This window comes from Pedobacter sp. KACC 23697 (assembly GCF_045348445.1).
Lineage (GTDB): Bacteria > Bacteroidota > Bacteroidia > Sphingobacteriales > Sphingobacteriaceae > Pedobacter.
On sequence record NZ_CP157485.1, the window covers coordinates 57672 to 115342 of the forward strand.

A 57671-nucleotide genomic window follows, 5' to 3' on the forward strand; every position below is an offset into this window, starting at 1 on the left:
AGCAAGCCGTTAATTTTTACATTGCCTCAGGTTTGCCGTATTGCCACAATAGCAGATTTTAATAAAGACGGAAAGGCTGATTTATTGGTGGTGAATGCCGGACAAAAGCCCAAATCACCAGCCCTGCTGATGAACCAGATTCTATCATCTGATTTAATTTTGACGACATCTGATGGTTTCACTAATTATACAAGTAAATTGCCTGCGGTTGCTATAGATCCTGATGTTACCGTAATGAATAAAGGTACTGAACAAATAACGGGGGCTACGGTAAAATTTATAGATAGTTTTGATGAAGGTGATTTAATTGCCTTGAAAACGGACGCTTCTACTGAAAATATTGTTGGGGTTTACGACAAAATAAAAGGGCAGCTTAATCTTTCATCGACAAGTAATACTACTTCTTTGGCGCAGTGGCAAACAGCGTTAAGAAAAGTTACTTATTTAAGCACATCAAATTCAAAAGGCGAAAAAACAATAGGCTTTTCAGTTACATCGGTGGCTGTACAAAGTTTGCTGGCCATGAAAATAATTAAAGTAATTGAGCTACCATTGCCGATTTTAAAAAACTTCATACCAAAAGTTGCAACCGACGGAATGACTGTAACTATTTTGGGCGAAAACTTCAACAACTTGACAAGTGTAGATTTTGCTGCCGTAAAAGCAGAATCTTTTACTTCAACAGCAAACGAAATTAAAGCTATTGTTGGCAATGGAGCCAGTGGCGATATCACGATAAGCACACTTGCGGGAAGCGTAGTTGGTAAAGATTTTATTTATGTGCCAACGCCAAAACTTATAGCTAAGGGCAAAACGACTTTTTTTCAGGGTGAATCTATTGAACTCAGGGTGTTGCCAGAAACCGGTTACAGCTATATATGGAAGAAGAATGGAGTAAAAATTCCAGGTGTTGTTGGTTCATCATATACCGCTTCCGAATCTGCTGCTTATCAGGTAGAAATTAGCGATCATGGACTAACACTTGCTTCAAATTTGGTCGAAATAGAGGCGATATATAATCTTCCTGCAGATAATTTTAAAATCTCTACAAGTTCAGTTACTTGTAAAGGCAATAATAATGGGAGTATAATTTTAACTGCCGAAAAGAATTTAAATTATACACTAAAACTTGTTAACGGATTAACGGTAACTACAAAGCTATTTACAACTGGTGTTACAATAAACGATCTGCCAGCTGGCACCTATACCTTATGTATTACAATTGATAACCAAAATAATTATAAGCAATGCTTTGAAGCTGTGGTAGCGGAACCTAAAGCGTTAACACTGTATGCCAGCATTGACCAGAGTGATAAAAAAGTGGCACTAGCGCTTACAGGAGCTGCAAATTATAACCTATTGCTTAACGGAAAAGCATATCACTCAACGAGTGGCCAACTTTCATTACCATTAAATAATGGCATAAATTCACTTAGCGTAAGTTCCGATTTGCCTTGTCAAGGTGTGTTAAATAAAACATTTATTATTTCCGATAAAATTAATATCCGTCCAAATCCGGTGGAAAGGCTACTTTATATCAACCTTCCAAATGAAACGTCACAAAATGTGAATGTTAAAATCTTTAATACAATGGGGGTTCAGCTTTACAATAAAGACCATCAAAGTGATGGGGATATCACACTTGATTTACAAAATCTAGTCCCTGGGATGTACATTCTTAAGATTAAAATGCATGAAAGCGAGTCTATAATAAAATTTCTAAAAAATTAAGATGAAGAAATTAATCATTGCGATGCTGTTAATTGTTACGTTTGGATGTAAAAAAGAATCAAAACCAAATGAAGAAGAATCAGTTCTTGGGGTAGTAACACTCGTAAAGCCAAACCAAAATGAACTATGTAATTCGGGAGTAGTAATTTCTGATCAGATAAGTCAGGTTAAGTTTGAGTGGCTTCCGGCTGCCAATGCCAAAACTTATATACTAACAATAAAGAACTTAGAAAACGGAGAATCTGCTCAATATAGCTCAGCTAATACAAGTCTAGACGTTAGATTAGCGCGCAATACACCATTCTCTTGGTTTGTTACCGCCTCATCAGATGTCTTCAGTACCAAAAGTGATATTTGGCGAATGTATAATTCCGGAATAGGAACAACATCCCATATTCCTTATCCTGCCGATAATATGTTGCCGACGATGGGCACAATTGTTAGTCCAACAGCTGGTAAAGTTTTGTTAAGCTGGGTGGGTTTGGATGTAGATGGTGATATTGTCGATTACGATGTTTTCTTTGGTACTACTACAGCGCCAAGTTTACTAAAGAGCAATTTGATTAATAATCAATTGGAGGTAAGTGTGGCAGCTAAAACCAAATTTTATTGGAAAGTTATAACCAGGGATAAAAATGGAAATACTTCTGAGAGTATTGTTTATCAATTTACAACTATTTAATGGCTTACACTATTAAAATTTTTATCTGATTCTGAAGATATTTGAGATTTCGGTAGAAGTGATCGCGCTAATCTTGCAATAGACTTTTAAAGTACAGCTTTCCCTGATAACTTTTAAACCATCAAAAAATATTTTGTAGCCAAGCAAAAACAATGTGATGCCTGTCAAAATAAAAAGTACATTCCGTTAATTCTTTTAGGCTGTATGCCATACGCCTGATCATTTTTTGAACGAGATTGCCAATTAATTGAAAGGATAAACAAAATCCCTTAAACTGACTATAGCCACTTTTGTAAATAACAATTACATACTCGACAAAAAGCCTATGGCACTATCAGGTTTAGGCATTTTTCATACCATCATTGGTATCATAGCTATTGCAGCGGCAATTATTTCTTTTTTCATTGCATAATTTAAACGTTTCCTCTGTTAAACGCGAATTCGCAAAACATTACAACAGTACCCTTTGCCAACTATATCAAAACTAAAAGACTTGAAAAGGCTGCAGAATTGCTGCTTATTTCGGACGAAAGAATTAAAGACGTTGCTTTTGATTGTGGCTTTAACGATCTGGCTAATTTTACCAAAAGCTTTCGCGATAAATATACACCGGGTGAGTTTCGTTCAAGGTAGAGGTATTGTACATTTGCACATAGCTGAGTAGTAGTATGGTGTAGAGGAACAAAGCATCCTTAAATATATCCTGAAAACTAAATGTAGCTGTTTAGTGTTACCTATCATAAAGCAAATCAATTCATTAAGCAGCAAAAATATTTGATTGTACGTATGGATTGATGCTTTTTCCGGATAAGGGATATAACTAAAGGGCAATATGAATACCAGAAGAGATTTTCTACAAAAAATGGGCGCATCAGCATTGATGTTGCAATTAAGTTCCATATCGGCATTTGCTGAAGCTCCCGAAGAAATCAAGCAGCCATATGAGGGTAGGGTACTCCGGGTAGCCATTATGGGATTAGGCGGGTATGGCACCCGTGTTGCGGAGGCGATGAAAGCTTGTACCAAAGCTAAACTGGTTGGTGTAATTAGTGGTACACCTTCAAAAATTAAGGATTGGCAAGCCAGGTACAATATCCCGGAAACGAATTGTTATCACTATGAGAACTTCGACCAGGTGAAAAATAATCCTGATATAGATGCGATTTACGTGACTACGCCAAATGCGTTGCACCATGACCAGGTTATTCGTATCGCGAAAGCCGGAAAGCACGCCATATGCGAAAAGCCGATGGCATTAAATGCAAAAGAAGGTCAAGAGATGGTTGATGCCTGTAAAAAGGCTAATGTGAAGTTACTGGTCGGTTATCGGATGCATTTCGAACCCCGTACACTTGAAGTGATCCGGATGCGGAATACCGGTGATTTCGGTAAGATTATGTTTTTCCAGGGACAATGTGGTTTTAAAATAGGCGATCCTACGCAGTGGCGATTAAATAAATCGCTTGCGGGCGGTGGATCGATGATGGATATCGGAATTTATGCAATTAACGGCGCAAGATATATGGTAGGCGAGGAGCCAATTTGGGTAACGGCCCAGGAAACCAAAACCGATCCTGTTAAGTTTAAAGAAGGCGTGGATGAAACCATACAATTTCAAATGGGTTTCCCTAGCGGTGCGGTAGCCTCTTGCTTGTCTAGTTACAACATCAATCACCTGGATAGATTTTTTATGAGTGGTGATAAGGGATTTGCAGAAATGCAACCTTCTACTGGTTATGGCCCAATCAAGGGTCGGACACACCAGGGCGAACTCATGCAGCCGGTAACCACGCATCAAACGGTACAGATGGACGAAATGGCCACCATTATTTTTGAAAATAAACAACCGGTAGTTTCTGTAAACGGCGAGGAAGGCGTAAGAGACCTTAAAATCATTGATGCCATTTATGAGGCCGTAAAAACAGGAAAAAAAATTAAACTGATGGCTTAAACGAACGGATTAAACAGCGTGGTAGCGAAAATTAGTTAATGGTCATGACAGGAAAAGTGAAAGAAAAATCATCCTATATATCTCGTTTAAAAAAAAGCGGCCCGGGCCGCTTTTTTTATTTCTGAACAATAATATGGTACCTGGCTTTGGTAGTTGTTGAACTATCAAACCAAATGGTGTAAATTTTTCCTGCCTGCAATTCAGATCCTGCAATCGTTGTGGTTTCCAATGAGCCAGAAATGTTAATATTTAAGCTGGTATTGGCATCAATGGTTTGATAAGCTGAAGCCGCTTTGAAAGCCAAGGCAGAGAGGATGCTGGTACCGGTAGAGGTGGTTACATTAATAGTACTGCTTAACATCGGTGCCACATTAATAAAACGAACTTTTGCTTTGCCACTCACGGTATTATCGTCATTGGCGTAGGTGTTAATGGCCATTGTGCCGTCCGCTTGTTTAACCAAAAAAGCTGTTTGTGAAGAATTTTCGCTAGCATTTACATTTGCAGATGCTGTTACCGTTGCAGATCCTGAATTTTTAAAGGCAATAGTTTTACTTCCGGCTGCGGTAGTAATATCCGTTGCAGTATTGGAATAGGCAATAGCTGATGCATTAACTTTAACGTCATTAATGTAAGCATCCTGGGCTGCTGATCCATCAACAGTATTCACAAAAGATATTCTGGCATTGGCACTTAGATCATTGTTTCTGTCTTTTTTACATGATGAAATCGAAAGAACCACTGCTGCGGCTACCGCAAGACGGGTAATTAAAGAATTAGTTTTAAGTTTCATGATTTATTTAATTTAATCCGCTGAATCTTTTCAAAAAAAATGCCCTAACGAATGTTATGTTGATGATGTGTTGAAAAGTGCCTGTAAATCAGATTGTTGTGTTAATTTTCTAAATCTTGTATTTTGTCACAGCAATGTCTAAAAAACGATTCATTGTGTAACAGCATTAGTACATTGCGAGCATTTCCATTTGATGATTAGCTTATTTCATACTGTGGGCATCCATATTTAAAACACAAAAGTGATGGTACGGGAAAAATAGCAGTTAAAAGAAAAGCCATGGTAGATCAGCCAAATTGTAAACCATGTGCAACATTCAAAATGCATCGATGTCTTATTTGCAAAACATTGAAAATAGTATGAAAAACAAGATCTTCAACAAGCTGGCAACCTTATCATTTCTATTGCTAATGTATGTGTCCACTATTTCTGCGCAGGAAAATAAAAGTTTGTGGCTATCAGGGTCGCCCTTTCCTCAAAAACGCGCTCAGGTGTTGTTTGTAGGGACTTTTCATTTTCACTACCCGGGATTAGATGCACATGTAACAGCAGATCGTGATAAAGTTGATGTGCTTTCAGCCTCCAGGCAAAAGCAACTTACCGCATTGGTTAAATACATTGAAAAATTTAAACCTACAAAAATAGCAATCGAGGCAGTCCCGGAATGGGAAGCTACATCGAAACTAAGAGCGTATAAATCAGGGTCGCACCGCCTGGAACGCGATGAACGGTATCAGCTGGGCATGCGGATCGCGAGTGAACTGAAACTGGACACCATTTATTCCATTGATGACCATTCCATGGTTTCGGAACTAAGCAAGATAAATCCGGATTATTTCAAAGTTTTGTTCAAAGATTATGACTATAAAAGCGACGACCCTTATGCAAAGATGTATGAACGGTGGTATAAGGCTGAAGACAGCTTGCGCGGCAAAACAAGCCTTTTAGACTTTTTTAAATACACAAATTCAAAAATGCATCATCAGCTCGGACATGGTGCTTATCTCGTAGGGGATTTTAAGTTGGATAATAAAAGAGGAGCAGATGCGCTGGCCATCAATTGGTATAGCAGGAATTTACGAATCTTTAGAAATCTTCAAAACATTACTGAAAGTTCAAATGACCGGATTCTGGTGATATTCGGAAACGGGCATGGTTCTATCCTAAGGCAGTTATTGGAGAGTTCGCCGGAATATGAGTTCGTCGAGTTTAACAGCTTAAAATAACTGCCTGGCATTATCAATATTAAATGCGTAGGAATTCATGGAGGAGAAAGAATAAAGGAGGTTGATGTAAAAGATAAATATTGCTGGATTCAATCGGGGCGAATGCCTAATTTAATACCCAAAGAAGAACCTGAAAGGCTAAGTTCAGCTTTTTTGCCTGTTATCTTTTTCTAATCGGTCACTAAGGGATTAAATAAATCTGCTATAGTCCATTGGCTTATCATGCGTTGGTCTGCATCAATCTGAAGTGCACCAATATCATCTTCAACCACAAATTAAACAGGGCATGATATTTTTTTACTATTGAATGGATTTGTTTATTTTAGGCATAGCAGATACTCAACCTATGATCAAGCTGAACCATCAATACTTTAAGTCCAGGAATTACTATGCCAAGGAAATTCTTGGTTTTATTTTTATCCTTTTTGCCATTTTCTTTTTCCGCCATCAGCGGCATGAGCTTCACCAGATTGGAGGAATACTTCGCTCATCGAATACGCTTATGGTTGTACTTGGCATTATGCTAACCATAGTTTACTGCCTCTGCCACGCCATCATGTATCGTTATAGCTTTAAAACCATAGGCGCCAACATTAATTTGGGTGAGGGGGTAAAGCTTTTTCTTAAAAGAAATTTCGTTAGTGTTTTTCTGCCTGGTGGAGGCGTTACTTCCCTGGCCTTTTTCTCAGGCGAAATAGAAAAAAGTGGGGTGAGTCGCACACGGATTAGTTTAGCGTCCTATATCTATGGTCTTGTGGGGATTTTTACGGTATTTATCGTTACCATTCCGGTAATGGTTTATCTGCTCTTCACCAAACAACAGCTAAATGGCGATTTACTGGCTTTTGCTGCACTTAGTTTAACCATTATTCTTTTGATAGGTTTAAGTATTTCGCTGCTCCGGAAAGGCTGGGCATATCAAAAACTTATCCGCTTTCGGCCAGATACCGAACTTATTTTGGAAGAAATCGCTGCAAGTAATTTTTCTTCCGCTGCGCTGATCAAAACCATATTAATCTCCTTATTTATTGAGTTCGCCGGCATTGCCCACCTTGTTATTGCAATGGAAGCACTGGGCATATCAGGACATCTGGATGCAGCTGTTGTTGGCTACGTCATTGCTACCCTGTTTCTGGTAATCTCACCATTTTTAAAAGGACTTGGTGCCGTGGAGCTCAGTCTTGTACTCGTGCTAAAGCGGTATGGCCTGGATACTACCCAGGCTGCAGCGATTACCTTTCTTTACCGCTTGTTTGAATTTTGGTTACCATTGGTTTTTGGTGCGCTGAGCTTTATTTTAAATAAAAGAAATATTGTGCTGCGCATTTGGCCCGCGTTGATGCTTTTTACTTTGGGTATAGTTGACATTGTTTCTGTATTGACTCCGGCTCTTAAAGGACGGCTGGATATACTTACAAATTTTTTGCCTGTTGAGGCGCTTAGGCTATCAAACGGATTGGTCTTGCTCATTGGTGTGCTACAGCTCATCACCGCTGCATTTTTGTTGAGAGGGATGAGGAGTGCCTGGAATATTGCTGTTTTGCTCTGCATACTGGCCATTGGCGGAAACCTGATAAAAGGCCTGGATTATGAAGAGGCGTTGCTGGCGCTTACCGTGCTAGTGGTACTGCTGCTCACCCGGAAGCAATATTATGTTAAAGCAAACCGTAATTTGCAGAATTTTAGTTTGGGCATTGCACTTATAATCTTTGCTGCAGTTACGGTTTATGGTATAGTTGGATTTTACTTTCTTGATAAAAGGCATTTCGGTATTGATTTTTCTTTAGAAAATGCGATTCGCAGCACTTTTGATAATTTCATATTGCTCAATTCTGGTGGGCTTGTTGCCAAAACCCATTTCGCCACTCTGTTTTTAAATTCTATACGGTTACTTGGTGCCGGATCGATTTTGCTCCTCGTTTATGGTTCCATTAAACCCTATCTTTTTGAGGATAGGGTTGAGGAAGAAGAATTGGAAGAAGCGAAACAACTACTGGAAAAATATGGCCGTTCTGCTGTTGATTATTTTAAGACCTACAGTGACAAACTTTTCTTTTTTTCAGAAAGCCGCGATGGTTTCATAGCCTACCGAGCCTCTGGTGATTTCGCCATCGCTTTAGAGGGGCCGGTATGTGCAAATCAAGAAGATGTAAAGCTAGGCATACTCCGGGAGTTTGAGCAGTTCTGTCTGCAGAACGGACTTAAGGCAGCTTATTACCGTGTAGATGGTAAAGAAATTGGGCTGTATGAAAAATTGGGAAGGAAAAATATGATCATTGGCCAGGAAGCCATAGTAGATTTGCAGGGTTTTAGTCTGGAAGGGGGCGCGAGAAAATCATTAAGAAATGCGTTAAGCAGTATTCAGAAAAAGGGTTTTGTGATTAAAACCTATCTTCCTCCGGTAAAGTCAGGCATCCTGCAGAAAGTTAGACAGGTGAGCGATGACTGGCTGATCAGCCTCGAAAGGGAAGAAATGGTTTTTTCTCAGGGCAGGTTTGATGAAAATGAACTCAAAAATCAGCCGCTTTTATCTTTAGAAAATGAGGATGAAAAGATTGTCGCATTTTTGAATATTATTCCCGATTATACACCTGGTGAACTCACCTATGATTTGATCCGTAAGACCACAGATGCGCCTGGTGGCAATATGGATGCGCTCATTGTCGAACTCATCGCTTATGGTAAAGCCAACGGATATAAATCTTTGAATATGGGCATGGCACCACTTTCAGGCATTGAGAAAGGCAGGGATCTTCCGGAACAGGCTGTAAAGTTTGCCTATGAGAAGCTGCGCATGTTCAGCCACTACCATGGCCTTCGCGATTTTAAGCAGAAATTTTCTCCTGCCTGGGAAGACAGGTTTTTAGTTTATGATACCCATTTTGATCTCTTAAGACTTCCATCAGCATTAAATGCTGTAATGAAAGCCGACTAAAATTTTCATTATGAAAAAATATAATTTATTTCCAAAGTGTATTCACCTGCAAATATCCTTGTGTACAGCCGTAGTATTGCTACTGATTTTAAGTTCGTCCAACGTTATGGCAGCAGCATCTGCCGATACGCTGTCGTATGCCGGATTTGGAAAGCTTAGGCTCTATAAATCAGAGAAAACAGTAGAAAATGTGATCATCTGTATTTCAGGGGATGGAGGATGGAATGCGGGCATTGAAGGGATTGCTTTGCACTTAAAAGACGAACACACGCTTTTAATCGGGGTAGATATCAGGCCGGTTTTTCGTGCCATGAATAAAAGTGCAGCTTCCTGTTTATATCCCGCTGCAGATTTTGAGCGTATGAGCCAGTTTATTCAAAAAAAGCTGGGCTACAAGACCTATAATGTTCCTGTACTTTTGGGTTATTCTTCAGGGGCTACATTGGTGTATGGTTTATTGGCCCAGGCACCGCAAAATACGTTCAGGGCCGGAATTGTACTTGGCTTTTGTCCAGACATCAATATTAAAAAACCCTTATGTAAGGGTTCTGGTAAATTTACAGTGGTGAAACGTAAGGATACCAAGGGTTATGATATTGGCGCTGCGGGCAATCTTTCTGCACCGCTTATTTCGCTTCAGGGCGAGAATGATAAGATTTGCAATTATGCCTCTACAACCAGCTTTTTAAAAAATGTGGGCAATGCGAAGGTTGTATCGCTTCCGGGCGTTGGTCACGGTTATGGAAATGAGAAAAACTGGGTTCCCCAGCTGATGTCGGCCTATAAGGAAATTATTCAGAACCAGGAAAAGGGAATCCCCGTTGGAGCAATGCGGAAATTAGATCTTCCCCTTCACCTTACGGAGGCAAAAATAACCGGCGGCGATGATATGGTCGTATTTATTTCCGGGGATGGCGGCTGGACGGGTTATGATCAGCAAACGGTTAATGCTTTTGCAGAACGGGGAGCCCCGGTTGTGGGCCTCGATGCATTGAAGTATTTCTGGGAAAAGAAAAGCCCATCACAGCTTGCTGAAGATGTGACCAAAATTATAGAAACTTATGCCGGGCAGTGGAAAAAGCAAAAAGTGATTTTGGTAGGTTATTCTTTTGGAGCAGATGTAATGAGTTTTGCTTACAATAGATTGCCTGAAAACCTAAGGCATAATGTATTGGCATTAGGATTGCTTTCGCCATCAAAAGATACCGACTTTGAGATTCATGTTTCAGATCTGCTAAGTTTTGGAAACCATGAGAATGGATTTTCTGTACCGGCAGAAATCAACCGTGTACAGGGAACTAAGGTGGTCTGCTTTTTTGGAAAAGAAGAGACCGATCTTCCTGTGAAAGCGATTTCAACTGAAAAAGCGAAGATTATTTACCTTCAGGGTGGCCACCATTATGTAAACAGCTTTGACATTATCGCAACTGAGCTTATACCTTGATTTTTATTAATATTTTATGGACTTCGATTTTGAAATTCTGATCCGTTTTTTGCTGGCTATTTTATGGGGTGGTCTGGTCGGCGCAGAGCGTGAATACAGGGGCAAGGCAGCAGGATTCCGCACAACCATACTGATTTCTTTCGGCTCTTGTTTTTTTACACTGATGTCGAGCGTTATTGGCGGTACCGGAAACCCAGACCGGATAGCAGCCAATATTGTTACGGGAATAGGGTTTTTAGGCGCAGGTGTAATTTTTAGGGGAGAAAACCGGGTAAACGGGATCACAACTGCTGCCAGTATTTGGGCTGTTGCAGCCGTAGGCATGGGCATTGGCGGAGGCTATTATTTCGCTGCGGGTTGTGCGAGTGTACTCATTCTTTTTGTACTGGCAGTGCTGTCGTTTTTTGAAAGGCAGATCGACTCTTTTAACCAGTCACGTACCTTTTTAGCGAAGGGTAATCTTGCTGCCGATATTCAGTATAATTGCGAACAAATGATCAAGGCCAATAAACTGAGGGCAAAGTTGCTCAAAAGAATTCGTGAATCTGATCAGGTTATTATTACCTGGCAGATTCAGGGACATTCTAAAAATTTAGAAGCTTTTGTTGATCAGGCGATGAAAGCTGAATTTATTGAGCGTATAGAATGTTAACTATTTTAATCTTCAAAATAAGCTGCGTTGAGCACAAATACAGCATTTGGATGGGTCCCCAATCTGAAACGATTGTTTCGGATTGGGGAATCTATTAATATTGAGCAGAAATATGCTAAGCTGGTTGATGTTCTTATTTATCCGTTGGGCCGGTTTTTAGGGCTTTCCATACTCCTTTCTTTAAAAAGTTGGCAAACTGGTTGCGGGCCTGCCCAGTAGTTGTTTAACGTCACTTTTATTGGTGTCGAATTCTCCTTTTGCTATCGCCCCCGGCAAACCTGGCCAGATACGCTGCATCATCCTCAGAAACCCCTTGCGCTACCATTTGTGCAACATATAACATGACTTCAGTTTGCTGATAAGCTACCGCTTTTCCCGTAATTTCTGATATTATACCAGCAATTTCAGCGGAAGAGTAAGCGGTTTCTGCAGCAATAACATATTCTTATGTTTTCGTGTCCGGGGGTAGTTAATACAACAGCTAACTTTGCTGCCATTTCCGTTATGGGTAAAAAGGGTACTTTGCCTGCTCCTGCCGGAATGGAGATGCCATTTGCTAAAATATTTTCTCCGGAAATTAGCGGAATCAGATCAGCACAGAGTGTATTACTCATTAATGTATACGGCACAGCTCCTTGTTTTAAATAATCGGCAGTGTATGCGTGGTATAAAACATCTTCGGGCATTGTGCTTTGCCGTAAATCTTTCATGTCGAAACCCGTATAAATGATATGGCCCACACCAGCCTCCCTGGCAGCATCAATCACATTTTTGTGCTGGTCGAACCTTTATCCTATAGCTTCAGGCAGCTTTTTCAGCGACAATGAAGGGAATGTAGAACATCAGGTTGGACCGGATTGATCCAAAAGTGGAAAGTTATCAAGGCGCATCCTCCCAAAGTATCCGCCACCTTTGCAATTTTTGCCTTTTTTTTAGAATGAAATCAAATGTTAAATTATTCCAAATCAAAGCAACCAACAGAGACAATACCTAAGCCGCTTATGCTTCCAATGTATTCGACATAACCGACCAACTGAAGGCTATGGCAAGTCTCAGGGTAAACAAGGAGATTTAACCATTTCTTTATTCGTGATAAATATGATTATTAAATAATTTCTAGCGAGTGCAAAATAGTACTAATGACAATGATTTTGAAATCTCCGTGAAGGTAGAAGGGTACGTATTATATGTAGCATTCATAATTACTATTCTTACAATTGAAGCAATGAGATACAGTTTGGGGGATTTCGATAAAAGTTCAATGAAATACACATCTTAATTAGCTTCAGAATTTATAGTAATGAAAAAGTACAATTTTACTTTTTATTATTATAGAATTATATTAAATTCATAGTTGGTAATAAACAGTTTGGCAAAATAAAAATAAATCGTGGCCACACTATTTATTAATTATTTATTTCTTAACATTTAAACGCTTTCAAAATGTCTTTTTTTAATGTTCCGCGTAATTTTTTTCGCGACTCCTCCAGTTTTGTGCCTCAATCGATGATTGACACCCTATTTAATTACGGTAAATTTCTCCAAGATGTAGATGCTGCCGACGGAATTGCTCCTTCCGTCCCGGGAAGCCCAAAAACAGTAGCAATAATCGGAGCCGGTATTTCCGGACTAATTTGTGCTTATGAACTTAGTCGCATTAAAAATATCAATGTCAAAGTTTATGAAATGAATGAGCAAAGTTCTAGTGTGGCAGGGCGTATGTATTCAATTCATAATCCTGATTCGGGTTATAACGACAAAATATTCGAAATGGGGTGTATGCGGTTTCCACCTACTTCTTACTCCCTTTTTCACTATTTGAATAAATTTAATATTCAGACTACGCCTAATTTTCCGGATCCTGGAAAAGTTCCTACCACTATCTATTATGAAAATTTAGCTTATACTTGGGAACCAAAAGATCCTCCTCCCGGACCATTTGCACAAATTGCCTCAGATTTTTCAACCATTTTAAAAAATCTTATAGGTGATCCATCCTTGCTTAATACAGAAAATCCTAGATTAATTGATTATTGGTCTATCTATCAAAGTGATCCAAGCACTACAAACTTGACCAAACTTACAGATTCTTGGCAAAGCTTGATCACAGCATACAAAGATGTAACCTTTTATGAAGCCATTTTTTTGCTGAGCCAGCAATTACCGTCGCCCTGGAAACAAGAGGATATGAATGCTTTTGGTGCGCTTGGTGTTGGTTCCGGAGGCTTCGGGCCACTTTATGAAGTTAACTTTCTTGAAATATTAAGAATTATGGTTAACGGATGGGAAAACAGTCAAGAATTTGTAGTGAGCGGCATCTCTTCATTAGCCAACAATATTATCATCAATTTGCCCTCCAATGTATCCATCAAATACTCAACTCAGATCACAGAAATTACAAAAACTAGCGCGGCTGGAGTAACCTATTATCAACTCACTAGCAATAATGCGCTACAAGGACTCACTTTTGATGCTGTAATCGTCGCTACGACAACCCCGGCAATGGAATACATGGGTTTAACTATGCCCAATCAGATTTTAGGAAAATCATTCCCCTCACTATTGTCCTCAGATGTACAGGTTGCTGTAAGAAATCTTCATTTAATGAGTTCGTCAAAACTCTTTATACTAACGAAAACTAAATTTTGGTATTTGACTGACAATCTTCCCTATAATATTCAAACCGATGAAGCTTTGCGGGGGTTGTATTGTTTAGATTATGATCCTGTAAATTCCGGGCAACTAAACACCGAAGGCTACGGCGTTGTCCTTGTGAGCTATGTGTGGGGAGATGATTCAACCAGACTTCAAGCTTTGACCGCAAATCAGCGATACAATATTTTTTTAGAAAGGCTAAAAATTATTGATAATAATTTTGCTACTCAATTGGAGAACAATGTAATGAGTCTATCAACTATGGAATTTATAGACTGGCAGAGCACAGCTGGAATTTATGGTGCATTTAAGCTTAATTATCCGGGTCAGGAACAAGCGAACTCTTGCGCATTTTTCCAATACCAGCAGAAGGAACAAGGATTATTTATTGCTGGCGATAGCGTATCATATGCTGGCGGGTGGATGGAAGGTGCAATTACTACTGCACTTAATGCTGCCTGTGGCGTAGCGAGATACCTAAACGGTGACGTTATTTCCGGATCACCTTTAGAAATAGTATCAACTACCTATAATTATTCCTAATAATTAATTAACTGAGGTGATTAAAATGGCTGGATGACAATTGAAGAATTTATTGATGCTTAAAGGCATGCATTTTTAGACTAATAAGTAGTTTAAGTTGTCAATTTTTATAACTAGCCTTCTCAAAAAGTTTGAATGAACCTCATTATTTAATATAATCCCCGTCCTGATAATGGAGTGCCTCCATAAAGTGTCTAACTTTTTGGGGGCACTCCAGTTTTCGCTAAGGAGGATGTTAAATCTTTTTTTTATCGGTCAGCGCGGGCAAAGCAGCCATCTCATTGGACACTTTCCATTTTCTGGCAGCAATATGCAGTTAAATTGGTATTGTAATTTGAGGTAAAATCTTTTGCAGGCTGTACATGAAAAAAATTTAAATTGCAAAAATACGCAGTTTAGGATGTTTGGCCAGCGTTTTCTAAACCTGAAGAGGAAATCGAATATAATAAATTTTATACTGCAAGACCCTACCAACAGGAAAAAATAACTCGATTAATTGGCCAGGGTAAGGTCTCATTGGCTGATACACTAAAAGGTTATCTGATAACAGAATATATATGCCAAACTCATTCAGATCGAGCTAGGGAAATTGTTGGAAAGCTTTGGAGCGGGAAGATCAAATCTGAAAAATCTAAAAAACGTAACGCTTGTGGGCGAAGAGACCGGCGGCAGTAAAAATATCTTCACAGTGGGTGTATAAAAAAGCGTCCCTCCCTCATAGTCAGTTGCTGCTCAAATAAGGAAATATCCCCGCTTATTTTGGTGATCTCAGCCATATCGACGGGCCGGGGAGTTATGCCGGATGTTCCCATAACCTACCAGATTGAAGATTATTTAGCAGGTAAAGATCCGGAATTGGATTAGGTGTTAAAGGATGTTAAAAAAACTGAGAGTTTCAGTAGCTAAAATTAAGTGTGGATTATTGCAAATTGGCAGTAAGTCCTATATGCTGAAGAATTACTTGCAATTGATATTAAAATCGGTATTTTAGCCGTTTAAATTTAAATCATGCTTTTTATACGCGCTCATCGCTATGCTTTCGGAGTAATTCTTCCTATTTTATTATTCTTATTCGGATGCAAAAAAAATCCTATTCCCGATCCGGCCATCACTGTTTCTGTACAAGACATTAACAACGGTTTCCGCTTGAGTACCTCCATTTCTAATGTAAAGACTGAAGATATACTGGAATCAGGCTTGGTTTGGGGCGAGAACGAAAACCTCGTTAAAGGTGCTGCTTTAAGCTATCTTAGTCCTATTCCGCTCGCAAATTTTTCTTATGATGTGGTTGCAGGTTTTACGAAAGGTAAAAGATATTTTGTCAGGGCATACTTCATTGATCAGGATCATCAGCTTCGTTACAGCGAAGTGGTCGCTTTTGAAGGTAAGAATACCTTTGGCCTGAATATTTCATTGCCACAACAAGCTTACACCTGGGGAGATGAGGTGGAGGTTAAAGTAGCCAATGCCAATGGTGCAGATCTGGCCTCAGCCACAATCGTTATTAATGGTAAGATGCGTTTAAAGCCTTCAAAAACTATTGTGGGCAGCGCTTTTTTTAAAGTTCCCGTTCAACTTTTTACGTATCAGAACTCGGTTTCCCTAGAACTATACAATCAGGCCGGTTTAAATGCTTATTTTATTCTGCAGCCACCGCAGTTGCCAACCGATTTTTTGATTGTGGATAAAGTTGGAAGTACCGTGAAACTTACGGGCAATTATTTTAACCCGAACATTGATAGCAATATCGTAATGATAGGAACAACAAAACTGGAAGTATTAAAAGCGGAACGGACAGCACTGGAGCTGAAATTACCTTTAACCGAATTTTCCTATAGTGGTAATTTTTCTGTACAGACGGGAAAGGATCTGATTACAACTTCGAAAGCGGTTTCGAAGGTTTATAGGTTTTTGACGCAGGTAAGTGAGCAGCCAGGTGTAGCCAGGTACAGGGGTATTATGGAAAATATTAACGGCAAAATTTATTGTGGTCTAGGTTCTGATATAGATACACGTGGACTTTCAGACTTTTATGAATACAATCCGGTCACTTCAACCTGGCGCAAACTGGCAGATTTTCCGGCTACACTGTACGGTGCTGGAGTGAGCTTTACCGCAAAAAATAAGCTGGTTTTTATTCCCAATGCCATTGGTACTGCCTTCACAACTGATGTATACCAGTTCGACATCGCAAATAACACCTGGAAAAAGAGTAATTCTTATCCGGGTACAATGCTGAGTAGTTATACCCTTTTTGCCAGTGATAACTATGGTTATATGTTGGGTGGTGGGTATGCTAGTTCTACCAATTATATATATACCGTGAAATCTTTTAAACGATATGATCCCGCTACAGATACGTGGAAGACCATGCCCGATTTTCCGGGTACTTCAAGAAGGGATTTTAAATCTTTTAAAGCGGGCAATAGTGTGATCGTTTTTGGTGGCCAATCGATGTGGGGAACCGGTGAGAGTTTATATCCTACAGATTCCTGGTCATTTGATCTTGTCTCGGAAACCTGGAAAAAGATCAAAGATGTTCCATCTTATATTAATGCTGTAAACTGTTTTAGTTTTGAAGTTAACGGAAAGGCTTACGTTGGTGGCGGAATGAGTCCTGCTGGTGTAATCAGTTCATCTATTTATGAGTACGACCCTATTGCAGATAAGTTTGTAAAAAAGGATAATATCATCGATAAATCGATGTTGGTAATGAGTGCTGCTACGTCAGTGGGTGGACATGGCTATATCATGTTTGGTAAAGCTTCTTACGACTATCATCTACAGCCTTTAAAAGAAGTGTTCCGTTTTGATCCATAATTTGGCTGAGCTATTTTATGTGATATTAAGAGAGCAACATACATCCCTTTGAAAAGATTTTTATGTTAACACTTTCGGTAAGTATCTTGAGCAACCGGGGATTTCGATAAGCTGTACACTGATTCTCATTCCAAGCTTAATACACCGTTTTTTTCACCTAGTCAGATTGAGCCGAGTGACCGTTTTAAGCAAAAAGAGTGAACAATACAGACCGAAAAAGTTGAACATCACGAGCGAAAACAGGTGGACACTATTGCCCAAATCCTTAGTTAGCGCCCCTTTATCTTATAAATCCCATACAGCGTAATAAATCATTCTTGTATGTGGTTGAAGTATTAAAAGTCTTCCGTCATGAAATCTTAATCCCTTTTTACCAGAACAGCAATCTTCAACATAACTATAATAATTTGTAGTGTCATTAAGCAGTTTTATTAAATTCTCATCACCAAAATAGGTGTTTTGCCATTATCGGAACTTACAGAAGCAACACCTTCCGGAAAATTAAATCGAACAGCAATTCCTATTTCAGGAGGAATTTGCCCTTTATGCCATTTTAGATTTTTCCAGGGTGGGCTATTGTTTAGCCAGGAATTAATCTGAGATTTAGTTGTTTTAAATATAATGCTAAAATCTCCTTCCAGCAATTCGTAACTGTTAGTAACCCTGATATTGCTAATAGAATCACTAATTGATAAACCAGTTCTTTCTTCAAAAACCGTTTTTGGATCGCTTGATGAGCAGCCTGAAAGAAAAAAAAAATAGGATATAGAGGTATTGTCGCATTGTAATGGTTGCTAACCGTTTCTTAATTTGTTTTATGGAACGTAAATCAAGTTGATGTCGACAACATAATTATTGTCTTTTTCCCTTACCTCAGCGTTAATTACTAAGTCACAGCAGAAGAAACAATAAACTCACATTCTTTAAAATGGTTGTGTAATTCTTTTTGGCTAAGTGACCAGAATAATTTGCCAAGTGTAATTTTGCCACTTCCGTTCCATCCGTAAAATAAATTAAACTTTGTAAAGGCTTGTAGTTCTTGTCCTTAAAAACGCCAAAGCTTTTGACTTAGAAATGGATGAAATCATTAGTGTAAGGTTTCATCTAAAATAATTAAATAATTGTATTATCAATAATTTGCCTCTGGATTACACGAATGTCAAATGAAGAATGTTTTACTGAATTGAAAAAGGCCTTCAGAGTTTCATCTAAAGGCCTGATTTTCAAGTAGCGGGGAGCAGGATCGAACTGCCGACCTCAGGGTTATGAACCCTCGTGAATTGATTTTAATATGATTTAAAATGGTCTCAAATGGTGTTTTTATTCGTTTTATCGGCTATATGAAACCAAGAAAAACCATGTCAAACCACCAAAAACGATAACAATACGTTAACAAAACTTGTAGCTTGCTTCCGTGAAATAATCAATTTTTTAATTTAAAAATTCACAAAAATGGGAGCAGTAAAATTAGTCGTATGGTCGCGTCCAAATAAAGATGGCCAGTATCCAATTGCAGTAAAAATTTCAAAGAATGGGCAGACACCATCTTACATTTTTACAGAGCACGCGTTGAGCGAACGCAGTCTCTGGGATAGCAAGGCGCAACAGGTAACAAAGGCGCACCCGAACTACAAACGCCTGAATAATCTTTTGTTAAAGAAGCTTACCGAGGCAACAGATACCACTCTGGAAATGGAGGCCAACAAAACCGATAGCTCAACCCGGGCTATCAAAAAGAAAATTAAGCCTTTAGACGCAGGGACATTTAATGATATAGCTCAAGCTTATTTGAAAGATGAATTGGCGCTTGGCCATTATAATGTTTACAATGCAGATAAGCCAAGGATTGATAGGTTTACTGATTTTACAGGCAATAAGAATATTCCCTTTTCAGAAATAACCGTTGCCCTATTGGAAAAATACCAGCGCTATCTAAAAACCTGTAAAAACAAAAATTATAAAAAAGCGGACGAACCAAAATTTATAAGTGAGCGTACAGTCGTAAATCATTTACTGCTTATGAGAACGCTCTACAATAGAGCAATTAAAGCAGGCGCAGCAGATGTCAAACATTATCCATTTGGTGAAGAGGGAAAGATTTCAATCAAGTTCCCTAAATCTTCAAAAATCGGCTTAATAGATACCGAAATCCTAGAACTGGAAACGTTGAATTTATCCGATGACCCTATTTTGAGCCATGCGAGAAATATCTGGTTAACTGCCTACTATTTTGCAGGGATGCGAATTACAGACGTACTTTTGTTAAAATGGAGTGATATCCAAAATGACAGGTTATTTTATACAATGTCGAAAAATAACGAACCTTGTTCACTGAAGATACCACAAAAGATATATCCAATTTTGGATCAATACAAAAATGACGATCAAAAGAATGACCTTATCTTTCCTGAATTGAAATTTATAGATAGCCTAAACAATCTATTCAAATTGCAAAAAAGAATAGCTCATGCTGTAAATTATCAAAACACTAAGATGAAGAGAATTTTTGCGATTCTCAAGATTAACAAGAAAGCATCCACACATGTGACACGACATAGTTTTGCACAGCGTGCAGAAGAACTAGGAATACATCCAAGGGTGGTTCAAGAACTTTATCGACATGAAAGCATTCAAACAACAATGATATACCAATCAAATTTCTCAAACAAGAAAGTTGACCAAGCGTTGGATTTGGTGATTGGATAAGTTCGATAAGGTCTACTCTACATATCTTTTACATCATCAAGTAACCTATTTCCTTTGGTCCGATGTGAAGGCTTATAATATTCACGGCTGTTTGCAGACCGCCGTGAATATATTCAAAAATTAGCCCTAGGAATATTCCCAGGGCTACGGGGTTGCGGTTCCCTCAAAAACATTTTCTTTAGATAACAGGCATCCATTTTTTAAACACCCGAAAAATTAAACGGTTGCGAACTCTGTAAGATCTAATATCGCTTTTCTAAGTCGATAAAATTCAAAATTCTTATCTCAAGAAGAGTCGGGGTCAATTAAAAGACTGAAGTTCGACGGCATCAGCTATTTGCTTAATCTACGACCCCGATCTTATATTAGTTTCATAATATTACGTCATATAAAGATAAAACGGTTCGAAGATATTTCCAAAATTCTTCAAATAATATTTGGACAGAAATGTTTGAAAGCTAGAAAATTATAGATAATTTTGGGCTTTACTGTAGCTATAAATAGCGACTCGTTTTAAGTTTCCGAACCGTCGAAAAATTCCCAAACATTAAAACACACGAGTTAATGAGTACTGCCACGTTATGCGTGGGGTTAATTCATTCGTGTGTGCGCTTTTCGACGGGCGCGGAAGCTTATGAGGCCCCGCGCTATTTTTTTATAAACGTCTGATAGGGGGCTAGGACATTATCCTATACCCAATGCAAAAATCTTATTTTCTCCTTAGGCCATGTGTTGTTCTTGCTTCACGTGCACATCCTTCATTTTCGTTGGGATTTTCTATGCTTTTCCCATTCACTAATTAATCAAATAAACCAATCAGAAAATGAAAAAATTAATTTTTTCCGTCCTCGCGATAGTCGTTATGGGCGGGGCAAGCCTTTTTAACGCCTGTAAAAAGGAAACCAGTGAACCGACAGGATGCGGAAACGGTGGTGGCGGTATCGTTGGCGTGACAGATAAAACAATTACCTTTTGGATGGCAAAGGATTTTGGCTGTGGGCCGTTAAATTTTGTGAGCGTAACATCCAAAACTGATAATAACAGCAATTATCGGTTTATCAGTGCCTCAAACAGTATCACTGTTTACAATATTCAGCAGCCAACTTGTGAAGCAAGCGGTACGGTATCAGTACTCGTAGACCGGGGGCGAACCTATACTTACAAATTCAAATGTAATAGCCGAGAATTTACCGGAGAATTTTCGACAGACTGTGCGAATACCTGTCAATTAGTCGAAATCAAATAATCGCAATCGTCATGAGAAATTTTAAAACCTTTATCGGCCTGTTATTCATTACAGCCTTATATTCTGCCTGTTCCAATCGTACAGATAAATTTGTTGGCAAATGGTCGCCAATCAATAATACCATCTTACCCACCACGTTCGTACTGACTATTCAAAAAACAGATGATCAGATTACGATGGTTAACAGCCAAAACCCCGACAGGCCTTTACCGTTAACTTATCTTGAACGGGATAAAACGATGACTGGCGAGGTGCAAGGTACTCCGGTTCATTTGTCACTTAATGATGATACCGGAAACCTGCTATTCCGGCCTGATTCTAACGCTGATCCAATTGAATTTAAAAAACTAGATTAATTTATCAAATACTAATCAATATGAAACTTAAATACCTTTTAGTTTTTGGGCTGTTTCTTGCAACTGCCTGTAGTAAAACAGATACTCCTGTACCTGAAGAAAAACCCGCGCCTGTTACACCCCCAACAACTGGTACAGGCGGATCAATTACCATTAGTAGTTATGCGCCCACCAGTGCAAAGGCTGGCGATGAACTGACTGTCACAGGGACAGGTTTTGGAACAGATATGTCTAGAATTATCGTAACGTTTGCAGATGGTACATCCGCAACTGTGAAATCTGTTACAGAAACAAAAATCGTTCTTACTGTACCGATAACAATTAATGGACAGATTACCTTTTTAATAAATGGTACGACACTTAAACCAACGCAGCTTTTTACTTTTGTAAGAACCAGCGATTACATCGTTAAAACCATAGGAGTAAGTCGAATTGCTATTGTGGTCGATGCAAATCAAAACCTTACACTCGCAGAACTGTATGGCGATGGAAATCGTGTTATTTTGAAATCTGGTAGTGGAAATACAATGACAGTTCTTGGAACCAACATCTCTACAATTCCGGATGGATTAGGTACCCAACCGCAGGGTACATTACCATTCCTGGACAAGATAATTGACAATGGAGATACGGCGGTTGATACTTCAGGAACATCAGCTTTTGTATTGAAATTGAAAGGGTTTGACAAATCAAAAACTGGTTACAATCAGTTGAATATTGTGTTGCATAAACTTGTCTATAAGCCAATCGCTGGAAATGCAGGATATAAAACTAATCTTTCCTACAATGTAGATTTTAACAAGGCTAATGGTAAAACAAATGCGAATTATCAGTCAGCGTATTTAAATGGCCTGTTTTCAGGAAACATCAATGTAACTACAGTCGAGATTGCAAAACCGAAATCACAAAATCCTTACATAATCAGAGATCAAATGATTAGCGGCGGACAAGCTGTTACTGGAATTGATATTGCAAACTCATTGAATACGAAACTTACAAATTATTTTTATCTTGCCAAATTTGCAAATAGTTCAGCGGAATCGATAGCTGTTGGTTCCCCTTTAAAATATGAATGGGTAAACGCAGATAATGCCGTTATCGAGAAAGCAACTACGTACACATACATCGCCAAATTTTCAAACATGATGACGAATGGCTATACCAATATAGTTCAGCCATCGGACACCACAAACCATGTATTTCTTAGGATTACGGGATTTGACGCAAATGCCTGTGGATTTAATCAGTTGCGATTGTTTCCTGCAAAGGATGGATTTTCGGATGGTGGGATGCAGGTTGTATTTAATGACAAGCCAAATGCTGCACCAAATCTGGATTTCATTAAAAAGGTTTATACAACCAGTAGCGGACTGTATTGCATACAGTTACAGCCAAATTTCCCATCTTATTAAAACAGGGGAGGAGAGTATACATCTTTCCTCCTTTCATATTACTACTACTATGTCTGTAACAAGATTATTACATTTGTATTAGTATAAAAACTTTGGCGTAATTTTCGTTTAACTTAGAATGTTGTAGAAAAAGAATTATTGTTATCCATATAATAAATTTTTTTCATACTTTTGCATCCTTAAAAAAATTACTAATATTTTTAGCATAAATAAAATGGAAAAATTAAGAGATGTTTGCAATTACGTAGTTTTCAGACTTACGGGAGAGGGCGGCGCATCGATTAGTCATTTAAAGCTGCAAAAATTACTATTTTACATTCAGGCTTGGAACCTTGCGTACGAAGGCAAGGGCCTGTTCGATGGTGAATTCCAGGCCTGGATACATGGGCCGGTTAACAGGTCTGTTTATAACCGCTTCAAGGACTCGAAGTATATGTACTCAAATATTTCTTTAGAAGATTTAGGCGAAATAGATTTCAAATTTGAGCAAATAACTGATGAGAACAAGACTTTCATAGATGGGGTATTGGAGGTTTATGCTCCATTCAGCGATACACAGCTAGAGAAAATGACCCATGATGAAGCGCCTTGGCAAGAAGCTCGTGGTGATTTGAAGCCATACGAGAGGTGTGAAGAAGTAATCTCGGAGAAAACGATGGCTGACTACTATTCGGCTAGGCTGAAAAATGCCTGATCATGAAGAAGCAACCTGTACTAAATAAACAACCTGAAATTGGTAAAAAATTTCCGATTGCTGAATCAGTAATTACCTCGAGACTACCAGTAACGGCAAAGAATGTATCTGATCCGAATTTTTCGTTTAGTTTTAAGTATTATAAGCAAATACCTAATTTTGAAGTTGGACAGGTTCCTAACAATTGGTTTGTATCTCTTATTGATCGGCTAACTGAACTTTGCAAAAAGGAATGGGCATCATTTGAAAAGGATTATGTTGAGAAGAAGGCTTTTCGATATCATGCAATAGATTGGGGATCAAAAAACATCCCTATACAGCGTGGTGATCTAAATTGGATCGATAAGCACTATTTAGAAAATGAGGAAGATTTTCCAATGTTTCAATTTCATGTATCGAAAGCTTTAGGTCGCGTAGTAGGGTTTTGGGACGGATATCATGTCTTTCAAATCGTCCTCTTAGATCCAGAACATAATATTCAGCCGAGCAACTATAATGCATATAAAATTCGAGACACGTACTTCATGAATACCGTTTATGGATCATTGCTAGCCGATTTAACTAACTTAAAGAAAAGAATACCGGAAAACCATAATTGTGAAATCTGTGACAGTTTACAATATTTACCCACAGGTAATAATGATACAAACCTAATTAATTTGTGCCTGTCCGACGATTACTTTAAAAAACTTCAGGAAAGCCGCTTATCTATAACTGATGTGATCGAATTGGGTATAGCTTCTATAAATTGAGTGTTGATGGCTAATAAATTTAGTCGTAGCGGTCTTATTCATCATTAATGACTCTTCAAAAAGCTCTTATGTAACCTTAAATCAAATTAAGCTGTCTTTGGAATGAAAGGGGTGTACTTTGAATGATAACAATGACAATGGGTTTATAAGGTTAAAAACCGTGCTGAATTTATATCCGGTAAGTAAATCCACTTGGTGGAATGGATGCCGGGATGGCAGGTTTCCAAAACCATATAAACTTTCGAAAAAAGTTACAGCTTGGAAGTTGAGTGATATTCAAAAATTGCTTTCCAGTCACGAATAGCAAAGGGGGCTTCCACGCCCCCTTTGTTTTATAAAAGTTGCTTATCTATAAAATCTGACCAATCTTGCATCATTGCCTTGCGATCATCCAAAAATTTCGCTCTATCATAGGCCTTATCTACTTTGTTGTTTGGAACATGAGCCAATTGTCTATCAATTACCTCGTGCCTGTAAGCAAAATTTTCTTTAATGGAACTCATGGCTAATGACCTGAATCCATGCCCTGTCATTTTCTTTTCGTATTTTAATGCGGCCAATGCACTCAGTATAGTGTTATTGCTAATCGGCTTTCCTTTACAGGAGATACTTGGCAAAATATACTCCTGATACCCGTATAGCTCTTTCATTTTGCAAAGCAATGAACCAACTTGCTTTGATAGTGGCACTAAATGGGCTTTTTTCATCTTCATACGTTCTGCTGGAATAGTCCAAAGCATCTTATCAAAATCAAATTCATTCCATTTTGCATTTATAAGTTCATTGGTTCGTACAAATGTGTGCATGATAAGTTTTAAGGCGTATATCGTTTGTGGGTATAGACGTGCTTCATTTGAATAAATTGCGTTTACTAGACCCTTGATTTCATCTGTTTCGATACACGCGTAATGCCCTGTATTGTATTTAATCAACGCTCCTTTCAGATCAGGGGTGATATCACGGACACATCGGGAGGTTTGCACACCATAACGCATAATTTGCCCAATGATTCGCAATATCCTGCGGGTTAGGTCATAGGCCTTTCTTTCTTCGATTTTTTCAAGACAATTCATAATGTCCGTTATTGTCACCTCGGAAATTGGTTTGCTTCCAAAGCAAGGAAAAACATTCGCTTTTAAACGATTAAAAATCTCTTTTCCGTATCGTTCCGTCCATGTAGACAAGTATCTTTGATGCCATTGCTCAGCTACCAACTGGAACGTCTGAGCATTTTTATACCGGGCTAACTGCTTTCTCTCTTCAAACTCCGCAATTGGGTCGATGCCGAGTATAATCTGCGCTTTGATCTTATCCCGATATTCTCTTGCTTGTACCAGGCTGATAATTGGGTAAGTTCCGTGAGTAATAGTACGCTCAATGTCATTGAAGCGATATTTAACCCGCCAAATCTTATTGCCAGTGGGTCTAACTTCCAAATATAAGCCGCCCGAATCTGGCATTTTAAAGTACTTAGGTTTTGGTTGAGCTTGTCGGCAGGCGAGGTCTGAAAGAGCCATTGTAAGTTTCCTTATATGAAAATCTTACGGCTTTGGGGAAACGGTTAATATTGGGGGAATTTCGTTTCCCCAAATTATCCCCAAAATCGTGCGATTTGGTTGGACTAAGTTGTCCAACCAAATACACGCATTATCGATTTTAGTTCTACTTTCAATGACTTCATTAATGACAATTAATGCCAATTAAAGTCATTTGCCATAAATTGGCGGAGACAGGGGGATACTAAACCTGCTTGTAACCACCTAAAAGAAAAAAATAAAAACTTAATCAGAAAATCCGTTTCCCCAATCTATCTTTAAGACTAGGTTGCATTTAGTTGGACATTATAAATTATGTAACCACAATTTGAATCCGTCAAGAAAAATCACATTGATATATGGTTTCATAACGCTAACAGTGATCGAGCACAATGCTGTACAACTAAGAATTTCTGTCAATCAATTTTTTATTTCTGATCTATGGAAGTCGTTGCACATCTATTCCCATAGCCTTAAATCTTGTTTCATTGGCAGCAGACAAGCTAGGGCTGGAAATAAACAAATTATTCTGAGATCTACTTAGTGCAACATAGTGAATACGATGCTCTTCATTCGAAGCCAGATTTGGGCTTAATAAAAACGATAAGGCATTGTTCTCGTTAAAAGCATTTCCACGCCTGCCTTCTAAAATCACTAATACACAATCGAATTCGTCACCCTTTGATTTGTGTATAGTTCTGCAACTTCCTGTTTCATACAAATTTTTTACCGCAATCGAAATGTGGCTATATGGTGTTCCAATGTAAAATGTGTGTGCAGCACCAGTACGAAGTCCAGAAAACGGTTTTATATTTGCTCTTATAAAATCTACCATGTCTATTAGATTGCCAGAAGCATAGCTGCTGTAATTATCTATAAGCTTTCTTAAAGCAGTTAAAGTCCGCTTCTGATCATCAACAGTCTTATTTCTGTTAAACAATCTCCCGAGTACTTTTAAGGCATCTTTAAAGTAACCTAATCTTGCATATTCTACAGCTTTGATTGAATCTGATACTGCACGTCTACGCTCGCTAGTTAAATCAGCAGACTTCAGCTTCTGCAATAAATCCGTATGAAGATTTATTCCTAGGCCTTTTTTTATAGCATTTGCTGTTGAGTTTTCACGGCATAGTGAAAATATGTTGTCGGGAGAATGCTGCGTTGCGATCCATGCTAATGCGGCTAATTTATCACCAATAATAATAGTAGGGTTCGAACCTGCAATGTTTCGTAAGGGTTGTTGAATCAGGGTTGGCCTAAGTCTGTTGAGCAGGCCAACAATTTCATTCGTACTTCGCCAGTTTCCCTGAATCTCATAATCAGTAATGTTTGGAAGGGAAAAGGAATTTAGTTGCCCCGGAACTGCTCCCAAAAATGAATAAATGGATTGTATTTCGTCTCCAACAACTCCGATTATTGTTTCCTGTGCACCAATTAGCTTTAATAATGCAATTTGAATTGGGCTAGTATCTTGGAATTCATCAACCAAAAAATATGGGAATTTCGCCCTTAATACAGTTAGGACAAAAGGTTTTTTTCTTACCAATTCATAGCTGAAAAATAAAACGTCATCATGATGTAGTAGACCTTTTGACCATAAAAGCTTTTTATACCCTAAATAACCGTCGTTAGTGAAGTATTGTACAGGGTAAGGGGGGCGAATAATCAGCTGCTCTGGGTTCGAGGTGTCAAATTTCCATTTCAAACTATTCCAAGTATCAACAATTAATCCATCATCTCTTAAATGTTGTTGCCCTGTTTTTGCTTTCCAATCTTGAATTGTTTGATAGCCGCTAAGGACAATATCATCGTGACCAGATAGATTTGATGCATCTAGATCATAATCATTTGCAATCATATGAACATATGGTTTTACAATATGAGCATACAGGAAACTATGAATCGTACTAATCTCTAATCTGCCTCCATGATCACCTACTCTTTTTAATATAGTTTCAGTAGCTACATTCGTATAAGTGATACAAGCAATTTTCCCTTGGATCTTTAGTCTTTCACTATTGTGTAAGATATTTTTTATATGGTTTACCAGGAAACGAGTTTTTCCTGCACCTGGTCCGGCGAGCACTTTAAAATGATGCTCAATATCAGGTAAAATATGATCTGAATTAATGATTATTGGCATGCCCAAGTGATTGCATCGCTCAAATACGATGGTACAGAAAAATGTTCGCAAATCGGCTTTTGCAAATTTGACTCTAAATTAGCAGCAATTTCTAATGCGTTACCGCCTTTTGAAAGACTATTTAAATATCTAGCTGCGAGTAAAGCTGTCATTTTTGTATTATCATCCCACTCCGCTCCCGTACAAGCAGTAAGAGAATCTAAAATACGATTATTTTCATCGCTACTATGCATCGTACCGGCAGTAACAACATCTGCAACAACTTCCCCCTTCATGAAGTGGGTTGCCAATGCAGTTAGCTCCGCTTGATTTGAAACACTGTCAGTAATTAACAAATCACAAAAAGGATTTGATAACATTAGTTCATATTCTAAAGTTTTGCCAAAGGCTTGGTTTTGAGTGAAAAATCTAATATTAGGATGTGTTAAATATTGTGCAACCTGACTATGGCCAGAAATTGCATATTCATACGAAGGAGTATCTTGGTGGAGTTCGAAGGGATAACATTTAGTATGCTTATTACCTGCGCCTATTTTTTTCCTTGTTGGGTCTCGATCAGTTATGCAAGCAACCGTTTTGTGAATCGTGTAAGGATTATTTGAGTCGAACAATTTTAGAAAATGATCAAAGTATCTTCCTCCAACATTTATGACAACCGTATGTGTATCTTCAATGTTTTTTCCAACGTAGCGCCCTAATGTTGGAACAAGAATCTGTTCCGAAATACCTTCAACCAAGATAACATTTCTTGCGAAAAGCATGTCAGAGCGTGTCGCATCCAGAAATCTTTGAACATATGCTTTTGAATTGCGTCCAGCTATATCGTCTGCAAATACTTTTCCCGGATAACCTATATTTACTCTTCCACTACTATCACCACTTAAGCAAATAATTTGGTCAAGCGAGACTGCTGCAGTAATGTTGGTCGAATGACTAGTAATAAAAATCTGCCGGGCGTTTTGAGTATCTTTGGAGTGCAAAAACTTTAAAAGCTTGTATTGTAAAGAAGGGTGTAGGTGTGCTTCCGGCTCTTCTATAACTAACACTGGAAACACTTTCGCATTACTACCAAGGTACTCACCATCAGTATCTACTTGCATTTTTGCAAGTAGTAAGGACATATAAATCAGATTGTTATAGCCCAAGCCATTATGTGTGGCGGGAATTTCAATTCCAGTTGTGTGAGTAATAATTAGTTTTAAAGCTGAGTACATTTCGATTTCGGATATTTGACCATCAAAGCCAGGTTTAGCGCCATCAAATGCCGCTCCCGTTTCATCGGCATATTTCATTATATGGTCGCGACCTTCCTTCATTCTAAATTGTAACTGTGAGATTAACGCAAGGGCATCAGTCGAGAATGTTTGTTTGTGGGCTGCTATTTCACTATATTTTATCGCTTTGTCCTTGGTATTATCACTTTTAATCTGAAAATCCATAAAGAAATCTATTACTTCTCTTAGCAAAGAGTTTCTTCCTGTCAGCATATCACGTTCTACATCACGAATAGCATGCAAAAACTGATAATCGAATTTATGTAGATTTTCTGAGTCGGCCTGGCTTTGAAGCGCAGGATTGCCCCCATAAATTTTGTGCACATATTTCCTTAAAAAACTATGTTTGATTATTAGCCAAGCATTTTTTGGTTCTGTTTCCCCTGCTAATGCATCTGTGTAGGCTTGGTGTTCAGCCTCTGGTAAAAAAAAGACATAAGTCAATTTTGCTTCATATGGAGATTCTAGTTTGGTCAACCACGGAGAGACTGTAACTAAGTCATCTCCCATTAAATCTTCATTCTGACTCTCATTAATTGATAGAGTAACAATTACCTTTGGAGGTTGCGCGCGAAGATCGGCCAACGGAATATTTTTATTGAAATCATCAATTTCTAGTTTTCGAGGAGTTTTGTTATCAAGAATAAGTGATAACGCTCGAAGTAGGTTAGTTTTGCCCGCATTATTGTGTCCGATAATGACGTTAACACCTTCATTGAAGTCTATTTGGCTATCTTTAAAGTTTCGAAAGCCTTCAATACGTATATTATTTATGAACATTTGCTTAGTGGATGGTCAATTGGTTAAATTTATACTCAAAATATTTTTGAAATAATAGCACGCATCATTGTATAATTATACAAAGAATAATTGCCAAAGGTCAGATCTTTAAGTGTCAAAATTTAAGCGAATTACCGCGCCAATTGGTGAAATATGTGAAGCTTTGATATCACCTTCCAATTGTATCCATTCATTACCTACACGTTGTAAAATTCCTTTTGATACTATATCTTGAATTTTAAATTTAACTCGGCCTATTCCGTTATCGACGAATTTTATTTGTTCTACTGTTATGGGATATTCATATCCATCAATTGCTTGAAACGTTAATTTTTTTAGCATTTTTATAAGAGTAAGTTTTATCTAATATAGGAAAACATATGACACATATAAAAATACGTAGCTAGTCGTTACCAGAAATCTCTACAATTAAATTAACTAATTCATAAATCCTTTTGTTAGAAACTATATTTTTAAATTACTAAAAATATTAGCAATTTTGATGTTGCAAATAGTTTTTAATGGGAGTATATTCATATATATAGTCTTATTTAGGACTATTTTCATGAATGTTGATTGGTAATGTTGAGTACCCTTTATAAACTGCATATTTAATAAAGTATCTAAAGATTACTTTTTACAGTTTCCAACAACATTTGATCACTATTGAGATTGTAATGATGGAAGCGAAACAGGATATAATCAATCGTCTGCGGAATGAAATTCTTGCCAAGCAAGGATATAAACCTGAATTGGTTACAGCTTATCAGATCAAAGGTTTACCTGAAATTGAAGCTGCGTTTCCAAATGGTGTTTTTCCTATTGGGATGATTCATGAAATGCTTTTTCAAAAAGGAGAAGAAGCCGCCGCTTGTAGCGGATTTCTGAGTGCATTGCTCTCATCTCTTACGACTCCAGAGAGCCTTATCTTATGGATTAGTGTAGGACGCAATCTTTTCCCACCATCAATTAAGGCCTTTGGAGTAGAACCACATCAAATTGTATTCGTCGATGCCAAAAAGGAAAAGGAGGTTCTGTGGGCATTAGAGGAAGGTCTTAAATGCCAGGGCATCACGGCAGTCGTTGCAGAGCTGAGTGAACTTTCTTTTATGCAATCAAAGCGGTTGCAATTAGCAATAGAAGAAAGCCATGTAACTGGATTTGTTCTGCGAACAGATGAAGCGAAACTTAATACGACAACCTGCGTCTCCCGATGGCGTATATCGGCTCTTCCTAGTGAAACAGAAAGTGGAATGCCTGGCGTTGGTTTTCCAAGATGGAATGTCGAACTTCTGAGAGTCCGCAACGGACAGCCTGGGGTTTGGCAAGTTGAATGGCACGGAAACCAGTTCCAAATAAGGCATAACCATATTGAGCAATCTAAACATGAAATAAGCTTTCAAAAAATCGGGAGGCTACGTGCATAAGCGATATATGTCGATATGGTTTCCAATGCTTAAGACAGATTGGAAAACGCTGCGCCAGCCTGATCTCGCGAAATCCGCTTTGGTGTTTTCAACTTCTGAAAAAAACCGTCTTATTATTTCTGCAAGCAATGCAATTGCTCAATCGCATGGATTACATGTAGGCATGCGGGTGGCGGATGCAAAAGCCATCCTACCCAATCTCTGTGTCCAACAGGATAGTGAGGGTAGAGAACTAAAATTGCTAACCGCTATCGGAGAATGGTGTGTTCGTTACACACCGCTTGTTTCACTTAATTTGCCTGATGGTTTATTCTTTGATTGCACCGGATGTACACATTTGTGGGGCGGTGAAGAAGCTTATGTACAAGAGGTAACAAACCGTTTTAATAGTAAAGGATATACGGTTAAAGCTGCAATTGCGGATACCATCGGTACAGCTTGGGCCATGGCAAGATACTCCAGAAATTCAGTAATCCCACCTGGCTCTCAAAAAGCAGCAATGTCAAACTTGCCTCCAACTGCGCTTCGGTTGGACGAGATAACTTTAGAAAAACTGAGAAAGCTTGGATTTAGGACGATCCATTCATTATCAATAATACCGAATTCAAGCCTCCGCCGTCGCTTTGGTGATCAATTACTGTTAAGACTTATGCAGGCTTACGGCGAAATTGACGAGAACTTTAAACCCATCAATGTTCCAGAGCCATATCAAGAGCGGCTTTCATCACTTGAACCAATCCGCACGCGGGTCGGGATTGAAATTGCTATGCAAGAGCTTTTGAAAGCGATGTGCAATCGTCTTATGGATGAAGGCAAAGGTGTTAGAAATGCTGTTTTCAAAACCTTCCGTGTGGATGGCAAGCAACAGATTGTTGAAATAGGCACCAATCAAGCAACATGTCATATCGAACATCTCTTTAAACTCTTTGAGCAAAAGATAGAAACAATCAGACCTGGATTAGGGATAGAGCTATTCGTGTTGGAGGTCACCCGAATAGAAGATGCCGATGTAACTCAAAAATCACTTTGGACGGGAAAAACTGGTTTGGCAGATAATGGCGTTTTAGAACTTTTAGATAAACTAGCTGGCAAAGTTGGGGTTAAGGCCATTAAACGTTATTTGCCTTTGGAACGCTATTGGCCAGAAAGGTCTATCAAAGCTACAACCAATTCAAAAGAATTGCCCCAAACCTATTGGCCAACAGATGCGATGCGACCCACGCAGCTACTCAATGTTCCCGAACTCATTCAGGTGACAGCGCCAATTCCTGATTATCCACCAATGAATTTTCGTTACAAAGATGATCTACATGTAATTAAACGTGCTGATGGACCTGAACGAATAGAGCGTGAATGGTGGTTAGATAAGGGTGAACACCGTGATTATTACGTCGTAGAAAACCAACATGGTAAACGATATTGGTTATATCGATCCGGCCATTACGGTGCGCGACAAACTCAATGGTTTTTGCACGGATTTTTTGCTTAAGCATCATGGGATATGTAGAGCTACAGACAACCACTAATTTCAGCTTTCTTCGTGGAGGTTCACACCCGGACGAAATGGTGAACCATGCCGCTGATTTAGGTTATTCAAAAATTGCTATTACAGATAGAAATACCTTTGCGGGAATTGTTCGGGGGCATGATGCAGCTAAGAAAAAAGGTATTCAAATTATTCCGGCATGCCGCTTGGATTTGATAGATGGCCCAAGCTTACTTGCTTACCCTACGGATAAAGCGGCCTATTCAAAATTATCAGGCTTATTAACAACAGGTAATTTAAGAGCTGAAAAGGGAGAGTGCCATCTTTATAGGAAAGATGTTTTTGATTGTACAGAAGGAATAATTTATATCATCATTCCGCCTGAGAAGCTTGATCAACTTTTTAATTTCGAGGCTGCATTTGAAAAGGATGTTCAGGATTACAGTAAATCAATAAGACAATTATATATTGCTGCAAATCGTAACTATAAAAGCAACGATAACAAACGGCTTTTCAGAATACAACAGTTGTCTAATCGCTATAAAGTTCCAATGGTAGCAACAAATGATGTGCATTACCATTGCACATCACGCCGTGAGTTGCAGGATGTTTTAACTTGCGTGAGAGAAAAATGTACAATCGATCAGGCAGGTTTTCTTCTCCATAGTAATGCTGAACGCTTTTTAAAAGATGCGAAAGAAATGGAAAGGCTTTTCCGGCTTTATCCCGATGCTGTAGAGAATAGTGGGAAAATTGCGAAAGCGTGTAATTTTTCACTTGATGAACTTGTTTATAATTACCCTGAAGAAATAAATCAAAGCGGACGTAAACCGTTTGAGGAACTGACACACCTAACTTGGGAAGGGGTAAGAGAACGATTTGGGGATAACCCACCTGAAAAAATTATCAATAACATAAATCATGAGCTGAAATTCATAAAGCAAATGGAATACGCTAATTATTTTCTGTTTGTATATGACATTGTTAAAGAAGCAAGGAAACGCCAAATTCTTTGTCAGGGGCGGGGGTCTGCCGCTAACTCATCTGTATGCTATGTGTTAGGGATTACTTCTGTCAATCCTGACGAATTCGATTTATTGTTTGAACGTTTTATTTCAAGCGCTCGGAACGAACCGCCTGATATTGATGTTGACTTTGAGCATGAACGCCGAGAAGAAATCATTCAATATATCTATGATAAATACGGTCGGGATCGGGCGGCAATCGTTGCAACTGTTACACAGCAGAGGCAAAAAGGGGCTATTCGCGATGTCGGAAAAGTAATGGGTTTATCGCAGGATACTATTGATAGACTTTCTGCCGCTATCTGGGAATTTACAGATGAATGGTTTGAACCACAGCGCCTAATTGAGCAAGGTTTAAATCCGCATGACCCACATCTGCTTAAAGTTTTGAAGCTTACGGGTGAAATGATGGGTTTTCCTAGGCAATTAGGACAACATACGGGCGGCTTTGTAGTTACAAATGGGAAACTCAGTGACCTTTGCCCGATTATGAATGCAAGGATGGCAGATAGGACGAATATCGAATGGAACAAAGACGATATCGATGCGTTGGGGTTTCTAAAAGTAGATGTACTTGCTTTAGGGATGTTGACATGCATTCGTAAAGGCTTTGACTTGTGCAAACAGCACTATAACAAAGACTGGACATTAGCGAGTATCCCACAAAATGATGCTAAAGTTTTTGAAATGGCTAGCCGTGCAGATACAATTGGCGTGTTCCAGATTGAAAGCCGCGCACAACAATCCATGCTGCCAAGATTGCGGCCTAAATGCTTTTATGATTTAGTCATTGAGGTTGCTATTGTAAGACCGGGGCCAATACAAGGCGACATGGTACATCCCTATTTGAGAAGACGTAATGGAGAGGAGCCAATCTCATACCCATCAAAAGAACTTGAGGAGATTTTAGGCAGAACTTTAGGAGTACCTTTGTTTCAAGAACAGGCTATGAAAATTGCCATGGTGGCCGCAGGTTTTTCTCCATCTGATGCCGATGGACTGCGACGAAGCATGGCTACGTTTAAATTTAAAGGACTCGTCAATGCTTATGAAGAAAAGCTAATTAGTGGCATGACTGCTAGAGGCTATACTAAGGAATTTGCAGAAAGGATATTTAAGCAGTTAGAGGGTTTTGGAAGCTATGGCTTTCCTGAGAGTCATGCTGCGAGCTTCGCGCTCTTGGTCTATGTTTCACTTTGGATGAAATGCTACTATCCCGATGTCTTTGCAACCGCTTTATTAAACAGTCAACCGATGGGGTTTTATGCGCCTGCGCAAATTGTGACAGATGCAAAAAACCATCATGTTGAAGTGAAACCTGTAGATGTGAATTTCTCGGAGTGGGATTGCTTGCTTGAGGAACGAAAGGGACAATTTTTTCCAATCCGTCTAGGTTTTAGGATGATTAAAGGTATTCGTGAAGAAGATATTTTGATCCTCATTGCCAAGCGCGAAATTCCTTATAAATCAGTTAGTGAAATTTATACGGCAGGTGTATCGCAAAGTGCTTTAGAACGCCTTGCAGATGCAGACGCATTCCGCTCTATGGGGTTAGACCGTAGAAAAGCTTTGTGGCAGGTATCCGCTTTAGCAGATACACCGATAGGTTTGTTTAAAGGACACGTATCACCATCTGAAAAAGAGCAACAGATTGAGCTGCCTTTTATGAGTGCCGCCGAACACGTTATCCAAGATTATGCATCAACTTCCTTATCACTTAAAGCGCATCCAATTAGCTTTGCACGAGACGAACTTGCACGGTTGCGGGTCTGTTCCACAAAACAAGTTTTCGGGGTGACTGCTGGAAACAGGATCAAGGTTGCGGGACTGGTCTTATCTCGGCAAAGACCTGGCACAGCAGGTGGTGTTTGTTTTATGACGATTGAAGATGAAACAGGTACTGTCAATCTAGTCGTGTTTGAAAAGCTTTTTGAAACTTATCGTAAAGAAATCTTGGGAGCCAAATTGTTAATGGTCGAAGGATGGGTGCAAAGAGAAGGGCAAGTTCTACATGTCATTGTAAAAAGCTGTCACGACCTGACCCAACTATTAAATGCAACCGTTAATTGCCAAAGAACTGATATGCCTTTTGTCTCCCAAAACAAAAAAACGCAGGTAAGAGAGAACGCTAACATAGATGTTATTCCGAAGGCGAGAAATTTCAGATAATGCTAATTAAATAATGGTGGAGGTGATTGTCTACCTTTGCCAGTAATTGGCTTGCGCTGATGCTCCATCACTTTGTAAACATCCTCTGAGCAAGGCTTTAATAAAGCAAGCAATTGCTCTTTCGTAGCATTTGGATTCATCCATAAACGTCGTTCCGCTTGATTCATGATGATTGGCATTCGGTCGTGAATTTTGGCAAAACTATGCTCACCCGGATCACAAGTGATCATCGTAAAGCTTTCAGTGATCTCACCACTCAAACGATCTTTCCACGTCGTCCATAATCCAGCCTTGTAAAAGAATTCATTCTCCACAGGCGTAATTTTCCATTCAACACGCTCATTTCCCTGCGTCTCGCGCTCATAAAACCCAGCGTCCAAAATGAGGCATCTTGAACTCATAATCAAATTTTTGAACGTTATTTTTTGATCGAGTGTTTCCGCTCTAGCATTAAACATCGGAGTAACGGACTTGATATCCAATGCATTTGCAGGAATTAACCCCCAACGCATAAACTGAATTTCACGAGGTCTGGAATGAGTTATAACTGGGGTCAAATCCGTTGGCAGAACATCATCTGCGGCGGCATATGGCTTCGAGCCTTTGGGCTTTATCAAAGGAACATTTAGTTTGTCAGATAATGCCCTGACATTTACAGATATAGCTTTTGTGCACATAATTCAAATATACCATGGAAATGCTAAATTCGTTAGCAATATTCCGTTCAGGAGTTTGAATTGTACCACATCAATAAAGTCTCGATTCAAAATATTCAGATTACCCCTTACAGATGCAATTCGCTTCTAGGGATCACAAAATTTTCAGCCACAAGAAATTGCGAAAATCAAACGACAATCGAAAAAAAATATCAACCACGTTCGTTCGGGCATAATTTTAATACACGTAAATATCGTGACGTTATCTGTTATTAACGTAATACGATTTATATTGACATAGGCCTGCCCACTACTTTATTACACTGCGCTTCGCAGACATATTCTGCAATTAAATCAAGTGGTAACATTACATACAGGAGTATTCATGAAAGATATTATCAATGAGGACCCATGGTATAACCGTAAGAACGCAGCCCGTTATCTGGACTTTTCTCCAGGAACGCTCGCTGTCTGGGACTGCACTAAACGCTATAATCTAAATCCTCAAAAATTCGGTCGCTCTGTTCGATATCGCCGTTCAGATTTGGATCGTGTTGCAGAGATGCTCTTAAATAAATAAGCCTTTAAAAGGCATTTAACTTTTCGAATAATGTAAAATTGGAGAACGCTTCTATGAATATAGAACAAGCGAAGGGCATTCCCATGTCCGAAATTCTAAATAAACTCAATCTTAAACCGCAAAAAAATGATGATAAAGGTATGTGGTACTTTTCCCCTTTCAGAAAAGAGAAAACGCCAAGCTTCCATATCAGTACCCATCATAACATCTGGTACGATTTCGGTGAAGCTAAGGGAGGTGATACAATTACATTTGTGAGATATTTCCTAAATGCGAGCAATGAATCTGATACCGTAGCCGATGCCTTACGATGGCTAAAAAATATGATCGGTACAGATGCAGTTTCGCTTCCAGTCTTTGTAGGAAAGGAAATGCCCGCTACTCCAAAACTGGAACTGAAGAGAGTTAGCAAAGTTCGTCACCTTGGACTTAGAAACTATTTATCAAGCAGGGGAATTGCCTTGAATGTCGCGGATAGATACTTAAAACAGCTTGAAGTATTAAATAGAACTACAGGTAAAACCATTACTTCATTAGGCCTAGAAAACGAGGAGGATGGTTATGAACTAAGAAATCCTATGTTCAAAGGATGCGTCGGCCCAAAAGCAATTTCCTTTATCCGAGGTAACAAACCTAAGCCCAGAGGAATTAATGTATTTGAAGGCATGTTCGATTTTCTTTCAATTATTTCCGAAATGAATGGCAAACATCTGGAAAATGATATTATCATTTTAAATTCAACATCAATGCTGAATGAAGCGATTCCCTACATCAAAAATTATGGATATGAAGTGCTTTACTCTTGGATGGATAACGATGAAGCGGGAGCAACGGCGGCTATGCATCTTGAGGAATTTTGCTCTACTGAAGAACAATTATTATATCGGCCGATGCAAAGTAAATATGCGAGCTTCAGTGATGTGAATGCCTGGCATATGAATAAGCTTAACTTGAATTAGCGGTGAAAAAATGAAAACACAACATTCACTCTATAATGTTTCAGAAATTGAGATACATTATCGCAATCGTCTAGACCCTCTTCATAAAGTTAAGGTCAATCGATCAGAGCATGCGAACTCCATCCTGATGGCGAATTGGGATTTGAACAAAATCGAGCTTTTAGAGCAGTTCAAGATATTACTTCTAGACGTGTGCTGTGATTGTTATGGTATTTCTGAAATTTCTACTGGCGGTAAAAATCATTGTGTGGCTGATCCAAGAATTATTTTTGCAACGGCTTTGAAAGCGAATGCCTCAAGTATCATTTTGGCCCACAATCATCCGTCAGGTAACTTAATCCCTAGTCAAGCTGATATTAAAATAACAGATCAACTTATCAATGCAGGAAAATGCCTGAACATTCCAATTTTTGATCATATTATCGTTACGCAAACTGGATACTATTCTTTTGCGGATAAAGGTCTTATTCCCGGCTAAGATGTTTCGAAATTTTCCTGCTATCTGCCATTGATGGTTTATTACAGTCAATAACCGTAGCAATTCACTTCTCCAACTAAAATTTTCCCCGCCTTGGCTTCCTCGCGCAGCCAAAATTTCAGCCGTTCGTTCATTCAGCTTACGGTTGAACATTTCCTGTAACCATCAACTTTATGAGGAAAACATGTCTCAACATCAATCATCACAGAAAAGCCCAATGCAACAAGCGGACATTCAACAACAAATCACCAATTCTATTATCAAAATTTTAGAAAAGGGAACCATTCCTTGGAAAAAACCATTTGTCAGTGATACCACTAAGTTTCTTGGTCTGCCAATAAACTTCACTACCGGAGTAAATTATAACGGTATAAACATCCTGCTGCTTTGGATAAATGCTATGGACAAGCAGTTTCCGACAAATGAATGGGCGACTCTAAAACAATGGAACAAACTCAATGAAAGTATCCGGCCCCAACAAAAAGGTACTATGATCGTCAAATATGATTTTTTTGAAAAGGAAAAGGACGGAGAGATTGAACGAATTCCATACATCAAAAAGTCTTATGTTTTCAACCGTTCACAACTAAAAAGTTATGTTCCAGTTGTTGGGGACCATCCAGTAACGGATAACGTAGTTGAAAAAATCGAAACGATTGAAGAATTTGTATCAAACACTAAGGTTAAAATTCAACATGGAGGTTTTCAAGCTTTTTATAACAGGGCCGATGATGTAATCACGATGCCTCCAACCGAGCATTTTATCGATACAGATTACTGCACGGCGGGCGAAAACTATTACTCAACAATGTTTCACGAACTTGGTCACTGGACCGGTCACGAGTCCCGTCTGAAACGTTTAAACGATAAGTTTACGAAAGGTAACTATGCCAAAGAGGAACTGGTTGCTGAGCTAACTGCATCGTTTTTAAATGCTAAATTCGAAATTGCCGGGAATGAAATTCCCAACAGCGCAGCATATATCGCTTCGTGGCTGAAGGAACTTAAGGATGATAAAAATATGATCGTAAGCGCGGCCAGCGCTGCTTCAAAGGCCGTTAGATACTTAGAAAGCCTAGACTGTTAGAATCATATAGCCCCGAGAGGGGCTATATTTTTATGAAATAAAAATGCTAATATTACATTTATAAATTAATTTGTATCTCCAATAAGAACCATGGCCGACTTATCGTATCAAGAAAAGAAAGTGATTAAAGATAGCTTAGTTCAGTCTGGCTATGTGTTAGACTTTTCTAATAACACTTTTCAAGACTTCGTTGCTGATGTAACCAAAATAAATATTGAAGATCCCAAATACTCTGAAGGAAATTCGGGTTCCAAAGGACAAAGACTTTTAAAGTTCGTCGAACTTGAGTCCGACTATACTGTCGGTCTACTTTTGAAAGCTCTATACGACGAGCTAATTCAATACAATAATAACAACAGAAGAAATAGGGATAACAATTTCTATCAAGCATATATAAACGTTTTCGAGCGTCTTATAGGTGGAGGAAGTATTGTAGAACATATAGACGCAATTCAAGCGAACAATGACGATAAAGATTTTCATACATTGGCCAAACTAATTCGAGAAAGTATCGAGAAGAACGAACCTGAAGCGGCACTAGATCGATTGCACACATTCTTGATCAAGTTCCTCAAGGAACTGTGCGACAGCCACCATATCGACCATTCAAAAGATGAAACGGTGAATGCCTTATTTGGAAAGTATATCAAAATAATTCGTGAGAAGGGATTCATCGAGTCCCAAATGGCCGATAAAATTGTGAAATTTTCATTTCAGATAATGGATGCTTTCAATGACATTAGGAATAACAAAAGCTTCGCGCATGATAATCCAATTTTAAATTATGATGAAAGTGTACTTATATTCAGTAATGTGACGGCAATGGTTAAATTTATACAATCCATGGAGACTAAACACAAAAATCAGGCAGTGGCAGAAGCCGAGCCTGATTGGGGTAGTTTTTAAAGCCTCTTGGTTACAAAAGCAAATATGATTACGCCATAACTGTTATATCGTTCACAACAAATTTCAGCTGCGAACTTGTTGGGTTATATCTTTTGTCAATAACCGTAATTTCCAATGGCAGTTGATAAAATAGGTCATTAAACAGCGATTTTAATCTGATTCCGTGCATAACAATTTTATCACTCGTCATCGTGATAACGACCCGACCATCGTCTGCAAAGTATTCAAGTTTGACAAGGAACGCATATGGATATGACTTACTTGTACCATCTGGCCAGGTAATCGCGAAATTTCTTAGATTACCGTCCTTTGAGTAAAACCGATAGTGCGGGTTATCCTCCTGAGATTGGTTATCGCTTTCGCGATTATCAAATTCGTCAGATCTAAACCTAAATTCCTGGCTCATAGTCCTCCTTTATTCTGTGTTTCTTTTTTATTTCTGGTTGGGGATGTTCCTTTTGACGCTGTAGGGAATGAACGATATCAACACTGATATTTCTATCAGCTAACAACTCTAATGCCGCTTGTCGATCTTTAAGAACGGACGCGTGTTCAAGCAACGCAAATTTATCATCCGTGTAGATATGTGCAGCATCCCGGCCCCGGGAAACGGAGACGTAAAATTGCTTACTATCAGTTGCAGAAAAAGTACCAGATGGTTGGCAGATAAATATTTCGTCCACGGTTTTGCCTTGGGACGCATTACTTGTATTGTAATAATTATGATCAATATGCCCAAAGCTTTTGTCCAATACAAAGGTCGATTTACTGTTTGGATTGATTAAAATTATCTCCCCTGATCTTGTAACTTCATTTAGTCTCAATGATTGGCCATTATCCAATCGTTTTCCATTTTTATCAAAACAGTTATGAGTTATTTTCAGCTCATCTCCCTTAGAGACCGCTAAAGTCAAGGATTGATAGACATCAAAATCTTTCGCCTTGTCGATGGGTAAGAGGTGCCTTTGTCCTTTCTTATCATGAACCACAATGTTGCTATCGCTAATAGATTCAATCTCCCAAACACTACCACGCTTCATTTTGGCCACATTTTGATTGAAACGCACGACATTACCATCTTTATAATTCCGGTAGTCAGATTTTTGCGCCTCGGTCATGTTCATGTTATGAAGTTTTGTGATTGATGTTTCTCGTTTGCCGATTACGCGCGAATTTTTAAGCTTTTCTCTCACGTCTTTTGTAACACTCTCGCCCTGCGCATGTGTTGGGGAAATAATTAGCGCGGTTTTTCCGCTCTTTCTTGTCGCAACATAATCCTGGACTAATTGTTCATTCGGTTTCATCGGATCAATTTCCTTGATTGCTCCAAGGCTATCAAGTTTTTCAAAGCCCTCATTAACGTTCCCCTTGGCAAGATCTTCAACCGCCTTGCGATAAAGCTCATCTTTTTGTCGATAGACTTTATTAACTTCTGCTGCCCGAATGCCCCCTACAACATTTAAAACGCGCAAACTATCGCCACGTAAAACGGCGCTGTGCTGCATGGTGTCGCCTCCAAGGATGAGTCGAGCATTCTGCTGGGTACTGATTTCGAGTAGCTTAGTCATCTGATGATTGGAGAGTAAACCTGCTTCATCCACCCAAAGAGTATTATTCTTCAATTGCGATTGCATTTCGCTATCGAGCAGCAATTTGGAAACCGTATCGGCTTTAGAAAATCCCTCATCCCGAAGCACCTTTCGCGATGCCTGGGAAGAGGGTGCGACCACGGTTACTTTCTGACCAGTGGACTCAATTAGATCGACTGCCTCACTCATTAGCGTTGTTTTGCCCGTACCCGCGCCACCTTTAACAATCGAAACTCTATTTTTAGTAGTTAGAATATGTTCTATTGCTCTAAAATGCTCATCTGTAGCCTTAATATTTGGTAGTTGATCAAAGAGAGGTGAAAGCTGTCCTATTCCTTTCAATGCTAGATTAACCATGTGCTGTTCTTCTTTCAGTACTTCCAAGGTTGTGCAGGAAATTCGATTACGATCCTCAACCTTAATAATTTGCGGTTCAGCAGCAAATTCCTTATCAATCTCATCAATAGAGATATTTCGATGGCCGATACTGTGGCTATAGCAAGTAGCTAGGAGTCTCCTTTCAGGAACGACCGATGCCCTTTCAAAGGAATGAACAAAGGAATAGTTTACACAATCCTTAGCATTAAGCTCAATTTTCTTATGCTTTGTTTTGTAGCGTACAGCAACGCCAGTTGAGGTTTCGTGATAACTTGGCAGCTCGCTTAGTTGACGCTTCCAATCGGAAGTAAGCTGCTCGAGGCTCATTCCTTTCTGCTTTGCACTACGAGTTCGAGCGCCAAGTTCACTAAGCTTACTACGATCAGTTATATTATGTTCTTTTGCAAATTGTCCGATTTCATTTGTTCGTTTGCTCATCAAGTCGATTGCGTCCTGCGGAACACCCACGATCTCAAAGGATTTTGGTGTTTTCTTAATCGTGTAACCCAGGTCAATCAGCTTATCAGAAAGGACCTTATGGAATATACTTTGGTACATTGGCATATCTCTTTTGATATCTCTGAACTGCCCCGCCTTCACCTTTTGCTCGATTGAATCAAAAGTGCAGTTGAAAACCGTACAGTGAGAATGCAAATGGCAATCTGGTGTAGCACCGTCGACTGGTCGTGCTGTGAGGTGTGTGAATTCAGCAAAAAGAATTTCAGCTGTTCTTCTATCGGCATGGGTGTTCCCAACCCTAATGCGCGTTTGCATATCGGATTCAATTGATTTCATCACTTCAAGCACACTCGATTTGAATGCATCCTGAATATGACCATCTTTATTCAACATATTTAAAATGCTTACCGATTTCGGAGCATGGAAATTGATATCATAAAAAATGGTGCGATCACCACGGGTAATGCGGGTGAGGGGTTTCATCGTATTCGGATTACGATTTTCACACAAATTGAAGAATACTTCACGAGTTGTGTTCCCTAAGATATTGAGACGAGCTGCCATTTTACCATGGAATTGACCTTGCAATTCTTGGTCGCTAACATAGTAATCTGATTGTTCCAACGCCGAGCTGAAATATTTTTTTGCATGGTCAGTTGACTGACATTGTATCATCCTAATCATGACGCTGTGTATACGATGAAAATTTGAATGTATTGTTGTCTTTCGGACTTCCTTAATCAGTGATAAGGATGGTTAAATTTGCTTGGCTATGCTTGTGAATACAAAAGGGCAGTGCAAATGCAACCGCCCCAAAAAATTGTTCAAAAAGCATCAGACATCTTCCCTGTCGCAATGCGAACAGGAGTCAGACCGCATAGAAAACCGCGTCATCCTGGATAATTCCATTGGCAATATCCTCTCTGGTATTTCTTTCGGCAGGTCGTCTTGCCCGCATTCTATAACCGCTAGGATCATCTTCGATACCGTCAACAAAAACAGATACGGTTAAGCGATTTGCAATCTTGGTATCTATAAAATCTAGAATAAAATTATCACCTTTTTTGTAGATGAGGCGGTAGCTTAGCGAATAAATGATACTGGAAAACAGGATCAATAAACCAATCGCCTGGCCAAAGATTGTTAAACCAAGCCCAATTATAAAAAAGAATGCTGGCTCAATAAGTGTCTCTACCTGACGGATATTGAATTTCCTGCCCATATAGGTGAAATTCACCAGCCATGATGCTACAATACCATGAGATAAACTGAAGCGTTCTGTGTCAAACATCGTTTTGTCCACTCGTTTAATTTCTTTTTTTCGTCTCAAGCACACTTTTATGAAGTAGCCCAAAAAGATGTACCAAGTCGCAAAATGTAGGAGAATATGAAGCCATATTTCACCAGTCATTGCGTATCTGGCAGCCAGAAAGGGGATAGGGAATAGGGCAAGAACAAATGCCAGGATAATGGCAGATGACAATGAAAAATATCTTTCTCCGAAATCCGAGCGTACAAAAACTTCCAATATCATCCTGGCGTAGTCTGCGAATCCCTCAAACAAGTAGTAGATGAAATTTTTAACCGGGTTTGACCGTGAGTTTAATCCTTTAACGATATACAAATTCTTTTTCATGATTTTAAGATTTAGGTTTAGGCAATAAATTTTGGCTGGTATTTCTGGAAGAAGTTTACCTTAAGGAAGTTTCTACCGAAAAACTTTGCGTTTCCTTGACAGTGGATTATTCCCTCCACAAGAAATTGATTGTTTGGTGAGCCTGTTTTAAGGTCAACGAAATCCTCCGGTCGCATCATTCTTTCAAGCTTTAAAGATTTGCCTCGGCTCTCCGACGGGGCTTGGGAGTATGTAACAGTTTGACTTTGATCTATTATAAATTCATCACCAATCAGTGAACTGCTGAACTCATTTGTATCTACGCAGCTATTTGAATGAAAAATTTTAGTTCCAAACGTGCTAAGCAGCGCTTTTACTTTATATTCTGCTTTTTCGCCGCCCATTGAAACAAAAAGGTTCGGAAGATTCTGCGTAATGAAGCAGTTGATTATTCTGCTTGATCGCGCAGTAGCTTGAAAAACAGTGTCTTGCGGATGCAGAAAAAGCTGAGCTTCGTCAGCATACAGAAAAACTGGCATTGTATTATCTTCAATCGGCCTTTTTTCCATCGCCTGTTGAAATATGAGTTTCATCATAATCTGGCTATCGCGCCCGATTTTGTGGAACTCTTTTACTGGCATGTTCACAAGAATAATCGTTCCTGACGTACACATTTCCGGTGTAACTGTTGATGTCCCATTACAAAAAAGAGAAAAGACAGGCTCCTGTAGGAATTGAAAGAGAAAGCCATTAATTGTGAAGTCAATAATACTTCGGGTTTTGTCAGCTAATGTTCTAAGGGTGTTGATGAAAAAATCGTCCATCTGCTTCACCTGTCTGATCTCAGGATGAACTTTATATAATTCTGCATCGTATTTATTACTTTGTTTAAGCTCTTTCAAAGCTTCATCGCTATAAAGTGTTTTCCAAACGGCAACTTTTTCCCTCGTCTGAGAAATAACAAGGCTATGTGCCTTATAAAAGGCAGAAGGCTCTGCACCATTTTCGGGGGCTATTCTAATTCCTTCTTTCGGAAGACTTTGGCAAATCTCGTATAAGGTTTCGACTGATACCGATCCGTAAGCCATTTTACAAAGCTGAACTGTAAAAGACAGCACCATCGTTAATGCTCCAGACCAAAAATCATCGTTCGAGCCGTGATGTCCGTCATCTTTGCTTGCTTCGATTACTGTCTTCAGTACGTTAACGACGTTCCCTGTTAGTCCAGCACCGCTACTATGGCTCCCGAGGTAATCCATGAAGTTAAATCTCTCAAAGCCATTGGGTTCCAGGATTACAAGATCCCGAATACGACCCGTGTGTTTGCACCAATTGATCCAATCCTGTTTCTCTGAATTTTTGGCGGTCAAGACTAACCCCCCAAAACCCTGTTCCAGCATCTTCATCGCGAAATAACGCGCGCTTCCACTCGATTTGCCGGAACCAATAGAACCAAGAATGCTGATCCCCTCGCATGCCATGCGCATCGTAAAAGGGATAAAGCCATCCTTCGAACCAAACTCAAGTAAAGGTTGGTCTAAATCAAAAGTTTTCATACTTTTAAGTTTTAAAATTATACATTCAATTTTTTAAAAATGCTTTCCACAGCACCACCTGTGGAAAGCTTACTTACCTAACTACTTTGTCTTCTTGTCAAACAAAGAATTAGAAATCCCGCAGTTGCTGGTATGTGAACTCGTGTTGAAGGTAGTCCTATTACCAGTACTAGAAACGGAGTGGCCGTTGTCCTTGATGTATTTATCACTATCAAGGGCAGATTGCCTATAGCCGTTACTGCTCAGGATTTTCTTTTGGTCATCAGAAAAACTCATGATTTCAAAGATTAATCTGTAAACCGACTGTTATGCGCCTCGGATTTCGCTGCCTGACCATTAAGATGTTCGGCGTAATTCTGTAATCAATTAAATTTTTTGCTTGACTATCATTAGGGATAGTGATTATGTATACTAAATTTCAGGAGATTTTTTATGCAACGCTATAAACCACCATCAAACTGGTATGCTGATTACTCGAAAGACGGAGAGTTTTTTGGAGAGATGGCAGCGCCCATTACAGAAAAAAATTTTCAGGAATATAAAAGTATCCATGGCGAAGAGAAAGCCGCAGGGTATCTTCAAGCAATAAAAGACTTCCAGGCGGAGTTTGTTGCTATTCGGTATCGCGGTACGCCACCGAGAGTCCGAAATTATCTTGATAAATTGATCGAGCATAATGCTGAATTTTTAAAAGGTTTCAATTCTGTATCTGATGCTAGTTCAAAAGATAAGCCACGCATCTGATTCAATAATGTAAATCTAGCGATGAGAATTCGTCACATTTAATACAGTAAATACTGCACGTCACGTATCTTTTGTATAAAATGTATAATTCTTATCTTGTGTGCTAATCTCTAAACCACGCTTGAATGAAAATTCCAGAAATAGCTTATAATAGATTTTATGAGATACTAATCGATCATTATGTCGAAACTGAGTTCCAAGACGGTGAGACTAGTGATCTTAGACGACGGTCTCCTCAAATTTGGGAGGTAAAAAGTCACAAAACTGATGAATACCCAGTATTGGGTTTATTTGGCACCTACAGCTCAGAGAATCGAATTTTTTACCGTGTAAAATGCTATGTTAAGGATGGCATGTGTGACATTAATGAAGATCTTTTCATCGCAGCATTAAAGTATATAGATGTCGAAATTCCATTCAATGTTGCAGGAAAAGTAGTTGAACTTACAAACGTAGCGAGCCTTTATTTTCAGACCTTTTTGGAAAAGTATTACCCCGAGTTTATCGAAAAGTATAAGTATTTTGTTGTCTATGATAAAGTAAATGGAAACGTTTTTTTGGAAAATAGCAATTTAGATGCACAATTCTCTGAAAATGACGGTTCGGCCTACGATTCAAAAACCCTTATAAAGGAACAAGACACCCTAACTACTCTGGTAGAAAAATACTATAATTTTATCGCTATTAAGGAAATGCAAAAAGCGTGGAATTTGTTATCTCCCTACTATCAAAAGGCGTATTGGAAAAATAACTTCGATGATTTTAGTAGCCATAACGAAAATATAGTATTTATAAAAAAATTACATGTATGGGACGTCTCAGTTGATGGTGACTCGGCGAGTTGTAAGGTCTACTTCGAGTCAAAACAATACATAGAGTCCTCGGCGGAGTTATATGATTTGAAATCACTGAATCTTAGAGAATTAGATATCTTTGCCGAAAAAATCTTAGCATTTAAGAAAAAGGCCGATATTGCGGGATTGTCTTTAAATCATATCAAAATCAAAGATCTTTTGAAAACGGATATTGGGGAACTCCTTAGATATCGAACGGGCTGTGATCCAGAAGAATTGAGCAATACATTAGACCTGCTAGAACCACTTTCGTCAAAAAGATTATATACTTTTTCCTTTGCGATCTATAGTACGGTATGGGTTATATCTGATATTTCAATAGAGATCTAAATTAATGCGCCTAAGCTAGCTACTTTCGCCAGTACCGCAATAAAAGTTACAGATTAAATCTAAAATAAACCACATCTGAATGAGTTTAGATAAATTATACGAAAAGCACGACCAACAAAAAAAGAGTTATCACGAATTGCGAGATAAGACCTGGTCAGATATGAAACAGCGACATTTAAACATTACAGCTGCCTTTCAATCGAGAGACAATCTTCCTGAAGGATATGTGGAGCAAATGGATCAGGAAGTTGATACATTCAATCACGAATGGTCAATACCTGACGGTGTAAAATACAAAACACTATTGCTTAAACAAGAAGAAGAAATAACTAATGCCGCAGGTAATGTTCAACTTGGCAATGATGACAAGGAGATTGATCTAGCGGTTGATAATCTTGCGAGTTCGAAAATTCTACGAGAAGACAAGGATCAAGATTTCGATCTTAAAAACCAGTTCTCAAAAAATAGAGATGATATGGATTTGGAAATAGATTAGACTTACAAATCAGGCTCAATATCTTTCGATTTTGGCTTATCAAATCCCTTATCTAGATTTCCCATTCGATCATCCTTTAACCAGGCAGGTGTATCATGGTTTTTATCCTGTTCAATAGCTTTTTCTTTTAATTGCTCTTCGAGAAATTGTTGTCTGCCATCTTTTAGTCCATCGAACCTATCGCTCTTCGATTTTGCCTGTCCAATGATTTCAGCCAACTCAGGAAATTCCTGTGCTATCTTGTAACCGAGGTTGAAGCCATCAATATATTCCGTTTCATTGAAAAAGTTTTCTCCCATATCAGAAAGTCTCATAAGAATTGTCTTCTAGATAAGCGTATATTGAATCTACATCATAAAGAATTACTTTTTTCATTGGTTGTGAATATCTGATTTTGCCAGTATCACGTAAAGTTTGTAGTGTGGTAGTACTGGTGATGTGCAGTATTTTCATTGCATCCTCACCGGAAATCCATTTATCTTTCTTAGGTGGGTTATTTTTCGAAAGACGTTCGACTGCTTTCTCAAGCAGTACATAGAATGCTTCTTCCTCGATACAGATTACTTCCAACGGCATAATTTATTGAAATTCTAATCTACAAATTTAGATTGAAATTTCAGGAGATTTATAAAATTGTATATTTGATGCATACGAAAGCAGGATTGCAAGTGACGTTAACAATACGATAACAATAAAAAAAGCCTTTAGATTTTTAAGTCTAAAGGCTTGATAATCAAGTAGCGGGGAGCAGGATCGAACTGCCGACCTCAGGGTTATGAATCCTGCGCTCTAACCATCTGAGCTACCCCGCCGGGCTAAATATTTACAGATAAATGTAAATACTGATGTGGTTATTTTTAAGAGTTGCAAATATAGAATAAATATACATTCTATTAAAAAGAAATGTGAAAAATAGTTTAAAGCGTTGGTAGTCAATAAAATTGATTACTTTTTGGAAGTTTTTATCTCTATACTAATCCTTTTGGGGACGCTATTTTATACAAAATAAGGCTGCGGTGCTTACAGGTTTTGCGGAGTGGCCAACTAAAACTATTTTCTGCGCTTGCAATTGTAGGTATAATGGTATCATCAGACAATAGGAATGGTTTCATTTATTTACTACCCTTTGCAGGGACCAGGTTAACTCCTGCTTCGTGCCAGCTGTACCACTTATTTGCTAATCCTTTACCTTTTAGGTAATAAAATAGGTAACGCCAGGGTAAAAAATAGGTAAACAAATGGTAAGCATGGGGTTAACTTGGTGCACAGAACAGGTAAACAAATGGTAAAGAATAGGTAAGGGAATCTGGTGTTTCTTGTATTTGTCCTATACTGGAATAAGTTTACAGTAAAAAGTCTTATTACTGATTTGTGTTTACTATCGAATTTGTTTTTACTGTATTGGGTTTACAATGTTATGTTTTCTTCCTGATACTTGTTTACATGGGTTTGATTTATTTTATTTTGATTTACTTTTTGCTCATTGTGTGTATTTTCTGGTGTTAGGTAGTTGCAACTTGCATGTAGCCTTAGGTTATTATATTTATAGATTGCATGGTCTATTGCTGCACTGGCTTGGCTATGTGACTTAAAGGTTTGGTAGAGATCAAATTCTGTTTTGAGTATTCCATTAACCCGCTCAGCGATGGCATTATCATAAGGGCTACCAGTCTGGGTCATACTGATTCTGATTTCCTTTTTTTTGAGTTGTCCAACATAATCATCACAACAATACTGCGTTCCCCTGTCAGAATGGTGTATCAATTTGCTTTCTGGATATAGTCTGGACAGTACCGCCTTATCAAGTGCTTTTAGGCAACCCGAAGCTTTCAGGTTTGTGGATAGGTAATGGCCAACTATCTTTCTTGAGTATGCATCTGTAATTAGGGACAGATAGGTAAAACCGCTCATCGTAGTGATATAGGTAATATCGCTCACCCATATTTCTTCCGCCCGTTCCGCATGCCTGCGCTGCACCAGATCTGGATGTATCCGGTATCTGTGAAATGAATTGGTTGTTACCGCATACCGTTTTCTAGTCTTTATTAGCATACCATTTTCACGGACAAGTTCAAATACAGCATCTCTGCCCATAGCTATCCCTAAGGTCTGCAAGAACCCATTATTGAGTTCTTTATAAAGCTTAATGCAACCTGTTTTTGGCAGATCATTTCTGATCTCTTTTATTCTTTGAAGTACGATGTGTTCCTGAAAGGACTGAAGTTCTGATCTTTTAACATGGTTGTACCAGGCCTGTCTGGTATAGCCAAATGCCCAGCAGAGATTATCAATACTGTAATATCGGCGTGTTCCGCGTAGTTCAGCCATCACTTGGTAGCAGCTTTTTTTTTAAGGTCAGTGTTATACTCATGGTTGGCCATCGCAATAACTTTTTCAAGTGCGGCAATCTTCAGCTCTGCAAGCGCTAATTTTTTCTCAAGTGCTCGTTGATCTGCGGAACTGTTAGCGCATAGTTCCTGCTCAGGTGGGTGTTGATCCATAGTGGCGATCTGGTTTTCTTTGTACCAATTTACGAAACGATATACGGATTTTTCCGCAAGTCCATATTTTTTCTCAATTTGCGATTGGCTGAACGATCCATCCAGATATTCTAATGCAACCTGGATTCGGAAACTATCAGAATGGATAGATTCACGACCACCCTTACCTTTAAGTGCTTTTGCTCTTATCATAATGTTTTTTTCTTTTGAAAAACTTTCTATGTAAACTTTTTTTAGGAATGGACAATTGAAGCCAATTGACCAATTAATCAGTCTTCGTTTAACCATTTGAGGCATATAGGGCCCATATCGGTTTAATCGAAAAATAAAGCTTTTATATGGTAAAAGTCTATAAGCTGGCCTTTTAGCACAGATTTAGTGGTTAAACAGTTAATCAGTCCTATATCTTAACAGATTTCAACAATTCCCCACCTTTTTAGCCAGGTAAGATATATAATGTTCATATCGGTTCAGTCCAAAAACAAATTCCTTATCTGATAAAAGGTCTATAGGACAGCTTTTTAGATAATGTTTAGTGCTGTTTTTATCCCTGCAATTGTTCAGTTCACGGCATCTTTTTTCTTAACGCTATACGGTTCATACAAGCTTCCGGTTTTGTTATGAGTTTGTGTGGCATATGTGGAGTAGAAATTTGGAGTCGATTAATCAATCAGCGCCTCAGATTCGTCATCAATATAGCCTGCCGGCATAAACTAACGAGGTAATGGCCAGTGACTAATGCCCAATGACTGATGACAAGTCACCAATGAACTAATGACCAATGAACCATTGGCAAATGAACCATTGCACAACCTGGAACCAATAAAAATTATATTGTTGCAGATATAGAATAAATTACCTTTCTTTAGCAAAAGAATATTAAAAAAATGTCCGGAAATTATCCTGGTAGTGTACTAATATGGCAGAAAAGAAAAAATTTACACTAGAGTACGAAGTTAGATCGTCACCAAGAATATTATATAGTTTTATCAGTGAGCCGAACGGCTTATCGCAATGGTTTGCGGACGATGTGAATTTTCGCGATCAGGTATATACTTTTACGTGGGATGATGAGCAACAAAAAGCAAAACTGGTTTCCATAAAAGAAAATAAACTGGTTAAATTTAAGTGGCTGGATGATGAACCTCAATGTTATTTTGAGATGGAAATTGTGCAGGATGAGCTAACCAATGATGTTGCCCTTTCCATTACTGATTTTACGACCGATGAGCTTTTAGCCGAGAAAAAATCAATCTGGGATAACCAGATCGATTACCTGATTAGCGTTTTGGGTGCGTAATATTATCTTCGTATTGTTTACCTTTGTAAGGTGAAAAAAATACATCTTCTATTAATAAAAGCATTTGTGAAGCCATTCATAGCAACATTTTTTGTTATGATGTTTATTCTGTTAATGTTTTTTCTGTTTAAATGGATTGATGATTTAATTGGAAAAGGGTTCGAATGGTATACCATTCTGGAACTGATGTATTATGCCTCGGCTGCTAACGTATCCATGGCGCTTCCGCTCTCCGTATTGCTTTCTTCCATCATGACTTTTGGTACCCTGGGCGAAAATTACGAGCTGGTAGCCATCAAATCAGCAGGTATTTCTTTGCAGAAAGCCATGCGCCCCTTGCTTGTAGTCATTTTGATGCTCACTGTCGCCTCCTTCTTTTTTGCCAATTACATGCTGCCCAAAGCCAACCTCAAATTTGGTTCGCTATTGTATGATATCAGAAACAAAAAACTTTCATTTTTGATCAAGCCAGGGGTTTTTAATAATGACATTCCGGGTTATGCCATTCGTGTGGATTCGAAAGAAGAGGACGGTACGCTGCACAATATCATGATTTACGATCACCGTGAAAATAATGGTATTCCGAAAGTAATTCTGGCCAGAGAGGGAAAAATGAATAAAACTGCCGATGGTAAATTTTTGGTGCTTAACCTTAAAAATGGCGTACAGTACGAAGAACAGGCTGCGAAAAATGGCATGTACAACCCAAGGCAGATTTTTACAAGAAACCGTTTCAAAGAAACTGCTCCCCGTTTCGATATGTCTTCTTTTGATGGCAGTACAACCGATCCCAATGCTTTCGGAAACAGTACACCCATGTTAAACCTGAAAGGGATTGTAAAAAAGCGAGACTCACTCACGAAGCAATTGGATACAATGAAAATGCGTACGGTGGCCAACCTCAACAGCAACTTTAAGCAATTTAATGTTACCAGGGGTTATACCAGTGTAAAAGCCGTTCCGAAAGAGATTAACGACGTCATATTAAAGAGTATTCCGAATGGATCTCGGAAAATGGCCCTTGAGGGTGCAAATAATACAGTTGCAAACATTATGCAACATGTACCCAATTGGGGGCCGCGTCAAACTGATTTAACCGGCGAAATTATTTTTGCCACAGTAGAGTATCAGCGTAAATTCACGCTGGCAGCATCCTGCATCCTGTTGTTTTTCATTGGCGCACCTTTAGGAGCCATCATAAGAAAAGGAGGGATGGGTTTGCCGGTTGTGGTGGCTATTTGTTTCTTCCTGGTGTACCATATTATCACCACAGTAGCCGAAAAATCAGCTCGTGAAGGCAATTTGAACCCAATATTCGGTATGTGGATTGCAGTGATTGTACTGTCGCCCCTGGCTGCCTTTTTAACCTATAAGGCTACAGTAGATTCGGCATTGTTTGATGTAGACTATTATAAGCAACTCATTCTTAAGTTGTTTAAAAAGAAAGAAAAATAGGCCTTTTCCTTTACTTACAGATGATATTTTAATCCAAATATTGCTCAAATAAGGTTGTACATTTGTACGGGTTATTGTTTGTAGTATAAAGCCATTTTAGTATGTCTTATACGCCATTGCCCCATAATGCTTATAAAATGCAAACAAAATTAAACACAATAGAAGAGGCCATCGCAGATATAAAAGCTGGTAAAGTAATTATTGTTGTAGATGATGAGAATAGAGAGAACGAAGGTGATTTTTTAACGGCAGCTGAAAATGCAACGCCCGAGATCATTAATTTTATGGCTACTTACGGCCGTGGTTTAATCTGTGCCCCTTTAACAGAAGAACGTTGTAAAGAGTTAAATCTTAACCTGATGGTGGGTAAAAATACAGCGGCTTACGAAACTAATTTTACGGTTTCGGTAGATTTGGTTGGTCATGGTTGTACTACCGGCATTTCGGCAAGCGACCGCTCTAAAACGATGCTCGCTTTGGTTAACCCTAAAACCGATCCTGAAGAGTTGGGCAGACCAGGTCATATTTTCCCTTTAATAGCCAAAGATGGTGGTGTAATCCGTCGCGCAGGTCATACAGAAGCTGCTGTAGATTTAGCCCGTTTGGCCGGTATGAAACCTGCGGGTTTACTGGTAGAGATATTAAAAGAAGATGGCGAAATGGCCAGACTTCCGGATTTATTTAAAATTGCAGAGCAACACCAGTTAAAAATTATATCCATTGAAGATTTAATTGCCTATCGTTTAAAGATAGACAGTTTAATTAAACAGGAAGTTAGTATTGATTTGCCTACCAATTGGGGCGATTTTAAAATGACGGCTTATACGCAGTTGGATAATAACGCTACGCATTTAGCCATTTCTAAAGGTGAATGGGATGCCAACGAGCCTATTTTGGCACGCGTACACAGCTCTTGTGTAACGGGCGATATTTTTGGATCTTGCCGTTGCGATTGCGGTCCACAGTTGCACAAGGCATTAGAAATGATCGAAAAAGAAGGTAAAGGTATTGTGGTATACATGAACCAGGAAGGTAGGGGTATAGGGCTGATTAATAAGTTACGTTCTTATAACTTGCAGGATGCAGGTTTTGATACGGTTGAAGCCAATATTAAGCTGGGTTTTAAAGGCGATGAACGCGATTACGGTGTCGGCGCGCAGATCTTACGATCAGAAGGGGTAACTAAAATGCGTTTAATGACCAATAACCCAACCAAAAGGGCAGGTTTAATTGGTTATGGCTTAGAAGTGGTAGAAAACATTCCGATCGAAATTGCAAGTAACGTACATAACGAACGTTATTTAACCACCAAAAGAGATAAAATGGGCCATTCGATTATGAAAGGATAATTGAGTTTGGAGTTGAGAGCTTAGAGTTGGGTGTTTTCCTAGCTTAAACCTAATGACCAATAAGAAGAGCCAATATGGAACTACAGTTCAATATTGGCTTTTTTAGTTTATGTCTTAAGAGGTGAATTAGCTATTGATAGTCTAATCGGTTCACACTTTATTTAATCGTCCTTTCGACCGAAGTGAAACGGAGTGGAGAAATCTATATGGACACGTTTTACAAGCATAAATTATAGGTAATGAAGTTGGTAGTTCTTCTGTTAAAGATTCTTCATTTCATTCAGAATGACAGCTTCTAAAAATTAATTGTCATCCTGAACGCAGTGAAGGATCTTTTATTTGGCGGCGCTATCGCGATTCAGTTAGGCTCCTAAATTTAAGGAATATTAGATCATTTAAGTCTTGAGTGAATCATAAGCTTTGGCGATTACTAATTTGCTAGGTAATGAAGTTGATATTTCTTCTGGTAAAGATTCTTCATTTCATTCAGAATGACAGCAGATAAGAACCAATTGTCATCCTGAACGCAGTGAAGGATCTTTATATACTGAAAATTAGCTTTTCAGCAGAAAAATTATTAGTGATGAACAACGCCCTAATAAAACAATGACCAATAAACTAACACAACCAATATTACCTCTTCTGATTCCCCTTAGTTTGATTAATAATCGCTTCTTTGTTGATCGATTTATTCGTCTTAACAGGCGTCTGGCTTTGTTTTCTTTTCAGGTTCCGGCGGTAAGCACCAGAAATTTTCTGAACAAATTCCTTAAACGTATCAAACTGTTGTGTATACACCAAACCGAAGGAGGTGACGTTTGCGGTTGGACTGATCCCGCTGTTTAAGAATATACTCTGTTGCGTAGGTGGTTTATTTGCCGCTTTCATCGTCAAGCTTCCATCTTTTTTAATCAGGAATAGGGCTTCCACCTCTCTGCCCACATTATCTTTAGAGAAATCGATCACGGTAAAATCGTTCACACTGTTTCGGTCTACAATACCAGCATTAATAATTAAACGATCATTAAAGAATTTAAACGATGCATTGGCCTCGCTTAATGAACGTACGTTCAGATCGACAAAGTTTAAGTTTAACGAAGAAAGCACGTTGTTAAACTGATTAAATACCAATTCGGTAGCGGTACTGGTAGCCGTTGAACTCAACTGGTTTCCAATTGACTGCCCGCCATTGCCCGGTGCAAAACTTCTTCTGATGATTAAACTGAAAGCCTGCAGGTTCAGATTATTCTGATCGCTTAAATAGGTTTGCAATTCTTCTTTAATGGAAGGTTGTGCAGGGAAATTAATGTCAAGTTTAATATCAGGTTTTAGCAGTAAACCCGTTAGGCCCATTTCTACCTCGGTATTTACCCTTTGATTGGCATTGCTGCTGGCATCGCGGTTTGCCGCCTTGTAAAGGTCATTTAAGCTTGCCCTTAAAGCATATACTGCCTTTAAGTTAATCTGCGCGGCAGTAGGGTTACCTGTCCAGCGGATGGTTCCACCTTGTCTGATTTCGAATTTTTTGTTGATGACCTCCTGCGCTGTAAAATCGAAACTTCCGGTCTCGATAATATAATCTCCAGACATTTCAAAATCGCCAAAACTATTGATGTTTAAGCTCAGCTCGGCATTACCTTTGCCACTTAAATTACCCAGGGTGGTGTATATGTTTGCCGTCGTATTTGGATCAATGGTTAGTTTGAAACTTAAGGTTAAACCATCAAAGTTGGTTTTTTTCTTAACCAGCGCCGTCGAATCGCGGCTTACAAAATTAATGAAGTCTTTATCCGATACGGTTTCAGAACTGTTTAATGGCAGGTTAAATACAGTTCCCTTTTCCGTTTTCGCCTTAATATCAATCTTCATTTTATTGGTAGGTCCTGTAAACGTAAATACACCTGTACCATATGCACGACCATAATAAATAGAATTATCTTTT

The 57671-nt window shown here is 38.8% G+C and carries 46 protein-coding genes, 1 tRNA gene and 1 pseudogene (2 of these 48 cut by a window edge); 30 read left to right on the top strand and 18 right to left on the bottom strand.

Annotated features, from left to right (window positions below; translation table 11 throughout):
• From ABEG20_RS00230 to ABEG20_RS00245, 4 genes are all read left to right on the top strand, one after another.
• Positions 1–1731, top strand: the final stretch of a protein-coding gene (locus ABEG20_RS00230) for an FG-GAP-like repeat-containing protein (RefSeq protein WP_406825413.1). 4089 nt of this gene lie to the left of the window's left edge; the window shows 1731 of its 5820 coding nt (coding positions 4090–5820); its start codon lies off the left edge, out of view; the stop codon is at positions 1729–1731.
• 1 nt (position 1732) lies between these two features.
• Positions 1733–2413 (top strand): hypothetical protein, encoded by a 681-nt coding sequence (locus ABEG20_RS00235; RefSeq protein WP_406825414.1) that lies wholly within the window; start codon positions 1733–1735, stop codon positions 2411–2413.
• 477 nt (positions 2414–2890) lie between these two features.
• On the top strand, positions 2891–3046 hold the full coding sequence (locus ABEG20_RS00240) for a helix-turn-helix domain-containing protein (protein ID WP_406827377.1): 156 nt from the start codon (positions 2891–2893) through the stop codon (positions 3044–3046).
• Between the two features lie 199 nt (positions 3047–3245).
• Positions 3246–4364, top strand: a complete 1119-nt coding sequence (locus ABEG20_RS00245; RefSeq protein ID WP_406825415.1) for a Gfo/Idh/MocA family protein — start codon at positions 3246–3248, stop codon at positions 4362–4364.
• Positions 4365–4479: 115 nt separating this feature from the next.
• Here the strand turns inward: ABEG20_RS00245 and ABEG20_RS00250 are convergent, their stop codons facing one another.
• On the bottom strand, positions 4480–5157 hold the full coding sequence (locus ABEG20_RS00250) for a DUF4397 domain-containing protein (protein WP_406825416.1): 678 nt from the start codon (positions 5155–5157) through the stop codon (positions 4480–4482).
• 359 nt (positions 5158–5516) lie between these two features.
• Between ABEG20_RS00250 and ABEG20_RS00255 the strand changes: the two genes are divergently transcribed.
• The 4 genes from ABEG20_RS00255 to ABEG20_RS00270 all read left to right on the top strand — a co-directional run bounded on the left by ABEG20_RS00255 (position 5517) and on the right by ABEG20_RS00270 (position 11414).
• Complete coding sequence (locus tag ABEG20_RS00255) at positions 5517–6383, top strand: DUF5694 domain-containing protein (RefSeq protein ID WP_406825417.1); 867 nt, start codon at positions 5517–5519, stop codon at positions 6381–6383.
• A 346-nt stretch (positions 6384–6729) separates the two neighbouring features.
• Complete coding sequence (locus ABEG20_RS00260) at positions 6730–9318, top strand: phosphatidylglycerol lysyltransferase domain-containing protein (protein ID WP_406825418.1); 2589 nt, start codon at positions 6730–6732, stop codon at positions 9316–9318.
• Positions 9319–9328: 10 nt separating this feature from the next.
• Positions 9329–10762 (top strand): AcvB/VirJ family lysyl-phosphatidylglycerol hydrolase, encoded by a 1434-nt coding sequence (locus tag ABEG20_RS00265; RefSeq protein WP_406825419.1) that lies wholly within the window; start codon positions 9329–9331, stop codon positions 10760–10762.
• A 16-nt stretch (positions 10763–10778) separates the two neighbouring features.
• A complete protein-coding gene (locus ABEG20_RS00270) occupies positions 10779–11414 on the top strand; it encodes an MgtC/SapB family protein (RefSeq protein ID WP_406825420.1) in 636 nt (211 codons plus the stop codon).
• A gap of 404 nt (positions 11415–11818) precedes the next feature.
• On the opposite strand, the gene ABEG20_RS00275 is transcribed toward ABEG20_RS00270, so the two are convergent.
• Positions 11819–12181, bottom strand: a complete 363-nt coding sequence (locus ABEG20_RS00275; protein WP_406825421.1) for a hypothetical protein — start codon at positions 12179–12181, stop codon at positions 11819–11821.
• Between the two features lie 676 nt (positions 12182–12857).
• Between ABEG20_RS00275 and ABEG20_RS00280 the strand changes: the two genes are divergently transcribed.
• Both ABEG20_RS00280 and ABEG20_RS00285 read left to right on the top strand, forming a co-directional pair.
• Positions 12858–14612 (top strand): flavin monoamine oxidase family protein, encoded by a 1755-nt coding sequence (locus ABEG20_RS00280; protein WP_406825422.1) that lies wholly within the window; start codon positions 12858–12860, stop codon positions 14610–14612.
• 1008 nt (positions 14613–15620) lie between these two features.
• Positions 15621–17432 carry a Kelch repeat-containing protein gene (locus tag ABEG20_RS00285; RefSeq protein ID WP_406825423.1) on the top strand — a complete coding sequence of 604 codons (1812 nt, stop codon included), beginning with the start codon at positions 15621–15623 and terminating at the stop codon, positions 17430–17432.
• 886 nt (positions 17433–18318) lie between these two features.
• Here the strand turns inward: ABEG20_RS00285 and ABEG20_RS00290 are convergent.
• A pseudogene (locus tag ABEG20_RS00290) lies at positions 18319–18465 on the bottom strand (AAA family ATPase); the annotation flags it as partial.
• 419 nt (positions 18466–18884) lie between these two features.
• On the opposite strand from ABEG20_RS00290, the gene ABEG20_RS00295 reads away from it, so the two are divergent.
• The 7 genes from ABEG20_RS00295 (at position 18885) to ABEG20_RS00325 (ending at position 24902) form a co-directional block, all read left to right on the top strand.
• Positions 18885–20138, top strand: coding sequence for a tyrosine-type recombinase/integrase (locus ABEG20_RS00295; RefSeq protein ID WP_406825424.1), 1254 nt, complete (start codon positions 18885–18887; stop codon positions 20136–20138).
• Positions 20139–20961: 823 nt separating this feature from the next.
• The gene (locus tag ABEG20_RS00300; protein WP_406825425.1) at positions 20962–21384 is read left to right on the top strand and encodes a hypothetical protein; all 423 of its coding nucleotides are present in this window, start codon (positions 20962–20964) and stop codon (positions 21382–21384) included.
• An 11-nt stretch (positions 21385–21395) separates the two neighbouring features.
• Positions 21396–21740 carry a hypothetical protein gene (locus tag ABEG20_RS00305; protein WP_406825426.1) on the top strand — a complete coding sequence of 115 codons (345 nt, stop codon included), beginning with the start codon at positions 21396–21398 and terminating at the stop codon, positions 21738–21740.
• 20 nt (positions 21741–21760) lie between these two features.
• Positions 21761–23152, top strand: coding sequence for an IPT/TIG domain-containing protein (locus ABEG20_RS00310; protein ID WP_406825427.1), 1392 nt, complete (start codon positions 21761–21763; stop codon positions 23150–23152).
• Between the two features lie 214 nt (positions 23153–23366).
• A complete protein-coding gene (locus tag ABEG20_RS00315; RefSeq protein ID WP_406825428.1) occupies positions 23367–23846 on the top strand; it encodes a Panacea domain-containing protein in 480 nt (159 codons plus the stop codon).
• A 2-nt stretch (positions 23847–23848) separates the two neighbouring features.
• The gene (locus ABEG20_RS00320; RefSeq protein WP_406825429.1) at positions 23849–24598 is read left to right on the top strand and encodes a hypothetical protein; all 750 of its coding nucleotides are present in this window, start codon (positions 23849–23851) and stop codon (positions 24596–24598) included.
• 118 nt (positions 24599–24716) lie between these two features.
• A complete protein-coding gene (locus tag ABEG20_RS00325; protein WP_406825430.1) occupies positions 24717–24902 on the top strand; it encodes a helix-turn-helix transcriptional regulator in 186 nt (61 codons plus the stop codon).
• A 28-nt stretch (positions 24903–24930) separates the two neighbouring features.
• On the opposite strand, the gene ABEG20_RS00330 is transcribed toward ABEG20_RS00325, so the two are convergent.
• From ABEG20_RS00330 to ABEG20_RS00345, 4 genes are all read right to left on the bottom strand, one after another.
• The gene (locus tag ABEG20_RS00330) at positions 24931–26115 is read right to left on the bottom strand and encodes a tyrosine-type recombinase/integrase (RefSeq protein WP_406825431.1); all 1185 of its coding nucleotides are present in this window, start codon (positions 26113–26115) and stop codon (positions 24931–24933) included.
• Between the two features lie 457 nt (positions 26116–26572).
• A complete protein-coding gene (locus ABEG20_RS00335; RefSeq protein ID WP_406825432.1) occupies positions 26573–28276 on the bottom strand; it encodes a UvrD-helicase domain-containing protein in 1704 nt (567 codons plus the stop codon).
• A complete protein-coding gene (locus ABEG20_RS00340; protein ID WP_406825433.1) occupies positions 28267–30330 on the bottom strand; it encodes an ATP-dependent nuclease in 2064 nt (687 codons plus the stop codon). Before ABEG20_RS00340 ends, ABEG20_RS00335 begins: the two co-directional genes overlap by 10 nt.
• A 108-nt stretch (positions 30331–30438) precedes the next feature.
• Positions 30439–30672 carry a hypothetical protein gene (locus tag ABEG20_RS00345; protein WP_406825434.1) on the bottom strand — a complete coding sequence of 78 codons (234 nt, stop codon included), beginning with the start codon at positions 30670–30672 and terminating at the stop codon, positions 30439–30441.
• 335 nt (positions 30673–31007) lie between these two features.
• On the opposite strand from ABEG20_RS00345, the gene ABEG20_RS00350 reads away from it, so the two are divergent.
• The 3 genes from ABEG20_RS00350 to ABEG20_RS00360 are packed head-to-tail and all read left to right on the top strand — an operon-like array spanning position 31008 to position 36437.
• Positions 31008–31757: an ImuA family protein gene (locus ABEG20_RS00350; RefSeq protein ID WP_406825435.1), complete on the top strand. Its 750-nt coding sequence runs from the start codon at positions 31008–31010 to the stop codon at positions 31755–31757.
• Positions 31758–31782: 25 nt separating this feature from the next.
• The gene (locus ABEG20_RS00355) at positions 31783–33246 is read left to right on the top strand and encodes a Y-family DNA polymerase (RefSeq protein ID WP_406825436.1); all 1464 of its coding nucleotides are present in this window, start codon (positions 31783–31785) and stop codon (positions 33244–33246) included.
• Positions 33247–33251: 5 nt separating this feature from the next.
• Positions 33252–36437 (top strand): error-prone DNA polymerase, encoded by a 3186-nt coding sequence (locus ABEG20_RS00360; protein ID WP_406825437.1) that lies wholly within the window; start codon positions 33252–33254, stop codon positions 36435–36437.
• A 2-nt stretch (positions 36438–36439) separates the two neighbouring features.
• Here the strand turns inward: ABEG20_RS00360 and ABEG20_RS00365 are convergent, their stop codons facing one another.
• Entirely contained in the window at positions 36440–37114 is a 675-nt protein-coding gene (locus tag ABEG20_RS00365) for an SOS response-associated peptidase (protein WP_406825438.1), read from the bottom strand.
• Between the two features lie 612 nt (positions 37115–37726).
• On the opposite strand from ABEG20_RS00365, the gene ABEG20_RS00370 reads away from it, so the two are divergent.
• The 4 genes from ABEG20_RS00370 (at position 37727) to ABEG20_RS00385 (ending at position 41103) form a co-directional block, all read left to right on the top strand.
• Positions 37727–38632 carry a toprim domain-containing protein gene (locus ABEG20_RS00370; RefSeq protein WP_406825439.1) on the top strand — a complete coding sequence of 302 codons (906 nt, stop codon included), beginning with the start codon at positions 37727–37729 and terminating at the stop codon, positions 38630–38632.
• Positions 38633–38642: 10 nt separating this feature from the next.
• On the top strand, positions 38643–39110 hold the full coding sequence (locus ABEG20_RS00375) for a RadC family protein (RefSeq protein ID WP_406825440.1): 468 nt from the start codon (positions 38643–38645) through the stop codon (positions 39108–39110).
• 184 nt (positions 39111–39294) lie between these two features.
• On the top strand, positions 39295–40197 hold the full coding sequence (locus tag ABEG20_RS00380; RefSeq protein WP_406825441.1) for an ArdC family protein: 903 nt from the start codon (positions 39295–39297) through the stop codon (positions 40195–40197).
• A gap of 90 nt (positions 40198–40287) precedes the next feature.
• Positions 40288–41103, top strand: a complete 816-nt coding sequence (locus tag ABEG20_RS00385) for an abortive infection family protein (RefSeq protein ID WP_406825442.1) — start codon at positions 40288–40290, stop codon at positions 41101–41103.
• A gap of 28 nt (positions 41104–41131) precedes the next feature.
• On the opposite strand, the gene ABEG20_RS00390 is transcribed toward ABEG20_RS00385, so the two are convergent.
• From ABEG20_RS00390 to ABEG20_RS00405, 4 genes are all read right to left on the bottom strand, one after another.
• The gene (locus ABEG20_RS00390) at positions 41132–41509 is read right to left on the bottom strand and encodes a hypothetical protein (RefSeq protein ID WP_406825443.1); all 378 of its coding nucleotides are present in this window, start codon (positions 41507–41509) and stop codon (positions 41132–41134) included.
• Positions 41493–44213, bottom strand: a complete 2721-nt coding sequence (gene mobF / locus ABEG20_RS00395) for a MobF family relaxase (RefSeq protein ID WP_406825444.1) — start codon at positions 44211–44213, stop codon at positions 41493–41495. Before mobF ends, ABEG20_RS00390 begins: the two co-directional genes overlap by 17 nt.
• Positions 44214–44397: 184 nt before the next feature.
• Complete coding sequence (locus tag ABEG20_RS00400) at positions 44398–45165, bottom strand: hypothetical protein (RefSeq protein WP_406825445.1); 768 nt, start codon at positions 45163–45165, stop codon at positions 44398–44400.
• A gap of 17 nt (positions 45166–45182) precedes the next feature.
• A complete protein-coding gene (locus ABEG20_RS00405) occupies positions 45183–46700 on the bottom strand; it encodes a TraM recognition domain-containing protein (protein WP_406825446.1) in 1518 nt (505 codons plus the stop codon).
• A gap of 432 nt (positions 46701–47132) precedes the next feature.
• On the opposite strand from ABEG20_RS00405, the gene ABEG20_RS00410 reads away from it, so the two are divergent.
• The 3 genes from ABEG20_RS00410 to ABEG20_RS00420 all read left to right on the top strand — a co-directional run bounded on the left by ABEG20_RS00410 (position 47133) and on the right by ABEG20_RS00420 (position 49124).
• Positions 47133–47444, top strand: a complete 312-nt coding sequence (locus tag ABEG20_RS00410; protein ID WP_406825447.1) for a hypothetical protein — start codon at positions 47133–47135, stop codon at positions 47442–47444.
• Between the two features lie 125 nt (positions 47445–47569).
• Entirely contained in the window at positions 47570–48628 is a 1059-nt protein-coding gene (locus ABEG20_RS00415; RefSeq protein ID WP_406825448.1) for a hypothetical protein, read from the top strand.
• A 79-nt stretch (positions 48629–48707) separates the two neighbouring features.
• The gene (locus ABEG20_RS00420; protein ID WP_406825449.1) at positions 48708–49124 is read left to right on the top strand and encodes a hypothetical protein; all 417 of its coding nucleotides are present in this window, start codon (positions 48708–48710) and stop codon (positions 49122–49124) included.
• A 2-nt stretch (positions 49125–49126) separates the two neighbouring features.
• Here ABEG20_RS00420 and ABEG20_RS00425 read toward each other — a convergent pair whose 3' ends face one another.
• The 5 genes from ABEG20_RS00425 to ABEG20_RS00445 form a co-directional block, all read right to left on the bottom strand.
• Positions 49127–49438, bottom strand: coding sequence for a hypothetical protein (locus ABEG20_RS00425; RefSeq protein WP_406825450.1), 312 nt, complete (start codon positions 49436–49438; stop codon positions 49127–49129).
• Positions 49425–49700, bottom strand: a complete 276-nt coding sequence (locus ABEG20_RS00430) for a DNA-binding protein (RefSeq protein WP_406825451.1) — start codon at positions 49698–49700, stop codon at positions 49425–49427. Before ABEG20_RS00430 ends, ABEG20_RS00425 begins: the two co-directional genes overlap by 14 nt.
• Before the next feature lie 162 nt (positions 49701–49862).
• Positions 49863–49936, bottom strand: a tRNA-Met gene (locus ABEG20_RS00435).
• A 595-nt stretch (positions 49937–50531) separates the two neighbouring features.
• Complete coding sequence (locus tag ABEG20_RS00440) at positions 50532–51452, bottom strand: IS3 family transposase (protein ID WP_406825452.1); 921 nt, start codon at positions 51450–51452, stop codon at positions 50532–50534.
• The gene (locus ABEG20_RS00445) at positions 51452–51922 is read right to left on the bottom strand and encodes a helix-turn-helix domain-containing protein (RefSeq protein WP_406825453.1); all 471 of its coding nucleotides are present in this window, start codon (positions 51920–51922) and stop codon (positions 51452–51454) included. Before ABEG20_RS00445 ends, ABEG20_RS00440 begins: the two co-directional genes overlap by 1 nt.
• 622 nt (positions 51923–52544) lie before the next feature.
• Here ABEG20_RS00445 and ABEG20_RS00450 point away from each other — a divergent pair.
• From ABEG20_RS00450 to ABEG20_RS00460, 3 genes are all read left to right on the top strand, one after another.
• Positions 52545–52925 (top strand): START-like domain-containing protein, encoded by a 381-nt coding sequence (locus tag ABEG20_RS00450; protein ID WP_406825454.1) that lies wholly within the window; start codon positions 52545–52547, stop codon positions 52923–52925.
• 30 nt (positions 52926–52955) lie between these two features.
• On the top strand, positions 52956–54380 hold the full coding sequence (locus tag ABEG20_RS00455; RefSeq protein ID WP_406825455.1) for an LptF/LptG family permease: 1425 nt from the start codon (positions 52956–52958) through the stop codon (positions 54378–54380).
• A 137-nt stretch (positions 54381–54517) separates the two neighbouring features.
• Positions 54518–55729 carry a bifunctional 3,4-dihydroxy-2-butanone-4-phosphate synthase/GTP cyclohydrolase II gene (locus tag ABEG20_RS00460; RefSeq protein WP_406825456.1) on the top strand — a complete coding sequence of 404 codons (1212 nt, stop codon included), beginning with the start codon at positions 54518–54520 and terminating at the stop codon, positions 55727–55729.
• A 633-nt stretch (positions 55730–56362) separates the two neighbouring features.
• Here ABEG20_RS00460 and ABEG20_RS00465 read toward each other — a convergent pair.
• Positions 56363–57671 carry the 3' portion of a translocation/assembly module TamB domain-containing protein gene (locus ABEG20_RS00465; protein ID WP_406825457.1) on the bottom strand. The gene runs 3122 nt beyond the window's last position, so the window shows 1309 of its 4431 coding nt (coding positions 3123–4431); the start codon falls outside the window, past its right edge; it ends in the stop codon at positions 56363–56365.

What these genes read in the sequence shown, in the direction of transcription:
- ABEG20_RS00410 (WP_406825447.1), top strand. Translation starts at nt 47,133, where the DNA reads ATGCAACGCTATAAACCACCATCAAACTGGTATGCTGATTACTCGAAA.
- ABEG20_RS00330 (WP_406825431.1), bottom strand. Translation starts at nt 26,115, where the DNA reads ATGGCTCTTTCAGACCTCGCCTGCCGACAAGCTCAACCAAAACCTAAG.
- ABEG20_RS00355 (WP_406825436.1), top strand. Translation starts at nt 31,783, where the DNA reads ATGCTTAAGACAGATTGGAAAACGCTGCGCCAGCCTGATCTCGCGAAA.
- ABEG20_RS00380 (WP_406825441.1), top strand. Translation starts at nt 39,295, where the DNA reads ATGTCTCAACATCAATCATCACAGAAAAGCCCAATGCAACAAGCGGAC.
- ABEG20_RS00375 (WP_406825440.1), top strand. Translation starts at nt 38,643, where the DNA reads ATGAAAACACAACATTCACTCTATAATGTTTCAGAAATTGAGATACAT.
- ABEG20_RS00255 (WP_406825417.1), top strand. Translation starts at nt 5,517, where the DNA reads ATGAAAAACAAGATCTTCAACAAGCTGGCAACCTTATCATTTCTATTG.
- ABEG20_RS00440 (WP_406825452.1), bottom strand. Translation starts at nt 51,452, where the DNA reads ATGGCTGAACTACGCGGAACACGCCGATATTACAGTATTGATAATCTC.
- ABEG20_RS00270 (WP_406825420.1), top strand. Translation starts at nt 10,779, where the DNA reads ATGGACTTCGATTTTGAAATTCTGATCCGTTTTTTGCTGGCTATTTTA.
- ABEG20_RS00445 (WP_406825453.1), bottom strand. Translation starts at nt 51,922, where the DNA reads ATGCCTCAAATGGTTAAACGAAGACTGATTAATTGGTCAATTGGCTTC.
- mobF (WP_406825444.1), bottom strand. Translation starts at nt 44,213, where the DNA reads ATGATTAGGATGATACAATGTCAGTCAACTGACCATGCAAAAAAATAT.
- ABEG20_RS00320 (WP_406825429.1), top strand. Translation starts at nt 23,849, where the DNA reads ATGAAGAAGCAACCTGTACTAAATAAACAACCTGAAATTGGTAAAAAA.
- ABEG20_RS00345 (WP_406825434.1), bottom strand. Translation starts at nt 30,672, where the DNA reads ATGCTAAAAAAATTAACGTTTCAAGCAATTGATGGATATGAATATCCC.
- ABEG20_RS00295 (WP_406825424.1), top strand. Translation starts at nt 18,885, where the DNA reads ATGGGAGCAGTAAAATTAGTCGTATGGTCGCGTCCAAATAAAGATGGC.
- ABEG20_RS00390 (WP_406825443.1), bottom strand. Translation starts at nt 41,509, where the DNA reads ATGAGCCAGGAATTTAGGTTTAGATCTGACGAATTTGATAATCGCGAA.
- ABEG20_RS00450 (WP_406825454.1), top strand. Translation starts at nt 52,545, where the DNA reads ATGGCAGAAAAGAAAAAATTTACACTAGAGTACGAAGTTAGATCGTCA.
- ABEG20_RS00245 (WP_406825415.1), top strand. Translation starts at nt 3,246, where the DNA reads ATGAATACCAGAAGAGATTTTCTACAAAAAATGGGCGCATCAGCATTG.
- ABEG20_RS00235 (WP_406825414.1), top strand. Translation starts at nt 1,733, where the DNA reads ATGAAGAAATTAATCATTGCGATGCTGTTAATTGTTACGTTTGGATGT.
- ABEG20_RS00460 (WP_406825456.1), top strand. Translation starts at nt 54,518, where the DNA reads ATGCAAACAAAATTAAACACAATAGAAGAGGCCATCGCAGATATAAAA.
- ABEG20_RS00360 (WP_406825437.1), top strand. Translation starts at nt 33,252, where the DNA reads ATGGGATATGTAGAGCTACAGACAACCACTAATTTCAGCTTTCTTCGT.
- ABEG20_RS00425 (WP_406825450.1), bottom strand. Translation starts at nt 49,438, where the DNA reads ATGAGACTTTCTGATATGGGAGAAAACTTTTTCAATGAAACGGAATAT.
- ABEG20_RS00430 (WP_406825451.1), bottom strand. Translation starts at nt 49,700, where the DNA reads ATGCCGTTGGAAGTAATCTGTATCGAGGAAGAAGCATTCTATGTACTG.
- ABEG20_RS00385 (WP_406825442.1), top strand. Translation starts at nt 40,288, where the DNA reads ATGGCCGACTTATCGTATCAAGAAAAGAAAGTGATTAAAGATAGCTTA.
- ABEG20_RS00350 (WP_406825435.1), top strand. Translation starts at nt 31,008, where the DNA reads ATGATGGAAGCGAAACAGGATATAATCAATCGTCTGCGGAATGAAATT.
- ABEG20_RS00305 (WP_406825426.1), top strand. Translation starts at nt 21,396, where the DNA reads ATGAGAAATTTTAAAACCTTTATCGGCCTGTTATTCATTACAGCCTTA.
- ABEG20_RS00315 (WP_406825428.1), top strand. Translation starts at nt 23,367, where the DNA reads ATGGAAAAATTAAGAGATGTTTGCAATTACGTAGTTTTCAGACTTACG.
- ABEG20_RS00370 (WP_406825439.1), top strand. Translation starts at nt 37,727, where the DNA reads ATGAATATAGAACAAGCGAAGGGCATTCCCATGTCCGAAATTCTAAAT.
- ABEG20_RS00280 (WP_406825422.1), top strand. Translation starts at nt 12,858, where the DNA reads ATGTCTTTTTTTAATGTTCCGCGTAATTTTTTTCGCGACTCCTCCAGT.
- ABEG20_RS00310 (WP_406825427.1), top strand. Translation starts at nt 21,761, where the DNA reads ATGAAACTTAAATACCTTTTAGTTTTTGGGCTGTTTCTTGCAACTGCC.
- ABEG20_RS00300 (WP_406825425.1), top strand. Translation starts at nt 20,962, where the DNA reads ATGAAAAAATTAATTTTTTCCGTCCTCGCGATAGTCGTTATGGGCGGG.
- ABEG20_RS00285 (WP_406825423.1), top strand. Translation starts at nt 15,621, where the DNA reads ATGCTTTTTATACGCGCTCATCGCTATGCTTTCGGAGTAATTCTTCCT.
- ABEG20_RS00250 (WP_406825416.1), bottom strand. Translation starts at nt 5,157, where the DNA reads ATGAAACTTAAAACTAATTCTTTAATTACCCGTCTTGCGGTAGCCGCA.
- ABEG20_RS00365 (WP_406825438.1), bottom strand. Translation starts at nt 37,114, where the DNA reads ATGTGCACAAAAGCTATATCTGTAAATGTCAGGGCATTATCTGACAAA.
- ABEG20_RS00340 (WP_406825433.1), bottom strand. Translation starts at nt 30,330, where the DNA reads ATGTTCATAAATAATATACGTATTGAAGGCTTTCGAAACTTTAAAGAT.
- ABEG20_RS00415 (WP_406825448.1), top strand. Translation starts at nt 47,570, where the DNA reads ATGAAAATTCCAGAAATAGCTTATAATAGATTTTATGAGATACTAATC.
- ABEG20_RS00335 (WP_406825432.1), bottom strand. Translation starts at nt 28,276, where the DNA reads ATGCCAATAATCATTAATTCAGATCATATTTTACCTGATATTGAGCAT.
- ABEG20_RS00260 (WP_406825418.1), top strand. Translation starts at nt 6,730, where the DNA reads ATGATCAAGCTGAACCATCAATACTTTAAGTCCAGGAATTACTATGCC.
- ABEG20_RS00405 (WP_406825446.1), bottom strand. Translation starts at nt 46,700, where the DNA reads ATGAAAACTTTTGATTTAGACCAACCTTTACTTGAGTTTGGTTCGAAG.
- ABEG20_RS00265 (WP_406825419.1), top strand. Translation starts at nt 9,329, where the DNA reads ATGAAAAAATATAATTTATTTCCAAAGTGTATTCACCTGCAAATATCC.
- ABEG20_RS00400 (WP_406825445.1), bottom strand. Translation starts at nt 45,165, where the DNA reads ATGAAAAAGAATTTGTATATCGTTAAAGGATTAAACTCACGGTCAAAC.
- ABEG20_RS00420 (WP_406825449.1), top strand. Translation starts at nt 48,708, where the DNA reads ATGAGTTTAGATAAATTATACGAAAAGCACGACCAACAAAAAAAGAGT.